General features: G+C 28.8%; 52 protein-coding genes, 1 rRNA gene and 1 riboswitch (1 of these 54 running past the window's edge). Of the genes, 13 read left to right on the forward strand and 40 right to left on the reverse strand.

What is annotated here, in order from left to right; translation table 11 throughout:
• Positions 1-208, reverse strand: a 16S ribosomal RNA gene (locus tag K0039_RS13630); the annotation flags it as partial.
• A 402-nt stretch (positions 209-610) separates the two neighbouring features.
• Positions 611-1,987 (reverse strand): hypothetical protein, encoded by a 1,377-nt coding sequence (locus tag K0039_RS13635; protein WP_228105627.1) that lies wholly within the window; start codon positions 1,985-1,987, stop codon positions 611-613.
• A gap of 301 nt (positions 1,988-2,288) precedes the next feature.
• Here K0039_RS13635 and K0039_RS13640 point away from each other — a divergent pair, with 301 nt between their 5' ends.
• A complete protein-coding gene (locus tag K0039_RS13640; protein WP_228105628.1) occupies positions 2,289-3,071 on the forward strand; it encodes a threonine/serine exporter family protein in 783 nt (260 codons plus the stop codon).
• Between the two features lie 4 nt (positions 3,072-3,075).
• Positions 3,076-3,558, forward strand: a complete 483-nt coding sequence (locus K0039_RS13645; protein WP_228105629.1) for a threonine/serine exporter family protein — start codon at positions 3,076-3,078, stop codon at positions 3,556-3,558.
• Between the two features lie 98 nt (positions 3,559-3,656).
• On the opposite strand, the gene K0039_RS13650 is transcribed toward K0039_RS13645, so the two are convergent.
• The 9 genes from K0039_RS13650 to K0039_RS13690 form a co-directional block, all read right to left on the reverse strand.
• Positions 3,657-4,094 carry a SoxR reducing system RseC family protein gene (locus tag K0039_RS13650; protein WP_228105630.1) on the reverse strand — a complete coding sequence of 146 codons (438 nt, stop codon included), beginning with the start codon at positions 4,092-4,094 and terminating at the stop codon, positions 3,657-3,659.
• Positions 4,095-4,236: 142 nt separating this feature from the next.
• Positions 4,237-4,425: riboswitch (cobalamin riboswitch) on the reverse strand.
• A gap of 57 nt (positions 4,426-4,482) precedes the next feature.
• Positions 4,483-5,388: a cation diffusion facilitator family transporter gene (locus K0039_RS13655; RefSeq protein WP_228105631.1), complete on the reverse strand. Its 906-nt coding sequence runs from the start codon at positions 5,386-5,388 to the stop codon at positions 4,483-4,485.
• A 101-nt stretch (positions 5,389-5,489) separates the two neighbouring features.
• Positions 5,490-6,587 carry a DNA polymerase IV gene (gene dinB / locus K0039_RS13660; RefSeq protein ID WP_228105632.1) on the reverse strand — a complete coding sequence of 366 codons (1,098 nt, stop codon included), beginning with the start codon at positions 6,585-6,587 and terminating at the stop codon, positions 5,490-5,492.
• A 93-nt stretch (positions 6,588-6,680) separates the two neighbouring features.
• The gene (locus K0039_RS13665) at positions 6,681-8,186 is read right to left on the reverse strand and encodes a DUF1846 domain-containing protein (RefSeq protein ID WP_228105633.1); all 1,506 of its coding nucleotides are present in this window, start codon (positions 8,184-8,186) and stop codon (positions 6,681-6,683) included.
• Between the two features lie 350 nt (positions 8,187-8,536).
• Positions 8,537-8,740, reverse strand: coding sequence for a hypothetical protein (locus K0039_RS13670; protein ID WP_018592241.1), 204 nt, complete (start codon positions 8,738-8,740; stop codon positions 8,537-8,539).
• Between the two features lie 101 nt (positions 8,741-8,841).
• Complete coding sequence (locus tag K0039_RS13675) at positions 8,842-9,345, reverse strand: ABC transporter permease (protein WP_228105634.1); 504 nt, start codon at positions 9,343-9,345, stop codon at positions 8,842-8,844.
• A 165-nt stretch (positions 9,346-9,510) separates the two neighbouring features.
• Positions 9,511-10,206, reverse strand: coding sequence for a hypothetical protein (locus K0039_RS13680; RefSeq protein WP_228105635.1), 696 nt, complete (start codon positions 10,204-10,206; stop codon positions 9,511-9,513).
• A gap of 1 nt (position 10,207) precedes the next feature.
• Positions 10,208-10,867, reverse strand: coding sequence for an ABC transporter ATP-binding protein (locus tag K0039_RS13685; RefSeq protein WP_228105869.1), 660 nt, complete (start codon positions 10,865-10,867; stop codon positions 10,208-10,210).
• A 122-nt stretch (positions 10,868-10,989) separates the two neighbouring features.
• Positions 10,990-12,654, reverse strand: coding sequence for a ribonuclease J (locus tag K0039_RS13690; protein ID WP_228105636.1), 1,665 nt, complete (start codon positions 12,652-12,654; stop codon positions 10,990-10,992).
• 139 nt (positions 12,655-12,793) lie between these two features.
• Between K0039_RS13690 and K0039_RS22250 the strand changes: the two genes are divergently transcribed.
• Positions 12,794-13,309 (forward strand): spore coat protein, encoded by a 516-nt coding sequence (locus K0039_RS22250; protein ID WP_228105637.1) that lies wholly within the window; start codon positions 12,794-12,796, stop codon positions 13,307-13,309.
• 67 nt (positions 13,310-13,376) lie between these two features.
• Here the strand turns inward: K0039_RS22250 and K0039_RS13700 are convergent, their stop codons facing one another.
• Positions 13,377-14,561, reverse strand: a complete 1,185-nt coding sequence (locus K0039_RS13700; RefSeq protein WP_228105638.1) for a M20 metallopeptidase family protein — start codon at positions 14,559-14,561, stop codon at positions 13,377-13,379.
• Between the two features lie 113 nt (positions 14,562-14,674).
• On the opposite strand from K0039_RS13700, the gene K0039_RS13705 reads away from it, so the two are divergent.
• Positions 14,675-15,316 (forward strand): cyclase family protein, encoded by a 642-nt coding sequence (locus K0039_RS13705; protein WP_228105639.1) that lies wholly within the window; start codon positions 14,675-14,677, stop codon positions 15,314-15,316.
• Positions 15,317-15,448: 132 nt separating this feature from the next.
• Here the strand turns inward: K0039_RS13705 and K0039_RS13710 are convergent, their stop codons facing one another.
• From K0039_RS13710 to K0039_RS13720, 3 genes are all read right to left on the reverse strand, one after another.
• Positions 15,449-16,810, reverse strand: coding sequence for an MATE family efflux transporter (locus K0039_RS13710; protein ID WP_228105640.1), 1,362 nt, complete (start codon positions 16,808-16,810; stop codon positions 15,449-15,451).
• Positions 16,811-16,890: 80 nt separating this feature from the next.
• Entirely contained in the window at positions 16,891-17,544 is a 654-nt protein-coding gene (locus K0039_RS13715) for a DMP19 family protein (RefSeq protein ID WP_228105641.1), read from the reverse strand.
• A 22-nt stretch (positions 17,545-17,566) separates the two neighbouring features.
• The gene (locus tag K0039_RS13720) at positions 17,567-17,785 is read right to left on the reverse strand and encodes a hypothetical protein (RefSeq protein WP_228105642.1); all 219 of its coding nucleotides are present in this window, start codon (positions 17,783-17,785) and stop codon (positions 17,567-17,569) included.
• 175 nt (positions 17,786-17,960) lie between these two features.
• Between K0039_RS13720 and dpaL the strand changes: the two genes are divergently transcribed.
• Together dpaL and K0039_RS13730 are read left to right on the forward strand one after the other, a co-directional pair.
• Complete coding sequence (gene dpaL, locus K0039_RS13725; RefSeq protein WP_228105643.1) at positions 17,961-19,199, forward strand: diaminopropionate ammonia-lyase; 1,239 nt, start codon at positions 17,961-17,963, stop codon at positions 19,197-19,199.
• A gap of 5 nt (positions 19,200-19,204) precedes the next feature.
• Positions 19,205-20,140 (forward strand): D-aminoacyl-tRNA deacylase, encoded by a 936-nt coding sequence (locus K0039_RS13730; RefSeq protein WP_228105644.1) that lies wholly within the window; start codon positions 19,205-19,207, stop codon positions 20,138-20,140.
• A 76-nt stretch (positions 20,141-20,216) separates the two neighbouring features.
• On the opposite strand, the gene K0039_RS13735 is transcribed toward K0039_RS13730, so the two are convergent.
• The 3 genes from K0039_RS13735 to K0039_RS13745 all read right to left on the reverse strand — a co-directional run bounded on the left by K0039_RS13735 (position 20,217) and on the right by K0039_RS13745 (position 23,294).
• Positions 20,217-21,089 carry a YitT family protein gene (locus tag K0039_RS13735; RefSeq protein ID WP_228105645.1) on the reverse strand — a complete coding sequence of 291 codons (873 nt, stop codon included), beginning with the start codon at positions 21,087-21,089 and terminating at the stop codon, positions 20,217-20,219.
• Between the two features lie 70 nt (positions 21,090-21,159).
• A complete protein-coding gene (gene pepT, locus K0039_RS13740) occupies positions 21,160-22,401 on the reverse strand; it encodes a peptidase T (RefSeq protein WP_228105646.1) in 1,242 nt (413 codons plus the stop codon).
• 107 nt (positions 22,402-22,508) lie between these two features.
• A complete protein-coding gene (locus K0039_RS13745; protein WP_228105647.1) occupies positions 22,509-23,294 on the reverse strand; it encodes a PIG-L deacetylase family protein in 786 nt (261 codons plus the stop codon).
• Positions 23,295-23,498: 204 nt separating this feature from the next.
• On the opposite strand from K0039_RS13745, the gene K0039_RS13750 reads away from it, so the two are divergent.
• Positions 23,499-24,221, forward strand: a complete 723-nt coding sequence (locus tag K0039_RS13750; RefSeq protein ID WP_228105648.1) for a response regulator transcription factor — start codon at positions 23,499-23,501, stop codon at positions 24,219-24,221.
• Positions 24,193-25,803, forward strand: a complete 1,611-nt coding sequence (locus K0039_RS13755) for a HAMP domain-containing sensor histidine kinase (protein ID WP_228105649.1) — start codon at positions 24,193-24,195, stop codon at positions 25,801-25,803. The genes K0039_RS13750 and K0039_RS13755 overlap by 29 nt, the downstream gene beginning before the upstream one ends.
• Positions 25,804-25,876: 73 nt before the next feature.
• On the opposite strand, the gene K0039_RS13760 is transcribed toward K0039_RS13755, so the two are convergent.
• Positions 25,877-26,659 carry a PIG-L deacetylase family protein gene (locus K0039_RS13760; RefSeq protein ID WP_228105650.1) on the reverse strand — a complete coding sequence of 261 codons (783 nt, stop codon included), beginning with the start codon at positions 26,657-26,659 and terminating at the stop codon, positions 25,877-25,879.
• 204 nt (positions 26,660-26,863) lie between these two features.
• On the opposite strand from K0039_RS13760, the gene K0039_RS13765 reads away from it, so the two are divergent.
• Positions 26,864-27,586 carry a response regulator transcription factor gene (locus K0039_RS13765; RefSeq protein WP_228105651.1) on the forward strand — a complete coding sequence of 241 codons (723 nt, stop codon included), beginning with the start codon at positions 26,864-26,866 and terminating at the stop codon, positions 27,584-27,586.
• Positions 27,558-29,177, forward strand: a complete 1,620-nt coding sequence (locus tag K0039_RS13770; RefSeq protein WP_228105652.1) for a HAMP domain-containing sensor histidine kinase — start codon at positions 27,558-27,560, stop codon at positions 29,175-29,177. Before K0039_RS13765 ends, K0039_RS13770 begins: the two co-directional genes overlap by 29 nt.
• A gap of 39 nt (positions 29,178-29,216) precedes the next feature.
• Here the strand turns inward: K0039_RS13770 and murI are convergent, their stop codons facing one another.
• Positions 29,217-29,993, reverse strand: coding sequence for a glutamate racemase (murI, locus tag K0039_RS13775; protein ID WP_228105653.1), 777 nt, complete (start codon positions 29,991-29,993; stop codon positions 29,217-29,219).
• A 293-nt stretch (positions 29,994-30,286) separates the two neighbouring features.
• On the opposite strand from murI, the gene K0039_RS13780 reads away from it, so the two are divergent.
• Positions 30,287-30,856, forward strand: coding sequence for an amino acid permease (locus tag K0039_RS13780; protein WP_331476760.1), 570 nt, complete (start codon positions 30,287-30,289; stop codon positions 30,854-30,856).
• A 254-nt stretch (positions 30,857-31,110) separates the two neighbouring features.
• On the opposite strand, the gene K0039_RS13785 is transcribed toward K0039_RS13780, so the two are convergent.
• The 9 genes from K0039_RS13785 to K0039_RS13825 all read right to left on the reverse strand — a co-directional run bounded on the left by K0039_RS13785 (position 31,111) and on the right by K0039_RS13825 (position 40,336).
• Positions 31,111-32,325, reverse strand: coding sequence for an MFS transporter (locus K0039_RS13785; RefSeq protein ID WP_228105654.1), 1,215 nt, complete (start codon positions 32,323-32,325; stop codon positions 31,111-31,113).
• Between the two features lie 75 nt (positions 32,326-32,400).
• Positions 32,401-33,312 carry a bifunctional enoyl-CoA hydratase/phosphate acetyltransferase gene (locus K0039_RS13790; protein WP_228105655.1) on the reverse strand — a complete coding sequence of 304 codons (912 nt, stop codon included), beginning with the start codon at positions 33,310-33,312 and terminating at the stop codon, positions 32,401-32,403.
• A 16-nt stretch (positions 33,313-33,328) separates the two neighbouring features.
• Positions 33,329-34,150 (reverse strand): MerR family transcriptional regulator, encoded by an 822-nt coding sequence (locus K0039_RS13795; protein WP_228105656.1) that lies wholly within the window; start codon positions 34,148-34,150, stop codon positions 33,329-33,331.
• Between the two features lie 95 nt (positions 34,151-34,245).
• Positions 34,246-35,331 (reverse strand): butyrate kinase, encoded by a 1,086-nt coding sequence (gene buk / locus K0039_RS13800; RefSeq protein ID WP_228105657.1) that lies wholly within the window; start codon positions 35,329-35,331, stop codon positions 34,246-34,248.
• A 114-nt stretch (positions 35,332-35,445) separates the two neighbouring features.
• Entirely contained in the window at positions 35,446-36,042 is a 597-nt protein-coding gene (locus K0039_RS13805; protein ID WP_228105658.1) for an indolepyruvate oxidoreductase subunit beta, read from the reverse strand.
• A 1-nt stretch (position 36,043) separates the two neighbouring features.
• A complete protein-coding gene (iorA, locus tag K0039_RS13810; RefSeq protein ID WP_228105659.1) occupies positions 36,044-37,828 on the reverse strand; it encodes an indolepyruvate ferredoxin oxidoreductase subunit alpha in 1,785 nt (594 codons plus the stop codon).
• Positions 37,829-37,858: 30 nt separating this feature from the next.
• Positions 37,859-39,124 (reverse strand): aminotransferase class I/II-fold pyridoxal phosphate-dependent enzyme, encoded by a 1,266-nt coding sequence (locus tag K0039_RS13815; protein ID WP_228105660.1) that lies wholly within the window; start codon positions 39,122-39,124, stop codon positions 37,859-37,861.
• Between the two features lie 144 nt (positions 39,125-39,268).
• On the reverse strand, positions 39,269-39,457 hold the full coding sequence (locus tag K0039_RS13820) for a hypothetical protein (protein WP_228105661.1): 189 nt from the start codon (positions 39,455-39,457) through the stop codon (positions 39,269-39,271).
• A 21-nt stretch (positions 39,458-39,478) separates the two neighbouring features.
• Entirely contained in the window at positions 39,479-40,336 is an 858-nt protein-coding gene (locus K0039_RS13825; protein WP_228105662.1) for an Mrp/NBP35 family ATP-binding protein, read from the reverse strand.
• Between the two features lie 174 nt (positions 40,337-40,510).
• Here K0039_RS13825 and K0039_RS13830 point away from each other — a divergent pair, with 174 nt between their 5' ends.
• The gene (locus tag K0039_RS13830; protein WP_228105663.1) at positions 40,511-40,888 is read left to right on the forward strand and encodes a GtrA family protein; all 378 of its coding nucleotides are present in this window, start codon (positions 40,511-40,513) and stop codon (positions 40,886-40,888) included.
• Positions 40,889-40,926: 38 nt separating this feature from the next.
• On the opposite strand, the gene K0039_RS13835 is transcribed toward K0039_RS13830, so the two are convergent.
• Positions 40,927-42,810 carry a sensor histidine kinase gene (locus tag K0039_RS13835; protein WP_228105664.1) on the reverse strand — a complete coding sequence of 628 codons (1,884 nt, stop codon included), beginning with the start codon at positions 42,808-42,810 and terminating at the stop codon, positions 40,927-40,929.
• 200 nt (positions 42,811-43,010) lie between these two features.
• On the opposite strand from K0039_RS13835, the gene K0039_RS13840 reads away from it, so the two are divergent.
• A complete protein-coding gene (locus tag K0039_RS13840) occupies positions 43,011-43,424 on the forward strand; it encodes a single-stranded DNA-binding protein (protein WP_228105665.1) in 414 nt (137 codons plus the stop codon).
• Positions 43,425-43,484: 60 nt separating this feature from the next.
• Here the strand turns inward: K0039_RS13840 and K0039_RS13845 are convergent, their stop codons facing one another.
• The 10 genes from K0039_RS13845 to K0039_RS13890 all read right to left on the reverse strand — a co-directional run.
• Positions 43,485-45,365 (reverse strand): glycoside hydrolase family 13 protein, encoded by a 1,881-nt coding sequence (locus K0039_RS13845; protein ID WP_228105666.1) that lies wholly within the window; start codon positions 45,363-45,365, stop codon positions 43,485-43,487.
• The gene (locus K0039_RS13850) at positions 45,343-47,799 is read right to left on the reverse strand and encodes a glycogen/starch/alpha-glucan phosphorylase (protein WP_228105667.1); all 2,457 of its coding nucleotides are present in this window, start codon (positions 47,797-47,799) and stop codon (positions 45,343-45,345) included. The genes K0039_RS13845 and K0039_RS13850 overlap by 23 nt, the downstream gene beginning before the upstream one ends.
• Positions 47,800-47,811: 12 nt before the next feature.
• Complete coding sequence (glgA, locus tag K0039_RS13855; RefSeq protein ID WP_228105668.1) at positions 47,812-49,251, reverse strand: glycogen synthase GlgA; 1,440 nt, start codon at positions 49,249-49,251, stop codon at positions 47,812-47,814.
• A gap of 21 nt (positions 49,252-49,272) precedes the next feature.
• On the reverse strand, positions 49,273-50,403 hold the full coding sequence (gene glgD / locus K0039_RS13860; protein WP_228105669.1) for a glucose-1-phosphate adenylyltransferase subunit GlgD: 1,131 nt from the start codon (positions 50,401-50,403) through the stop codon (positions 49,273-49,275).
• A 15-nt stretch (positions 50,404-50,418) separates the two neighbouring features.
• Positions 50,419-51,567, reverse strand: coding sequence for a glucose-1-phosphate adenylyltransferase (locus K0039_RS13865; RefSeq protein ID WP_228105670.1), 1,149 nt, complete (start codon positions 51,565-51,567; stop codon positions 50,419-50,421).
• A 41-nt stretch (positions 51,568-51,608) separates the two neighbouring features.
• On the reverse strand, positions 51,609-53,507 hold the full coding sequence (glgB, locus tag K0039_RS13870) for a 1,4-alpha-glucan branching protein GlgB (protein WP_309165173.1): 1,899 nt from the start codon (positions 53,505-53,507) through the stop codon (positions 51,609-51,611).
• Positions 53,508-53,770: 263 nt separating this feature from the next.
• The gene (locus K0039_RS13875) at positions 53,771-54,724 is read right to left on the reverse strand and encodes an SPFH domain-containing protein (protein WP_228105671.1); all 954 of its coding nucleotides are present in this window, start codon (positions 54,722-54,724) and stop codon (positions 53,771-53,773) included.
• Between the two features lie 42 nt (positions 54,725-54,766).
• Positions 54,767-55,207, reverse strand: coding sequence for an NfeD family protein (locus K0039_RS13880; RefSeq protein ID WP_228105672.1), 441 nt, complete (start codon positions 55,205-55,207; stop codon positions 54,767-54,769).
• A 67-nt stretch (positions 55,208-55,274) separates the two neighbouring features.
• Positions 55,275-56,798 (reverse strand): NAD(P)H-hydrate dehydratase, encoded by a 1,524-nt coding sequence (locus tag K0039_RS13885; RefSeq protein WP_228105673.1) that lies wholly within the window; start codon positions 56,796-56,798, stop codon positions 55,275-55,277.
• 120 nt (positions 56,799-56,918) lie between these two features.
• On the reverse strand, positions 56,919-57,671 hold the 3' end of the coding sequence (locus K0039_RS13890; RefSeq protein WP_228105674.1) for a YhgE/Pip domain-containing protein. Its footprint extends 1,395 nt past the window's final position; 753 of the gene's 2,148 nt are visible here — the last part of the coding sequence; its start codon lies off the right edge, out of view — the gene reads right to left on this strand; the stop codon is at positions 56,919-56,921.

Raw genomic sequence — 57,671 nt, forward strand, 5'->3', positions numbered from 1 at the left:
CCGCCGGAGCTTTGATAAGAAATCCATGTGAATCTCTTATATCATCCTGTATTAGCATACCTTTCGGTATGTTATCCATGTGTATGAGGCAGGTTACCCACGCGTTACTCACCCGTCCGCCGCTCTTCTCCGAAGAGAATCGCTCGACTTGCATGTGTTAGGCACGCCGCCAGCGTTCATCCTGAGCCAGGATCAAACTCTCATAAAAAAGTTGTCCATCGCTCAGACTAATCATTATCTGAATATCTGGCTTGGTTTGTTTGTTGTTTCAGTTTAATTCTTAAAGAATTAATTTATTGTTAACCTACTGTTTAATTTTCAAAGTTCTTTGCTTGTTTCAGCTTCTTTATTCTACCAAAGCTGTTTTTCTTTGTCAACACTTTATTTAATTTGTTAATTAGCAAATAATTAAGTGTTTTGTCTTTTTTCGAAGACAAGTATAAGTCTATCATTATTAAAATATATTGTCAACGATTTTTTTATATTTTTATTATTTATTTTTTTCATATAATTATTCTTTGTAAATACTTACATTTATATAACTTATATATACACAAAAGACTGCAAGATAAAATCAAGCAGTCTTTCATATTTTATAATATAACATTAGTTATAACAAGAATATGGCAACTATAGTTGTTACTACAAATCCTATCATAATAGGTATAAAGTTTCTTTTACCTAATTCTATTGGACTAACTCCACAAATAGCTGCTGCTGCAACAAGCGACCAAGGAACTAAACATCCGCCCCCTACCCAAATGGCTGCTATTTGACCTAAAGCTGTAAGAACAGCTACATTTGCATGAATTGCATTACCAAATACTAAGGCCAATGAGCCTGCCAATGACATTCCTGAAAATCCAGAACCATCAAGCCCTGTAATACCACCAACAACTGTTTCAATTCCCGCTGCTGCAACTTTATTAAATGGTACTGCATTTGATAAAGCCATACCAATATCGGATAATAAACCTTGAGATCCTTTTGCTAAGACATCCCCAAATACTGTTGTTACTGATGCGTCTCCCAAATAAAAGAATGCTGCTATTGGTATTATTATTGCAAAAATACTTATGGCAAAACCAAATCCATGAATTATATGTTGACCTACTTTATCTAAACATTCCTTAGGACTACTTAATGCATTTACAAAAACTAATAGTGCTACTGATGTTCCTCCAAGTAAAGCTGTTGCATCTCCGCCTTTTAAGTTAAACATATACATTCCTACTATATCCAATATAAAGGCTACTGCCACAACAAGTACAGAAAGTTTTGCTTTCGGTTCAACTTCTTTAATTTCCACTTCCGACTCTCTAGCTACTGCCAATTCCTGATCAAACATGCCTCTTTTTATATCTCTTCTTAACATATAAAATGCTACTGATATGGTTACTATTGCCATAGTCCAATATAGCGGCATACCTTCTATTATAACCGATTGTACTGGTATACCTGCTGCACCTGCAGTTATACTTGGCGCCCCCTGAATTACAAAGTCAGTAGATAAGGCTAATCCATGACCAAATAAGTTAATGGCTACAGCTAATCCCATAGCTGGTAATCCTGATCGAATTGCTATTGGTAAGAATATTGCACCTATTAATGCACATGCTGGAGATGGCCAGAAAAACCATGACATTAACAACATTGCAATACCTGAAACAAAAAATGCTGTTGTAGGGTTTTTTATTACTTTTGCAAATGGCTTTACCATAAAATCTATGGCATGATTTTCTTCTAATGCTTTAGATAGGGCTACCATAATACCTATGATTAGTATTATTCCTCCCAGTTCATTAAGTGCTACAACAAATGAATTAAAAATCCCATTGAGTGCTCCTACAAAGTTTTTCGTAAAGAATAGTCCTAGGAAAAATATGCCCAGTACACAAGGTACTACGCTTTCTTTTTTCAAAATCATAGTAATCAAGATTATTACCATGAAAATAATGTAGATGTAATGTGCGCCTGTCAAAACCATAATAAATTTCCCCTTTTCCACGATAAGATAATAACATTATATGTTTTATCAAAATAAAGTGTTCTTAACATATTTATTCACTTATTTCTATAAATCTTCAATTTTTGTCACATTGTATAAATAAATTTGTTGTTTATTATTTAAAAATATACAATTTAACACTGAAAAGAAGGAATATTTCATCTATCTCAGAATATAATTTATGGTTGGCGTAAAATTTTTAAATAAAAATGCAAATGATATAACTATTTTAAATTATTTTTGTTATAATCTTTTTATCATTATTTAATAGGGGGACTTTATGAAAAGGGAATTTCAAGTTAGCTATAAAAAAGAAATCCTTCGATTTGCCTTACTATTGGGAGAGCAAATGCTTATTAACGGTGCAGAAACTGCTAGAGTTGAAGATAGTGTCCTAAGAGTTTGTAAATCAAGAGGATTTAAACATGTCAATGTTTTTACTACACCAACTTGTGTAATAATATCAGACGAAAAATTTGATGGTCTTACATTTATGAAGACTATCTCTAAAAGAACTATTAACCTTACCAAAATAGATAGATTGAATGATATATCTAGAGATTTTGTTCAAAATGAAGATATTGATCCGCTGGAAGCTATCGGTAGGTTAAGAGAAGTTGATGCAGTAAGAGATTATAACCAATTTGTTTATTTCATTGGTACTGCAATGGCTTCTGCATCATTTGCATACTTAATAGGTGGTACTGGTGTTTTAGATTTTGTACTTACATTAATTATAGCTACCATAGGAGTTATAATTTATAACAAAACACTAAAACTAAACCAAATACCTTTTTTTGCAACACTAATAAGTTCCTTTTCCATAGCTGTTCTTGGTAATTTATTAGTTCAATATGGTATAATTGAAAATTCTACCTCACTAGTAGTTGGTTCTATCATGCCACTTTTACCCGGTGTTTCTTTTATTAAAGGGCTAAGGGATTTAATTTCTGGTAATTTAATTGCTGGTATATCAAGAATAGTTGAGTCATGTTTAATTGCTGCAGCCATAGCTGTTGGTGTTGGTGTTGTCCTTGACTTAGCTGTTAGGTTTGGAGGTTAGTTAGATGAGTTTGTTTAATTTATTAGAGAATTTCTTTTTCTCATTTTTAGCTACTGTAGGATTTTCAATATTCTTCAATTCTCCTATAAAATCTTTAATTCCAGCAGGAGCTATTGGTGGTGTAGGATGGACAGTTTATATGATATTATTTAATTTTTCTGGAAATGCTATTTTGGCAAACTTTTTTGCAGCTGCATTAATTTCTCTTCTTAGTGAGATATTAGCTAGAAAAATGAAGTATCCTGCTATTATATTCGTTATACCAGGTATCTTACCTTTAATACCAGGATTAGGACTTTATAATACCATGTTATCTTTAGTTGAAGGAAGATATACAGATGCCATATCAATTGGTACTAATGCTCTATTTGTAAGTGCTTCAATTGCAATGGGTGTACTATTAATTACATCTTTGGTTAAAACTTATTATATAATTCTTTTTAAAATCAACAATAAAAAACTACAGTTAAAGAAGCTTATAAAATAGTTTTTAATATATAAAATTAGAGTACAAGAAACTTTATAATAAAGATAATAAAAAAGAAGCATTTATTATTAAATGCTTCTTTTTCATTATAAATATCTTTATTTTTCTTCTATTATCTTAGTTATTTCAGGTATATACTGTCTACTTTGCTTAAATTTAGCATCATTTTTTCTCAGTAATAAATAAGATATACCAGTACAAATTAAACCAACTACTCCGCTTATAACTTCAATCGGCCCTGAAAATTTAATTAAATCTAATATATAATATGTTAATATTGTTCCCACAAGTAAAAATATTAAAGGAACTAAGTAAGCAAGCATTGTAGCTTTAAGCACCTTTACACTTTCCATGCTAACTTCTACACGATCTCCTTTTTTGGCTCCTATAGAGTTATCTACTTCTACTACTAAGTCTTGACATTCTGACGATAATTTACTGCACTTGCCACAAGATGCACAAGCCGAATGACGTTGCATTATCATTTTTGCAGTTCTATTATCTACAATGTCTATAATAAATCCCTGTTGATTCATGATTTCATCCCCTTCATATAGAACCTGAACTAGAGAATAAGTTATTACTCTTTCATAAAAAAACTTAATTTTTTATCTATAATATGTTCCGTTAATACCTATTTATTAATAACCCATATTACAGTATTTCTCTCACACCCGAAAGATCATGTATTTTTAGGCAGGTCTCCTGACTTAAAATCATCCTACTAACTTCTCCTTCCCATTTTACCAGTGGAGTTAAAACTCTCCAAAGCCTAAGTTTTCGTCATTATCACAGTAGCGGGGGCTGCTGTGGATTTTCACCACATTCCCTTTTAAGCCATTTGGCACCTTGAATAATATACTCATTCTCTAGTTAAATGCATATTTTACTATGCACTTTAATTATAAAATATAATGTTTTTTTCTACAATAGGTTTTCCTTTTTATAATAAGGTTCAATATGAATTATAACCTGGCAATTTGGATTAATTTTATTTTTAATCTGTCTTTCTATATTGTGAGAAAGACTATGGGCCGCTTCAGTAGTTGTATTTGCATCAATCATAATATGCATATCCACATAGATATCATTTGCGCTACCTCTACTTCTTATTTTATGAATATTTTTTATCTCATCAAAAGAATTTAATATTTCAGTAATTTTTTCTTCTCCTACAACTGCTTTATCCAATAGTATACCAATAGATTCTTTAAAAATTTCATAGGATGCTTTTAGTATAAATAAAGATATCACTATAGATATAATAGGATCTATAATTTGAGGTAAACCTAATTTAATTCCTATTAATGATACTAAAACACCTACAGATATAAAAATATCACTTTTAGTATGAATAGAATCCGATATCAGTATAAAACTTTTATATTCTTCGCCTTTTTTTCTTTCATATATAGTAACAAAAATATTTATGCAAATAGTTAATATTAATGAAATTAAACTTATTAATGTTATATTTAGCTCACTTGGATTTATAAATCGGCTAAATCCAGTAAATAAAGTTTTCAAACCTAAAAATAAAAGCATACCTCCAATAAACAAACTCGCAATTATTTCAGATTTTTTGTGTCCATAAGGATGTTCCTTGTCAACTGGTATACTAGCTATAGTAATTCCAATCAAACCCACCACATTAGATAATCCATCAGATAAAGAATGAACCCCATCTGTACTTAAACTGGCACTATTTATTAAATAACCAACCACTATTTTTGTTATAGCTACTCCTAAGTTAGCAAATAAAATTATCCATAAAACACACTTAACCTTTTTGTAATTTTCATTATTACCATAATCAATTTCACTTTCCATAAATATCCCTCCAACTTTGAATTACATTAATAGTTAATAATATTTATCATTGTCCTATATACTCAAAAATCCATGGACTATGCCCATGGATTAATAAAATATTATTCAGTTTTTCTATTATCAATATATTCAAATAAAGTAATATTTGTTCTTTCTTCTAGGTTAATTAAATTTAATAATGTTACTCCTATAAGTCTTATATCTTTATGATTATGTTCTATATTTTTAAATAAGTTAAAAATGTTAGTTCTGATATCCTCATGAGAACATATGGGGTTGGTTAAACTAGCACTTCTAGTTATTTGCTTAAAGTCACCATACTTTATTTTTAAAGTTACAGTCCTTCCCATCTTTTTTATATCCTTCGCTCTTTGAGATACTTCCTCACAAAGTTCATCTAAAATATTAATTAGCTTCTCATCTTCTATATCTAAATTTTCACTTAAGGTAGTTTCTGCACCTATGGACTTTCTTTCTCTGTGTGGCTCAACAGGTCTATTATCTATACCTCTTGATAGTTGATAAAATAAATATCCTCTATTTTTAAAAATTGATTCCAATTCATTTATGTCCAACTGTCTTAAGTCATATCCTGTATTAATTCCTAAATTATGAAGCATTCTTTGAGTTACCTTACCCACTCCAAAAAATTTACTTATGGGAAGATTATCAAGAAAACTTTGGGTATTATCTTCTCTTATAATAGTAAGTCCATTTGGTTTATCATAATCTGAAGCTAGTTTAGCTAAAAACTTATTGTAAGATACACCTGCAGATGCAGTTAATCCAGTTTTTTCATAGATTTCTTTTTTAATTAATTTAGCAATTTCTGTAGCATATTTTATATTAAATTTATTTTCTGTAACATCTAAATAAGCTTCATCAAAAGATAAGGGTTCCACTAAATCTGTATATTTATGAAAAATCCTTCTTATTTCATAAGATACTTGTTTGTATACTTCAAATCTTGGTCTTACAAATATGGCATAGGGGCATCTTTTGTATGCAGTTTTACATGGCATAGCAGAATGAATTCCATATTTTCTTGCCTCGTAGGAACAAGTTGCAACTACACCTCTACCTTGAGGATTTCCTCCTACAACTACAGGTTTTCCTTTTAAATGCGGATTATCCCTTTGTTCAATTGAAGCATAAAATGCATCCATATCTATATGAATTATTTTTCTTTGATTTTTCATACTTATCACCCTTTACTTCTTTAAATTAATCTTATTACATTTTACATTGTAAAATAGGCCACATTGATTATCAATATGGCCTTAAGTATCTTATTAATTATAGTATAAATTTTGAGATGCATAATTTGGATCGCAAGTTACATGCATTCCTAACTTTCTAAATGTTTGTTCATCATCTTTGCTTATTATTGTAGTTGAATGAGCTTGTATATTTTTTAACTCATCTAATTTTTCCATAGCAAGTTCTGCTGTTGGATTAGTTACTGCACATATAGCAAGTGCTGATAAAACTTCTTCTAAGCCAAGTGACACATTTTTTCCACCTAGTGTTTCCGTTTTTAATTTTATAATTGGATTTAATATTACTGGTGATATTAAATACATATCATCTGGAATATTAGCCATGTATTTTATTGCATTTAATACTGCTGCTGCTGATGCACACATTAAATCAGAGCTTTTCCCTGTTATTATTGCACCATCTTCAACTTGCATAGCAACCACAGGGCAAATATCTTGATTATTACTTTGTGATCTTAATTTTTCTGAGTATTCTCTAGCTGGTATAACCACAGCTCTGTCTTCTGGCTTAACATTAACTTTTTCAAGTATTAAAGATATTGTATCATAAGCATCTTTGTTTACTTCACCTTTTTTATATTGGCAAGCAGTGTTAAAGTATCTTCTTATTATTTCATCTATAGAAGCTTCACGAACTACTTCGTCATCAACTATACCAAACCCAACTCTGTTAACACCCATATCTGTTGGTGATTTAAACATAGATTCTTTTCCAGTTATTTTTTCTATTATTTTCTTTAATACTGGGAATAATTCTAAATCTCTGTTATAGTTAACTGATTTTTCTCCATAAGCATCTAAGTGGAATGAATCTATCATGTTAACATCTTTTAAATCTACAGTAGCAGCTTCATAAGCTATGTTTACTGGATGATTTAATGGTAAGTTCCAAACTGGGAATGTTTCAAATTTTGAATACCCAACTGAATTTCCTCTTTTATTTTCATGATATAGCTGACTTAGGCAAGTTCCAAGCTTACCACTGTTTGGCCCCGGAGCAGTTACTACTACTATTGGTTTAGTTGTTTCTATATATGGATTAGCCCCATATCCCTCATCACTTACTATAGCGTTTACATCTGATGGGTATCCTTTAGTTGGAGCGTGTTTATAAACTTTTATTCCACGTCTTTCTAGTTTATTTATAAATACTGTTGTTGCAGGTTGTCCTTCAAATCTAGTTATAACTACACTGTTTACATCTAGGTTATAACCTCTTAAGTCATCTATAAGTCTTAGAACTTCCATATCGTAAGTTATGCCATAATCTCCTCTTACTTTGTTACGCTCTATATCACCTGCATAAACACATATTACAACTTCTACTTGATCTTTTATATTTTGTAAAACTTTGATTTTAGCGTTCTCATCAAACCCTGGAAGTATTCTTTTTGCATGTAAATCTCCCATTAGTTTTCCACCAAACTCTAAGTATAATTTATCAAATTTTTCTACTCTTTCTAGGATATATTTAGACTGTTCTTTTAGATATTTTTCATGATCAAATCCGATTTTCATTATGCACCTCTCAAAAATTATTTTTTCACTTATTATTTTTCACTAAGGCATTATTATATACCATAATAGTAATTTTTTTCAAGAAGTTTTTAATATCTTTTCGGATTTTTTTAAATAGAAATAAAAGATAGTGATATTTTTCTATCTTTAAGGCCTGAGTTTATTGATTTTTATTTGATTTGTTTTTATTAGTTTTTTAGTGAAAAATAGGTGCATAACTTCACCACTTTTTTAATGGTGGAGTTCTATTATATGATAATATTTTTTCTTAGTCAATACTTTTCATAAAAAAAATAACCTATTTGGAAAAATCCAAATAGGTTATTATAAATCAAACTATAATATTGTTATTAGCAGCAGCCGTCTTCTTCTCCTTCAAATCCACATGCACAAACTATTAATAATAGTATTAAGAATGGTATCCAAGCGCAAATATCTATTTCTGTCCAACAATCTTGGAATGCTAAGAATAAGAAGAATAATATTATTATCCACCATCCAGCTCCGAAAAATCCGCCTTCACATCCACATCCACCAAAGAATCTATCTAACATTACGTTACCCCCTTGTTGATATTAAATAAATTTGTTATCTAAAATATACTATGAAGGTAGGTGTGTTTTTGACATTACTTTTTCATAAAAAAAATATTTTTTTAATCTATGGATTTTAAAGACTCTAATATTTTCACTTTTTTAAGCTTGTAGAACATAACTATATTTACAAATAAACTTAAAATTATAGTTACTACAGCTGCTATAAAATAACTACTTCTATCTATAACCCTACCAAACATCATAGACTGAATTTCTACTGTAACCATAATAAATTGATGTAATATAGTTCCAAGACCTAGTCTTACCATAGTTCCTATAATTGTTAATATTAAATTTTCTCTATAAATATATGCTGATACTTCATTATCATAAAAACCTAAAACCTTTATGGTTGCAATTTCTCTAATTCTTTCAGAAATATTCACATTTGTTAAATTATATAAAACAACAAAAGCTAAGGCTCCAGCAGATATTATCATGATTAATACTACATAATTAAGATTTTTTATAGTATTGCGGAAGGTTTCTTTTGCCGCTGTATTAAACACCACACCATTAATATTTTTTATTTCAAATAATTTTTTTGATAACTTTTCTTCCATCTTTACGTTTGGATTATTTAAAACACCTAAAACTCTATTAAATTTAAGGTCTTTTTTAAATAAATTATTATAACTATCAGGTGAGATATAGGCGTAATGTGATATATAATTTTCTGTTATATTACTAACTTTGACTTTTACCTTTTTGTCATGGCTATTAATTAACTAGATTTCATCTCCTGCTTTTATACCTAAATCTTTAGCGATTTTTTCTGTGATTACTATTCCGTCATTTTTAAGAACTATATTTTTTTGAGTTTTTCTACCTTGTAAATGAATAAACTCATCTATTTTATTTAAACTTTTGGGAACAACTATGGTTATTTCCTTAGTAGCATTATTAATTTTTATATCTCCATTTTCATAGCTAAATAACTCATATTTATTTATCTCATTCATTTTTGATAGCTCATCTTTAAGTTGTTGAGTATCCTTACTAGTCATATTAGGCTGTGTAACTATGGACATATCATATTTAAATAAAGTTCCATATTGTCCTGTTACAATAACTTCTATATCTAAGTTGTTCAGATCTAAGCCATGAACTTTTAATACTCTTTCACTGGACTTATATGTTGAAATTACATCCATGGAGTAGGTAGGATAAATACCTTCTACTCCATTAACTTTTTTTATTTCATCAACATCTTTATCTGTTAATCCTAATGTTGAAATTACCTTCACATCCATTAGATTATAATTATCATAATATTTATCAGAAGAAGTTTTCATTACTATAGGAGCCGATTTTACTCCTGAAAAAAATGCTACTCCTAAAGCAACTATTGCAACTATAGAAAAGAACCTTCCTTTAGATTTTAATATATCTCTTATAAAATCTTTATTTAGAGCACTTTTCATACTACCACTCTATCCTTTCAACTGGTGTTGGATTTTCATTGATAGTAATTGAATTAATTTTTCCATTTTTAACTTTTATAACTTTATCACCCATAGGAGTTAATGCCAGGTTATGAGTAATTATTATCACCGTCATTTTCATCTTTCTACAAGTATCTTGTAAAAGTTTTAATATAGCTTTTCCTGTATTATAATCTAATGCTCCTGTTGGTTCATCACATAATAATAACTTTGGATTTTTTGCTAAAGCTCTTGCAATAGCTACCCTTTGTTGCTCTCCTCCAGACAGTTGAGCCGGAAAGTTATTTTTTCTGTGACTAAGACCCACTGCTTCCATTACTTGATCTAAATCTAATGGATTTTTACAAATTTGTGTGGCAAGCTCCACATTTTCACGGGCTGTTAAATTTTGTACCAAGTTATAAAATTGAAATACAAAGCCTATATCATATCTTCTATAAGTAATTAATTCTTTATTGGTATATTTATTAATTTCATTATTATCTACAATAATTTGGCCACTAGTTGGACTATCCATTCCTCCAAGAATATTTAATATAGTGCTTTTACCAGCGCCACTAGCACCAGCAACTACAACAAATTCACCCTTATTTACTGTAAAATCTACTCCACTTAAAGCTTCTATATTAACTTCACCCATTTTGTATATTTTTTTAACATCCTTAAATTCAATATAATCCCTCACTTATTCCCCCCAATTCTATAAATATTTATTAATTAATTGTAGCGTATAGCAAATATGATTTCACAAACGTATTCCCTCTATATTTCCATAATTATTGGAAATACACTAGGTTTTCTCTTTGTTTTGTCATAAAGTAATTGCTCCACAGATTTCTTTACACTTGATTTTAGTAATTGCCATTCAATAATTTCATTTGATAAGCATTCTTCAATTTTTTCTCTAGATAAATTTTTAATTTCTCTTATTAAATCTTCTGACTCTCTCACATATATAAATCCTCTAGTAATTATATCTGGTCCAGATGCTATTTCATAATTTGTTTTATCAATGGCAACTACCACAATAACCATTCCATCTCTAGCAAGATTTCTTCTATCTCTTAAAACAATGTTACCCACATCTCCAACACCAAGACCATCCACATATAATATTCCTGTGTGAACTCTTTCTGTCGCAGAAGCTCCTTTAGATGTAATTTCTAATACTTGACCTGTTTCTAGGGTAAAAATATTTTCAGAGTCCATACCAAGTTTTTTTGCTAAATCAGCGTGATGCTTTAAATGTCTATATTCACCATGTACAGGCATAAAATATTTTGCTTTTACTAGAGTGTGAATTAATTTTAATTCTTCTTGATAAGCATGACCAGATACATGAATATCCTCTAAATCTTCATAAATAACTTCTACACCTTTTCTAAATAGTTGGTTTATTACCCTTGAAATTATCTTATCATTACCTGGAATTGGTGAAGCTGAAATTATAAATAAATCATCTGGATGAATTTCTATTTTTCTATGACTACCAAAAGCAATTCTTGAAAGACCTGCTCCTGATTCGCCTTGACTACCAGTTGTTATTATAGTTATATTTTCATCTGGATATCTATTCATATCATCTATATCAATCAATGATTCTGCTGGTATATTTAAATAACCCAGTTCAATTGCTACTCTAGATACGTTTTCCATACTTCTTCCACTAAAAATAATTTTTCTATTTTCTTTTATAGAGGCATTAGCAATTTGTTGCATTCTGTGAATATTTGATGCAAATGTAGCCACAATAACTCTTCCTTTTGCTCCTGAAAATATTCTATTTAAAGTTTCTCCTATGGTTTTTTCTGATAATGAATGACCTGCTCTTTCTATGTTTGTACTGTCAGCTAAAAGTAATAAAACTCCTTTTTTTCCAAGAGTCGAAAATCTATTTAAATCCATAAGCCTTCCATCAATTGGTGTATAATCAATTTTAAAATCTCCAGTATGAACAATTACGCCTAAAGGAGTTGTTATAGCCAAAGAGCAGGCATCTGCTATGGAGTGAGTAGCCTGAATAAATTCTACTTTAATTTTATCCAGATCCACTGTATCTCCACTTTCCACAGAATGAACTGTTACCATATCTTCCATCTTGTGTTCTTCCAATTTATTTTTAACTAGTCCTAAAGTAAGTCTAGTTCCATAAATAGGCATATTAATTTGTTTTAGTATATAAGGAATAGCTCCAATATGATCCTCATGCCCATGAGTTAAAAATAAACCTTTAACTTTTTCTTTGTTGTCTATTAAATATGTTACATCTGGAATTACTAAATCTACTCCATACATGTCTTCATCTGGGAATGATATACCACAATCTATAACGATTATTTCATCTTCATATTCTATGGCTGTTATGTTTTTGCCTATTTCCCCTAATCCTCCAATTGGAATTACTTTAACACATCTTCTTTTTCTCATGTCTATTCTCCTTTTCATAGTCTAAATCAATTTATTTTAATTAAAAAATTATCCTTATCATATTGTATGTTCTTCTTATTATTTGCAATATATGAATAATTTATATTTTTAAAGTAAAAATATAAATGGAGGTGATTCAGTGGTAAATTTAACTAGCAAAGAAAGATTTTTACTAGAAGGTGAAAAATATCAACAACAATTAGTAATCGATAAATATAATGACTATGCTTTACAAGCTCAAGATAACTCTCTAAAAGGCTTATTTTCTAATTTAGTTAAAATCGAAGAGAAACATTTAAATATGATTGATGAAATGTTACAAGGAAAAGTTCCCCAAATGAACAAGGAAAATCTTCATCCATATTATGAAAATAATTCTATTAATTCTAATGATTATATAAATATAGGTAATATTACCTTAACATCTTTAGATAATAATAGTAGTTATGACGATGGTGACAAAATTATATGTTTCGATGCTTTAACAACAGAAGAACTTCTTCATTCAACATGTAGTGCATCTAGCTTTGAGTTTGAAAAAACTGAATTTGAAAATATTTTAAAATACATAATTGAGGAAAAATCAGAAAATCTTAAATATCTCAACAATTATATGATTAAAAAAGGAATGTATAATAATATTATTTATTTTTAATATCTATATTAAAATTAAAATGCCATATTAAACAAGTTTATTATGTTTAATATGGCTATATTTATAACTATTTATTAAAGTAAAGTACATTTAATACATGCATAGCACTGCCTATAACCAGGCAACCTTCATCAATATCAAATGTGTCTGTATGAATTAAACTATTTATGCCTTCTTCTTTATTTCCACAACCTAAATGAAAAAATACTCCTTTACAATTTCCCGTATAAAATGAAAAATCTTCAGCTCCCATAGCAGGATACATTTTTTCCTTATAGGCTTCTTTTCCCAATAATTCTTCTGTATTAAATTTAATAATATCCACTAATTCTTTATCATTTATAACTGGTGGATAACCCTTATTTTCTATATATAGATTACCTTCGCATCCATAAGCCTTTGCTGTATTTTCTACTATGTTTTTTGCTCTATCTACTATGAATTTTTTACTTTCCTCGTTTAAAGCTCTGATAGTTCCACTAATTTCCACATCTTCACATATAACATTTTGAGCTTCTCCTCCACATATTTTACCTAAGGTTAATACTGCCATAGTAGAAGGAGAAATATTTCTACTTATTATACTTTGCAAAGATGTTATAACCTGAGCTGCACAAACTAATGCATCTGTTCCATTTTCAGGATATGCCCCATGAGCTCTTTTACCTTTTATCCTTATTTTTAAGCTACTTGAGCTGGCATTTAAAGTTCCTTCTTTACATTCAATAAATCCCCTTTGCACATTTGTCTGTACATGTAATCCAAACATATAATCTACCTTAGGATTTTCTAAACAACCATCTTCTATTAAATACTTTGCTCCGCCAAATCGTTCTTCTGCTCCTTGGAAAAAAAATTTAACATTTACTTTTAACTCTTCTCTCATTTCATATAAAACTTTACAAGCTCCTATAAGCATAGCTGTATGAGAATCATGTCCACAAGCATGCATTACTCCCTCATGTTTTGATTTATATAACTTATTATTTTTTTCATTTATTGGTAGTGCATCTATATCAGCTCTCATAGCAATAGTTTCATAAGCTGGACTTTTTATTATATAAGCTATTATTCCCCTATGACTTTCAAATTCTTTATATTCAATTCCTATTTCATCTAAGTACTTTTTTATTTTTTCTTTAGTTATATATTCTTCCATGGCAAGTTCGGGTGTTTCATGTATGTCTCTTCTAATTTTAACTATCCAATCATTCAAATTATTTACTTTATTAATTACATCTTGAAAATTCATATTATCACCCCCGTCATCTATGAAAATTTCATATATAATATAATTATAGTATAGGACATTGATTATAATTGTTACATTTTGTATATTAGTTTTATATTTTTAAGGAGGTAAAAATGAAAATAATTGATTTAACTCATTCTATTGCAAATTATATGACTGTATATCCTGGTGGACCACACCCCCAGAACAAAATAATAAGTACTGTAACTGAAAATGGATACAAAGAAACTGAAATCCATATTCGTTCACACAATGGTACTCATATGGATTCTCCTAATCATGTTTTTGAAGATGGAGTTTCTCTTGATAAAATTGATGTGATAAATTTTATTGGTACTGCCGCTCTTGTTGATTGTTCATCTTTAGGAGAAGGTGATATTATTACTTATGATTTTATTGAAAAGAATAAAGAAGCTATTGATAATAGTGAATTTATTGTGTTTAGAACTGACTGGAGTAAATATTGGAATACTGATAAATATTTAGGTAAATATCCTGTTATAAGTGATGAAGTTGTGGATTTTATTATGACTTCTAATAAGAAAGGAATTGCCTTTGATACAATTTCTGTAGATCCAATAGATGCTTCTATTTTAGCTAAACATCATAAGATTCTTGAAAATAATATTTTAGTATTTGAAAATTTAACTAACTTAGATTTAATAAATAGTGATACTTTTGTATTTTGTGCTTTACCACTTAAATTTGAAAGCTCTGATGGTGCTCCAATAAGAGCAATTGCTATGTTAGACTAAACTTATTTTTCTAATCAATAAAAAAATCAAATTTATATTATATAATTGCAAATATAATATAAATTTGATTTTAACTAATTATTTATCTCATCTAATAATCTTAATTTTTTATGGTGATAATTCTTGATAAAACTAATCTTTAATCATATACAACTTATGAGTTTTTCTAAGATATACTAGAATACTAACCAATAAAATTCCTTTTACCACACTACTTAAAGTAATACTCCACCAAACTCCATTTAGTCCAAGAATATCAGGTCTGCAAAGCAAAATAGCTAATGGTATTCTACATCCAGTTAGTACAGCTATTATTATGGATGGTATATAAGTTCTACCCAAACCTTTAAAAATCCCAGCAACTGTTATCTCTAAGCACATAAATAATTGTGAATATCCTAGAATTTTCAAATAGTCTATTCCTTGTAAAATGGCTTCTGGCTCATTTATAAAAGCCCTAAATATGAATTCCCCTAAAAATACTAAGATAGCTGTTGTTAAGGTTCCCCATATAATCACTCCTATTAAAGCATATTTTGTACTTTTATTTATTCTATCAATTTTCTTTGCTCCATAATTTTGACCTACAAAGCTAGATAGTGCAGATGCAAATCCATCACAACTATTCCAAGATATTGATTCAATCTGTGAACCTACTTTTTGCACTGCTATGGCAACTGGCCCAAAAGACGCTACTATCACTCCCATTATCATGGAAAAAATAGTGAATAACCCATTTTGAAGTGCCACTGGTGTTCCCAGCACAAATAAAGTTTTATAATAAGTAAAATCAACTTCTCTAAATAGTTTGATTTTAAAGTGCTCTTCTTTATCCTTAGAAATTAAATAGATAAAACATAAAGACACAATTATATGAGATGTAATTGTAGCTATGGCAGCACCTGCTACACCCATTTCAGGAAATGGCCCTATACCAAATATTAATACTGGATCTAAAATAATATTAGTTATTAAACCTATGGTATTAATCTTAAATGGAGATTTACTATTTCCTAAACCTACAAATATTGATGTAAATACAGGGTTTATAAAATAAAACATCATGCCAAGTCCCACAATAACTAAATATTGTTCAGACATATTAATAACTTCCATGTCTCCCAGTTTAAAAAATCCAACAAGAGGTCCTTTAAATAAAATTAAAACTAAACTATATAAAAAAGATAAAATCATATTAATTTCAATTGCTGATTTAATATAGTATTTAGTATCTTTCTCATTTTTTTCTCCCACACTTTGGGCAACCTTAATTTCTCCGCCTACCTTTGAGATCATAATAAATGCCATGGCAAGCCAAGGATAAAATCCTGCTGTTCCAACTGCTGCCACAGATTTACTTCCTATTTTACCAACCCAAATCATATCTATAAGACTGTAGGCTATTTGTATAAAAGCAGTTCCCATTATTGGTAATGATAACTTCACCAATTTCTCCACAATATTCCCATTAGTTAAATCAATTTGTTTGCTCATAACTTCTCCTTGATTATATATTCATTTATTTGCTTTATACCCTTAAAATGCCACCCAAATTAGGTGGCATTTGTATGTAATTAATTATTCTCCATTAGTTTTTGTTCTTCTTCCATTTCTTTTAAAATTTTTAACTCTTCTTCACTTAAATCAGAAAAATCAATTATATTATCTCTAATATAATTTGCTATTAATAATCTTAAATCTGTTTTCTCATATAAATCATTAAATTTAGAAAAATCAAATTTACTAATAAATAATGAGTATTCTTCTACGCTTCTCTTGTCTATATGACTTATTCCTTCTTCAATGTCATTTTTATCAATAAACATTTTATAACTGTCTAATAATTCTAAAGCTTTTACATCTTCAAAAGCTTTTTCTAAATAATTCATAGTTATATTACTAATACTAAAAAAATATTCCCCTAATCCCCCATTTTTCATTTCTGTATCAAACCAAAGTAAAGTATAAACATTTTTATGAGTCATCTTCATATTTTGAAATACTTCTAAATCATTACATCCATAGCCATACCTTAACTCTAAATCATTTTCTACCATACAAATTAAATCTTCATCATCATAGCTTAATACTCTAATGTCACCTTTTTTACGTGTTTCTTTTTCTTCAACTTTTCTAGATTTTGACCTGCTCTTTATTATTAAAAGTATGATTATATTAACTGCCCCTAAAATTACAAAAATTAAAAGTATTTTATTTATAAATGACATAATATATCCCCCCTTATATGTTTTAGCTAAAATTATTAATGTATAACAATAATAAACTAATCATTAATATACCAATTATTATTCCTACTACAGCTACTATCTTTGCCTCTTTATATAATTTTTTCTTATTTTTTATTTCATAAGAAAAACAATAAATTAAAAAAATTAATCCACATAATATAAGCATGCCACCTATAGTACCTATAAAGAATGTTGTCATAATAGAATTTTTATTTTGCATTTTTTCACATCCTCATATTTTTTTCTATTAAAGTAATTATATTATACTTTTTCTTTATTTTGAAATATAAACTTGTAATCCTACAAATATTTTATTATCCATAACAACAAATATATATTTTGCTATAATTATTTTATACTAGTTTTTATAAATTATATCTTTGGAGGAATATAAAATGATAAGCTTTGAAGAACAATTAGGAATTAATGTAATCTCAACACCTACGAACAATCATAATTTACCTCTATTTTTAAATGAAGAAGTATCTGACAAAGTAAGAAATTTTCACTCATCAATTAGCAACTATGAAGTAACACCTCTTGTATCTTTAAATAATTTAGCAAAGAAACTAGATATTAAAGGAATTTATGTTAAAGATGAATCTTATAGATTTAATTTAAATGCTTTTAAAGGGTTAGGAGGCTTATATGCTATTTTTAAAATAGTATGTAAAAAACTAAATCTAGATGATAGCAAAACAACTTTTGAAGATTTACAAAACCCTGAAATAAAAAAATATTTAAAAAATATGGTTTTTATAACTGCTACAGACGGAAACCACGGCAAAGGTGTGGCATTTGCTGCGTCAAAATTAGGATGCAAATCTATAGTTCTTATGCCAAAAGGAACTGTAGAAGTTAGAGCTGAAGCAATTCGCCAAGTTGGCGCTTATGAAGTAACTATTACAGATCTTAATTATGATGATGCTGTGAGAAAAGCTGCTAAGTTAGCTAAAGAAAATAATTGGCATCTGGTTCAAGATACAGCTTGGGATGGATATGAAGATGTACCTAATTTTATTGCCCAAGGATATACAACAATGGCAAATGAAGCTTATGATCAATTACAAGAATATAGTGTTGAAAAACCAACGCACTTATTTTTACAAGCTGGTGTAGGGTCCATGGCTGGAGGAGTTTTAGGATACTTTGCAAATAAGTATAAAGGTAATTCTCCTATTACCACAATTGTAGAACCTAAAACTGTAGCTTGTATTTATAAATCTGCTCTATTTAATGATGGAAATCCTCATGCAGTTACTGGAGATTTACAAACTATAATGGCAGGCTTAAATTGTGGTGAACCAAATACTGCTACTTGGCCTATTCTTAGAGATTTTGCATCTTTTTATGCTGCTTGCCCTGATTATGTAACTGCTAGAGGTATGAGAATTCTAGCCTCTCCTATTAAAGATGATAAAAAAATTATTTCTGGAGAATCTGGAGCAGTTGGTATTGGACTATTATCTTTATTAATGGAAAAAGATGAGTTAAAAGAAATAAAACAAGCTATGAATTTAAATTCTAATTCAGTAGTTTTAATATTTAATACAGAAGGCAATACTGACCCTATAGGATATGATGAAATAATTTATGATGGTAGAAATCCAAGTTCATTTGTGGAAAGAAGGTAATTACAATGAGTTATAATAAAAAAGCTGTATATTTTTTCTGTACAGATTACGAAAGAGATGAAGTTGCTCCAAGGGTTCTTGACTATTTAAAAAATACTTATTCTCTAAAATTAAGTGATACAAAATTTGATAACAGAAATATTTATAAATATATTGATGAAAACAATAATTTATTTACTTATGTTGAAACTGACAAAGTGTTAAGTTATGACTACAATAAATACATACCTATATTAAATAAGTTATTTTCAGATTATGATGTTGCTGGTGTTGTAAACTGGCATGGTGGAGAAAAAGCTCCAGATAAAATCCTTACAGTTCATTCAACTGGTGATGTTGTAGGAGGTATTTATGCACCTTCTCATCCTTTTTACTTAAGGAATTTATTAGTTTCCATGGAAAAACATAGAGTGGAAAATAATCTTGATGATTTCAAGGTAATGACTGAAGGAACTCATTGGACAGGTACAATAAGAGGTGGAGATATTAATTTAATAGATAAGTATAAGGTTCCTCTATTTGACATAGAAATAGGAAGTACTTTAGACAGTTGGAGTAACGAAATAGCTGTAAAAATCTTGGCTACTTCTTTAAAAGATGTGTTCTCAGATGATGATCCTGTGAAAGTTCTTCTTTGTACTGGTGGTATGCACTTCGAGGATACATTTTCAAATATAATCATAGATAAAGATTGTAAAATATCTGTAGGTCATGTTCTTCCTAATCAATGGTTGGTCCAAGGTGAGTATGATAAAGATGAAAAATATAATTTATTAAAAAAATGTGCTAACTCTATTACTGGCAATATTGATGGTATAGTTGTTCACGACAACTTAAAATCTGGTTATAAAAATCAAATAAAAAAACTTGCTGAAGAATTAAATGTTCCTACTTTTAAACATAAAAAATTAAGAAATCCAAAAGATTTACCTATTTGGTAGTATATTAAAAAGCATATAATAAGTAAAATATTAGTTAATAATAAATTCACTTATTATATGCTTTTCTATTTTAAATTTATTCAATAGTTAAACTTTCTTTATTTTTAATATGTTGACCTACTATTTCTGCTACATCAGTAATAGTCATAAAAGCAGATATATCATCAGCTTCTATAATTTTCTTAAGTTCTCTAACTTCTAATCTTGTAACAACTACATAAAGAACTACTTTCTTACCACTTATCAACCCTTCTCCTTCAATAAAAGTTACTGTTCTTCCCAGCTTTTTATATATACTTTTAGATATTTCCTCACCATGATTTGTAATAATCAAAGCTGCCTTTGCTTGGTCCAGACCTTCTGATACTATATCTATTATTTTGTAAGTTATAAAGTATGTCATTATGGAATAAAGAGCTCTATCCCATCCAAATAGCATTCCTGCTACCATGTAAATTACTAAATTGATCAATAATATTACTTGCCCTACGGAAAAAGATGTTTTTTTGTTAATTAATATGGCTATTGTCTCTACTCCATCTAAACAAGGACCATATCTAATAACAAAACCTACTCCTATTCCAAGGATAATCCCACCAAATACAGTAGCAAGCAGTATATCATTGGTAACTATTTCTACATTTTTAAATGCCTCTAATAATAAGGAAAATACAACCATAGCAAATGAAGCTTGAATAAGAAAATTTTTACCTAAATGTTTAAAACCCAATAATAGGAATGGAATATTTATTACTATAATAAAAATACTTAATTTTATTTTTGTTAAGAAGCTTAGTATTATGGAGATTCCCGTAATTCCACCATCAATAATACGATTTGGAATCAGGAATACTTCTAAGGCTAATGCTGCTAACAAAATACCTATAGTAATAAAAAGATAGGAAAGAACAGTGATTACCCAAGAATTATATTCTTTATTTTTAAACATGTACTCACCACTCTTAAAATATAATTATTAATCTAGTAAATTATATTCCAATACCTATATTTTTTAGAAGTTATTTAATCTCTTCATGACTTATAGCATCATTTTTAATAATATTAATTATGGTTTCTTTTGCTTTTACCATATCTTCAACTGAAACATATTCGTAAATCCCGTGAAAATTTACTCCTCCAGTGAATATATTAGGTGTTGGAAGTCCCATATATGATAGCTTTGCACCATCGGTTCCACCTCTTATAGGAATTATATTCGGTGTCACCCCTGCTTCTATCATAGATTTCTTGGCCAACTCTACAACATGCATAACTGGCTCTATTACTTTTTTCATATTGTAATATTCATCTTTTACTTCTACTTTTACTACTTCTTTTTTATATTTTTCATTAATTCTATCACCAATATTTTTTAATAAATCTTTCCTTCTTTGTAAATTACTTAAATCAAAATCTCTAATTATATATTTTAATGTGGCCCCTTCTATGCCACCCTTAAAATCTGTAATCATATAAAAACCATCATATCCATCTGTTTTTTCAGGAACTTCATCCTCAGGTATTAATGAGTGAAATTCCATGGCTACAGTAGTTGCATTTATTAGAATATCCTTAGCTGAACCAGGATGTACACTTTTACCTGTAATATTAACTATGGCACCTGCAGCATTGAAATTTTCATATTCTAGCTCTCCTAAATGACCTCCGTCTATTGTATATGCAAAATGAGCATTAAATTTTTTCACATCAAACAAGTCCGCCCCTCTGCCAACTTCTTCATCAGGAGTAAATCCTATAGCAATTGGGCCGTGTTCAATTTCCTTATGCTCAACTATGTGTTTTATTGCCTCTATAATTTCTGCTATTCCTGCTTTATCGTCAGCACCAAGTAAGGTAGTCCCATCTGAAGTAATTAAAGTTTTTCCTATTTGATTTTTTAAATATGGAAACTCTTTCATTGATAAAACGATATTTTTTTCCTTATTTAATATAATATCTTCTCCATTGTAATTTTCATGAATTTGTGGTTTTACATTTTCGCCACAAGCCGCTGGTGCAGTATCCATATGAGAAATAAATCCTATAGTATTACACATTTTTTCTGTGTTTGCTGATATAAATCCATAAACATAACCATTATCATTCATATAGGCATTCTCCACGCCTATTTCCTTTAGATCTTCTACTAAAATTTCACCAAGATTTTTTTGTCTTTCTGTACTTGGTGTAGTAGTTGAATCTTCATCACTTGTTGTATATATTTTTGCATATTTTACAAAACGATTAATTAAATTCTCCATTATAATCCTCCTATTAATTATTAACTCTTCCATATTTATTATTTGTAATAATTTCATTTTTTAATACAAAAGAGAAGTTGCTATAAATTTATAGCAACTTCTCTTTTCTACACGCTAGGTGTGTGTAATATAGACTCATAACTTCTCATAAGATTTTCAAAAGATCTATGATCTGACTTATATCCTATACCTTCTCTTTTTTGATCTTCATCTACTAACTTGTATTGTTCACAAGCTTTTTTTATTTTTTCTTTATCTTCTTTTTTAATTGCTTTATAAAATATTCTTTCACTTTTTGGAATATCTTTTTTATACTCTGGCTTTACAAAATATTTTACATCTTTTATATTCCCTGAATTGTATAAAGATTGAATAACTGCTCCATTTTTAAGATGTTGTAAATGCCAGTCAAACTTATAAGTATGAGCTACATGTGTTACACTTTTCAACTCTTTTTCAAATTTTAAAGCGATTTGTTCCATTTGCTCAAAGCTTGTAGACCCAGTTTTATTTGTTCTTGGTAATAAAATTACATTTTCTTTTTTAACTCCTAATGCATTAACCGCCGCAAGAAATTCTCTTTCTCTATATTCGTACTTTTCCATTTGGCTCATTTTGTCAAATATCTTTTCTTTACCAAATATTTTTATTCCTGTTCCATAAGATACTTGTACCACGTAAACATGATCCGCTCCTACTTCATTTATAGCCTCTATAATTGCTGCTGATGCCCAAAGTGTTTCATCATCTTGATGTTGAGCATAAAAAACTACATTATCTTTAAATTTTGTATCTCCATAACTTTCTTCATTTTCAAATCCTGTTATAAATAATGGCAACATTAGCAATACTATTATTCCTATTGCTAGCTTCATCTTATTTTTAATCATCATATTTATCTCCTTCTCCCTTAAGTACTAAATTTATTATACATGTAACAAATTACTAAATGATTACATGACAATAACAATTTTATTACAATTGTGTAATATTATGTAGAAATCGTTATAAAATTGTAACATTTAATACCTGTTTTTAATACTTTCTTTTGATATAATTGATTTGGCGAAACGAATTTTTATAAGGGAGTGTAATTTATGAATGAAAATATTTTAGTAGTTGACGATGAAAAAGAAATAGTCGACGCTATTGAATTTTACTTAAAACCTGAGGAGTATAATGTTATAAAAGCATATGATGGCTTGCAAGCGCTTGAAATGATTATAGAAAATGACATTAAACTTATCATTATGGATGTGATGATGCCAAATATGGATGGTCTTAAAACTACTATGAAAATCAGAGAAGATAAAAATATACCAATTATTTTATTATCTGCAAAATCCGAAGATATGGATAAAATTTTAGGACTAAATATGGGAGCTGATGATTATATAACTAAGCCCTTTAATCCATTAGAACTAACTGCAAGGGTTCGTTCTCATCTCAGAAGATATATAAATTTGGGGAATATGTCTGATGCAAATTTATCTTCTACCGTAGAAGATAAGATGATAATTTTAAGAAGTGGTGGATTAGAATTAAATCAAGAGACAAAAGCTGTAACTCTAGATGGAGATGGTGTAAAGATTACACCTATTGAGTATAAAATTTTAGAACTGCTTCTTTCTAATCAAGGAAGAGTCTTCTCATCTCATGAGCTATATGAAAGAGTTTGGGAAGAAGATGCTTACAATTGCGAAAAAACTGTAGCAGTTCACATTAGAAGAATCCGTCAAAAAATTGAAATAGATTCAAAAAATCCAAAATACTTAAAGGTGGTGTGGGGAATTGGCTATAAAATTGAAAAATTATGCTAAAAATTTAGGTGCTAATAATACCTCTGTAAAAGTATTTTCTTTATTCTTTATGTTTTTATCTGTATCCATTTTTGTAGAAACAGTAGCATTTATTTGTAGAGATACAAGTTTTCCCGATTATTTTACAGGTGTAATTTACCATGACAGTTGGTTACCTTATACTCTTGTAAGGCAATTTCTTTTATTTGGACCCGGTGTCTACTATGATACCATATATATGTTTTGGGCATATACATCTGTGTGCATCATTTCTTTTATTTTAACTTTTATGTCATTTTGTTTTTACAAAAAAAATATTAAAACTGTAACATTTTTTGATAATTTTATAAAATATCTAAATAATAAACTTCCCCTAGAACTAGTTTTACTATTAGTTTTTATATCTATTCAAATTTCTAGATATGGAATGCACAGAGAATTATATATGTATGATAAATTCATATTCTACGATATTGCAGCACTATACTTAATATACTTCATGATAAACTATGTTATTTATAATAAAGAAAATCTATTTGATAAATTATATACATCACCTTTTATAAAAACCCTAATAAATAAACATAATAAAAGATCATTAAACAAAAAACTTTCCTATGCTTTATGCTTTGAATTAGTACTTCAATGCATATTATTATTTGTTTTATTTGCAACCTTTGACTATAATTCTATGCTTATTTTTATACTTTATATCTTTATAACTTTGATATCTTATATTTTTATATTTAAATTAATATATAAAAAATTTGATTATATTGAATACATTTCAAAGGAAGTTGAGTCTATTAAAAACGGCGATATTGATTGTAAATTACAAATTAAGGGAAATGATCAAATTGCTCTTCTTGCAGAAAATATTAACAATATGAATGAAGGTCTTACTAAGGCTGTGGATAATGCAATAAAAAGTGAAAAAATGAAGACAGAATTAATCACTAATGTATCTCATGATTTAAAAACACCTTTAACATCTATCATAAATTATGTGGACATGCTAAAGAGTGATACTCTAGACGATGATACAAAAAAATCTTATTTATCTATTTTAGATAAAAAATCTAAGCGACTTAAAATTTTAGTTGAAGAAATTTTTGAAGCTTCAAAACTTAGTAGTGGTGAAATGGAATTCAACATAGAAAAAACTGATATTAAAGAACTTTTAATACAAAGTATTGTTGAGCTGGAAGATAAAATTAAAAAAAGTAGATTAGATTTTATTGTAGATACACCAGATGAACCTATATTTACTATGGTAGATGGTAAGAGAACTTTTAGAGCTTTTGATAATCTAATTACAAATATAACAAAATACTCGACTCCTAACACTAGAGTTTATATAGATTTATTTGTTGAAAATAATACTATATCTATAATCTTCAAAAATATTTCCAATTATAGGTTAAATTTAAGTCCAGATGAATTTTTAGAAAGATTTAGACGTGGAGATTCTTCTAGAAATACGGAAGGATCAGGACTTGGTCTATCCATTACTCAAAGTATTCTAAACACACAAAATGGCACTATGGATTTAAATATAGACGGAGATTTATTTAAGGTAATTTTACAATTTGAAACATGCTAATAAAATTAAGGGATGAACTTATATAAAATTCATCCCTTTTTATACTTTAAATACATGAAAAATCTAAATGTTCTTAAACACTAGGTGTGTGTAATATAGAATCATAATTATCCATAAGTCTTTCAAATGATTTATTATCTGATTTATATCCTATACCTTCCCTTTTTTTACCCTTATCTACTATCTTATATTGTTCACAAGCTTTTCTTATTTTTTCTTTATCTTCTTTCTTTATAGCCTTATAAAATATCCTTTCACTTTTAGGAATTTCATCCTTATATTCTGGCTTAACAAAATATTTTACATCTTGTATTTTATTTGCATTATATAAAGATTGAATAACTGCACCATTTTTTAAATGTTGTAAATGCCAGTCTAATTTATAAGTATGAGCAACATGAGTTACACTTTTTAATTCATTTTCAAATTTCAAAGCAGTTTGCTCCATTAGCTCAAAACTTGTAGATCCTGTATTATTTAATCTAGGTAATAAAACTACATTTTCTCTTTTTACTCCCAATTCCTTGACAGCTGCAAGAAACTCTCTTTCTCTATATTTATATTTTTCCATTTCATTCATATTATCAAACATATCTTCTTTATCAAATATGTTTATTCCTGTTCCATAAGATACTTGTACCACATATACATGGTCTGCACCTACTTCATTTATTGCTTCTATAATTGCAGCTGATGCCCAAAGTGTTTCATCATCCTGATGTTGAGAATAAAACACCACATTATCCTTAAATTTTGTATTTCCATAACTTTCTCCATTTTCAAATCCAGTTATAAATAATGTTATCATTAATAATGCTACTATACTTATTGCAAATTTAATTGTATTCTTAGTCATAATATTTACTCCTTCTCCCTCATCTGTTAATCTCATTGTACATGTCATAAATTACCAAACAATTACGTAGAAATAACAATTCTATTACAATTACATAATGATATTCATAAATCTTTATAAATTTGTAATAATTAAGAACTGTTTTTGATATCTTCTTTTGATATAATTGATTTTGCTAGAAAAACTATATAAAGGAGGGTATTTATGAATGAAAATATTTTAGTGGTTGATGATGAAAAAGAAATAGTTGATGCTATTGAGTTTTACTTAAAACCTGAGGGATATAATATTTTAAAAGCATATGATGGATTACAAGCTCTTGAAATGATTATAGAAAATGATGTTAAACTTATTATTATGGATGTAATGATGCCAAATATGGACGGTCTTAAAACTACTATTAAAATACGAGAAAATAAAAATATACCAATTATTTTATTATCTGCGAAATCCGAAGATATGGATAAAGTTCTAGGACTAAATATGGGAGCTGATGATTATATAACCAAACCTTTTAATCCACTAGAACTAACTGCAAGAGTTCGTTCTCATCTTAGAAGGTATATAAATCTAGGCAATATACCTAATATAAATTTATCTCCTACTATAGAAAATAAGATGATGATTTTAAGCAGTGGTGGGTTAGAATTAAACCAAGAAACAAAATCTGTAACTCTGGATGGTGATGAAGTAAAGATTACACCTATTGAGTATAAAATTTTAGAACTGCTTCTTTCTAATCAAGGAAGAGTATTTTCTTCTCATGAACTATATGAAAGAGTTTGGGAAGAAGATGCTTATAATTGTGAAAAAACTGTAGCAGTTCACATTAGAAGAATCCGTCAAAAAATCGAAATAGATTCAAAAAATCCAAAATACTTAAAGGTGGTGTGGGGAATTGGCTATAAGATTGAAAAAATTAAATAAAGATTTTAGCTCTGTAAATCCTTATATAAAGATTTCTTCTATTTTGTTAATGGTTTTATCTGCTTCTCTATTTTTTAACACTATATTGTTTATATTTAGAGATAACTTTTATCTTTTTAAAAGTATTATTAATAATTATGGTTGGTACGATTCCACAGGTGTTAGAAGATTTATTTTATTTGGACCAGATATTTATTATATGGACAACAGGGTAGTGGCTTTGGCAGTATCAGCTATTTGTATAGTTTCATTAATTGCAACTTTTATAAGCTTTAAATTGTATAAAAAAAATATTAAAACTAAAACTTATTTTAGTAAATATGTAGCATACTTATACGAAAAACTTACTATAGAAGTACCTTTGTTATTTGTCATTATATCCACCTTCTTCAGTGTAAATAATACGCATAGACAAATATATGTATATGATAGCTTTGTAATTTATGATGCTATTTGCTTGTTGTTCTTATTATTTTTAATCAATTATATTATTTATAACAAAAACAATTTGCTTAACAAAGCGTACTTATCTCCATTTATAAAAGCTTTATTTAACCAAAATTATAAAAAAACAATAAATAGAAAGTTAGCTTATTCTTTATGCTTTGGCATACTAGTACAAACTATTATTTTGATGTTTATTTTTAATTATATCTACGGTGAACTAATATACTCATTTAAATTTATTCTATTTATAGACCTTCTTACGTTTACAGTATGCCTCTTTTTATTTAGAATAACTTGTACCAAATTTGATTATATAGATTACATTTCAAAAGAAGTAGAATCTATTAAAGAAGGCTCTCTAGATTATAAACTAAATATTAAAGGCAATGATCAAATTGCTACTCTTGCTAATAATATAAACAATATGAGTGAAGGTTTAGGAAAAGCAGTAGATAATGCCATAAGAAGTGAGAAAATGAAAACAGAATTAATTGCAAATGTATCTCATGATTTAAAAACACCTTTAACATCCATAATTAATTATGTGGATATGTTAAAAAGTGAAGATATAGATGATGATACTAAAAAAGCTTATTTATCTATTTTAGATAAAAAATCTAAGAGGCTCAAAACTTTAGTTGAAGAAATTTTTGAAGCTGCAAAACTTAGTAGCGGTGAAATGGAATTTAATATTGAAAAAACTGATATTAAAGAACTTTTGATACAAAGTGTAGTAGAACTGGATGATAAAATTCAAGAAAGTAGATTAGATTTTATTGTTGAAACTCCAGAAGAGCCTATATTTGCTATGATTGATGGTAAACGAACTTTCAGAGCTTTTGAAAACCTAATTGCAAATATAACAAAATACTCTGCTCCTAATAGTAGAGTTTATATAGATTTATTTGTAGAAAATAATACTATATCAATAATATTTAAAAATATGTCAAATTATAGATTAAATTTAAGCCCAGATGAGTTTTTAGAAAGATTCAGACGTGGTGATTCTTCTAGAAATACTGAAGGTTCAGGCCTTGGTCTGTCTATTACTCAAAGTATTGTTAATACGCAAAATGGAACCATGGATTTAAATATAGATGGTGATTTATTTAAGGTAATTTTACAGTTTGAGACATGTGAATAAAAAATATATAAAAAAACAAAGTATTAAATACTTTGTTTTTTATATATTTAATAGCTTTTCTGATAATTTTATAAATCTTTCATCATTTGAAGAGTTATAAATTGTAACGCTTCCCTCTTCATTATCATCTCTTAATTCATCTTTTTCTCTTAAAACTTCTTTTAAATGATTTGTAGTTCCTAAATTTCCATCAACTATATTTATATTATTATTTAATATTTTTTCCATGTAATCTTTATAGAATACAAAGTGTGTACATCCTAAAACAACACTATTAATGTTACTCATATTTAAGTCTTTATAATAAGTTTTTAGTTGATTTTCAACAACCTCTTCATTATCTAACAAGTCATTCTCCACTATATTTACAAGTTCTGGGCATGGCATTTTTATTACAATATTATCATTACTATATTTTGCCATTAAGTCATTAAATTTAGTTTCTTTTAATGTAAGCGGTGTTGCCATTACTACTATAGTATTGTTGACTTTCCCATCAGCAGCAACCTTTAGTGCTGGTTCCATTCCTATGATTGGTAAATCAGAATATTTTTCTCTAAGTATATTTGCTGCTGCAGAAGTTGCTGTATTGCATGCTATAACAATAGCCTTTACACCTTTACTTAAGAAAAACTCTATAATATCCACACATCTTTCAGTTATTTCTTCTTTTGTTTTTATTCCATATGGAGCATTTGCTGAATCACCATAATATAAAAATTTCTCATTTGGCATAGTTTTAACTAATTCTTTTAGCACGCTCACCCCACCTAAGCCTGAATCAAAAACACCTATTGCTTTATCTTTATTATTCATTATTTTAACCTCCAATACTAACTCTTTATATATAAATATTTCAACTTATTTCTTATTCTAAAATTATATAAAACCTTTATAATCATATTGTTCGCTCTTTTTATTATAAAATATCTTATTTATTAATACAAAGAAAAATTTCTGACACTATAATTCAGGTTGCATCTATGCATGATATTTTTTAAACAAAATATAAAAAACCAATTTACATTTATTTCCAAAAACGTTATTATATTATTATAACAATCAAAAAATTAAAAAAGTAAGTATTAAAAATTTTAGGGGATTTTTATATGAGTAAAAACGATAAGTTTGATAAAGTCCTGAATAAATCCGACGCCTTTGTACTTGTATTTGAAGCGATGATTGTTTGGGGATGGGTTGTTTTATCAGGGGAATGGATACAAACATCCGGAACTCTTGGTGCTATCTTAGCATTTATTGTAGGTGGCATAATGGTATTATTTGTGGGGCAAGCATACGCAGAACTAACCTCCGCTATGCCTAAGTGCGGTGGAGAGCAAGTCTTTAGTTATCGAGCATTGGGCAGAAATACGTCTTTTATCTGCACTTGGGCTATCATCTTAGGATACATATCTGTAATAGCTTTTGAAACAGTGGTACTTCCAACAGTTTTACAATATTTATTTCCAAATTACGTAAAAGGTTATATGTACACTATTACTGGATTTGATGTTTATGGTACATGGGTTATGGTTGGTATAATAAATTCAATTATAATCACTATCATAAATTACTTCGGAGTAAAAACAGCAGCATTTTTACAAGGTTTATGTACTGTGTTAATTACACTAATTGGTTTAGCTCTAATCGGTGGATCTTTTGTAAATGGTTCAACTTGAAACATACAACCTCTTTTTAAAGATGGAGTCGGAGGCCTTATGAAGGTGGTATAATTCTCGGTCGGGCTGTTTTAGGATTAATATTCTATATCTGGGCTGCTTTTAGTGGCATCGAAGCTCGAGAACCTAGGTATAATTAACATAATAATTAAGTAAATTAAAATAAAAAATTACTGGAATAAATTGTTCCAGTAATTTTTTTATGTTTATATCATAAATAATTAATAATTGTTTAGTGTAATTTTTACATATTCTTATGGTCTTTTTATCCCTAAAAAACATATAAAGCCTATTGCTATAGCACTTATCATTAATATAAAAGTAGTTAAATAAGAACCACTTGAATCATATAAATATCCTGCTATAGTTCCTCCAAAAGAAGCAACAATCAAACTTAAATTAACTATTGGAAAATTTATTGGATAATATGTTGGCCCATAAAATGCATTTACAAAAGCTGAACTTGTTGTTGGTATACCTCCATAAGAAAAACCACAACACATAAACCCAAGTACTATTAATAAGAAGCTTTTATTCATAAGCGCAAGTATTAAAATTCCCACAGATATAAAGAATACTATATTAATTATAAACATAGTTTTCTTTCTTCCTATTTTATCAAACATCCCTCCATAAACTACACGACCAATACCATTAAATATAGAAATTAATCCAACAACAGTTGCTATAGTTGATGGGTCTACTTGTGGTCCTACTTCCATAGCCACACCTTTAGCTTGAGAAATTAATGCTAGCCCTACTCCACTTAATAATACTGCCCAAGTAAAAAATAACCAAAAAGCAGGTCTTTTTATCATTACAAAAGCATGAACATCTATACCATCCTCAAAATTTTTCTTTTTATCAGTATTAGACTTATTTTCTGGAGGTATAAAATCATCACCTGGCTTAACAAAGAAAAACCCACCTATACCAATTACTATAAATAATAATATACCAAATATCATAAATGAATTTCTCCAACCTCCTATTTCTGTTGGAGTATATGCTTGATATACCTTTCCTATAATAAAACTTCCTATACCAAATCCCATTAATAAAATTCCTGATATTAGTCCTTGTTTGTCTGGAAACCATTTTGACATAGTGCTCATTACTGCATTATAAGCAAGGCCAGATGCAAATCCTGCTAAAATACCAAATCCAATATATAATCCTATTAAGGTAGTTATTTTTGAAGATATATAAAATCCAATTAAGAACATTATCGCTGATGCCCAAACATTATACTTTACGTTGACTCTATTTGATAATAAGCCTCCAACTAATCCACCTAAACAAAACATGGTCATACCTATGGTAAAAGTTAATGATAATTGCGCTGTCGACCAATTTGTAAATTCTTGACCTATAGGTGAAGCTAATACACTCCATGCATATATAAGTCCTGCAAATAATAAAACAACGGTACCCACAACAGCATATATCCAACGATTAAGTTTTTTCATACTATTCTCCCCTATTAATTATATTAAAAACCAAAAAATTCTTTTTTAGCATAAACTAAAAAAGAATTTTTTACCTTATTTATTATGGCCTGCAATTAAGGCACCATAAGCTATTGAGTATAATTTCGACTCATGACTATCAGCTCTAGAAACTAAAACAATAGGAGCTTTTGCACCCATTATTATTCCAGCAGATTTTCCGCCTGCAAAATATGTTAAAGTTTTTCCTATACCGTTACCTACTTCTATAGTTGGCATTAACATTATATCTGTTTCTCCTGCTACTCTACTTTCAAAACTTTTTATCTTTGCTGCTTCTTTAGATACAGCCAAATCAAATGCTAAAGGTCCTTCTACTATTACACCTTCGCCAAACTCTCCTCTTTCACCAGCTTCTTGTAAAGCTTTTGCATCAACTGTAGCTGGCATTTTAGGATTTATTTTTTCTTTTGCAGCTAAACATGCAACTTTTATTTCTTCTAAACCTAAAGGCTTAGTTGCTTCTATAGCATTTTTTAATATTTTAACTTTTTGATCGTAGTCAGGTGCTATATTCATGCCTCCATCTGTAGTTACTAATAATTTATCATATGTGGGTATTTCATAAACCATAACATGACTAAGTAAGCTGTCTGTTCTAAGACCCCACTCTTTATTTAAAACTGCTTTTAATATAACTGAAGTATCTAGCAATCCCTTCATCACAAAATCTGCTTCTTTTGAAGAAACTAATTTTACAGCAGTTTCTGCACATTGCTCTATAGTGTCTTTTTGTATTATTTTTATTCCATTTAAATCAAAATTTATTTCTTTACTTATTTCTCTTATTTTATTTTCATCACCAATTAAAATAGGAGTTATTATATCCTTTTCTACGGCACTTTGAATAGCTAGTAAAACCTCTTCATCATGAGCTGCTGCCACTGACAATACAACTTTTTTGTCTCCTCTTAATTGATGTAATATGCCCTCTAATTTATTTATCATGCTTATTCCCCTTTATTTAAGATTTCTTAACTAAAATTTGTAGTTCCATAACTACTTCTTCATGTGTTAAAGATAAACTTGGATCTGTTAGCTCCATCTCCAATGAGTCATCTAAGATCTCATAACCTTTCTTATTGATATAAGACTTCAATTTTTCATAATATGGAGGTGCATCTTTGTGAACACCATTAAACCTAATACAAACATAAGTCCCTTTTGGAAATATTTTTATTAAGCTTTTATCATATTTTTCTTCTTCTATCATTACAAAAATAGATTTATATTCTCCATATTCCTGCTGAATTAAATCTTCTCTAGCTATGGATACTCCAACTGCTCCATATGTTAGAAAAATTTTATTTTCAGACATCTTCGTCAACTTTCTAAGAGAAAGCTCAATATCATAATCAGTTTTAATACTGTGTCTTAATCTAACAGCTTGTCTTTCGTCAAAATCTATTTCCCTAATAATTCCTAGTAAGTCTTCTCTTGTTGAATCTTTAATTTGCATTATTTTATTATTAATCTTATGTTTAATAAGTTCCAATTCACTTATTTTCTGATTAATAAAGTTATTTTGTTCCTCTAAGGAGCGTATTACATCTTCTGTACTCACATTGTTTAGATTATATTTTATTTTATCCAATGAAAGTCCAAGTTCTTTTAAATACTTTATGGTCTCTAAGTATTGAAATTGGTCTAATGTATAATACCTGTACTTATTCTCCTTATTAACAAAACTGGGTTTAAATAAATCTATCTCATCGTAATATCTTAATGTTTTTTTATTTATGTCAAATAGCTTAGATATTTCTCCTATGGTAAAAAAATCCTTCATATAACAACTCCCCTAATTTTAATTATATTTATATTATATAAAATTAGAGGAGCATATCCAATTATGTTAATTAAATCACGTATAAAATTTTCTTACTAAGCTTTTATAAAATCAGTTTCACTGTATATTGTAGCTTCTTCTTCACCTTCTAATACTCTAAGTGCACCAAAAGCTAAAGCCTCTAATTCATTTTCTCCAGCTAATATTTCTACTGGTGCTATAAACTTAATTCTCTTACTTATTGATTCGCTCATATATTTCGAATAAGCTATTCCACCAGTTATAATTATTGCGTCCACATCACCATTAACAACTGTAGCAAGTTCACCTATAGATTTTGCTACTTGTAAAGCTAGGGCATCATATATTAATTTTGCATATTCATCACCATTAGCTATTCTTTCTTCAACTTCTCTAGCATCAACAGTATTTAAATATGAAACTATTCCACCTTTACCTCTCACATTTTTAACCATTTCTTTGTGAATATATTTTCCTGAGTAACATAAATCAACTAACATTTTTGCTGGTAGTCTTCCTGCTCTTTCTGGTGAGAATGGTCCTTCTTCATCAGAAACAAAGTCTACTATTTTCCCTTTTTCATGAACATTTAAGCTTATACCCCCACCTAAATGAGCTACTATTAAATTTAAATCTTTATAATTTTTATTATTCATTTTTGCATATTTTATTGCCATAGCTCTAGTATTTAAGGCATGAGTTAGACAAACTCTATCCAACCCCTTAAGTCCAGATACTTTTGCTATATCTCCACTTTCATCTACACAAACTGGATCATATATATATGAATTTACCCCAATTTCATTGGCAATAGAGTATGAAATTGTAGCTCCTAAATTTGATGCATGATCTAATGTAGGTCTATTATTTAATCTATCTATCATTTCCTCATTTATTAAATATGCACCTGATTTAACTGGTGGTAATCCTCCACATCTTCCTACTACTGCATTTATACTTTTTAGCTCTATGTTATTTTCTTTTAAAGCTTCTTCTATTTCATTTTTTCTCATTTCAAACTGATCCATTATAGACTTGAACTTTGATAACTCTTCTACTGAATGATTTAATGTTTTTGCAAAAACTTGATTTTCTCCATCATATACTGCAAATTTTGTTGATGTTGATCCAGGATTTACGGCTAAAACTCTATAAGTCATATTTTTGTCCCCTTTTATAATTTTTTTATATTATAATCTTTCACCATGATAGATGTCAAAAGCTATTATAAGAAAAACTTATAATAGCTTTTGAGTTTATATGGCTAAATAAATTTAAACAGTTGCTTTACTTATTTCTTCTACTAAGTCCATACCAACGCGGAAAGCTTTTATATTTAAATCAATAAACTTTTCTTTTACATTTTTTCTTATAATATCTTCCCAGTCGATTTTTTCTAGTTTCATTGATTTTACTAGAGAACCTAATAATATAACATTCATTACTTTTGCATTTCCTAGTTCTTCAGCTTTTTTTGCTGCATCTATAATTTTTGCATTTAATCTTTTTAATTCTGAATCTATTTCTTCTTCTTTGTATTCAAATTTTCCTACTAATGTAGATACTGAGTTTAATCTATAATTATTTACAACTACTTTTCCTTCTGGTTTTAAATATTTTAAATATCTTAAAGCTTCCATTTTTTCAAAAGAAACTATCATATCTGCTCCACCAATTTCAATAACAGGAGAATAAACATTGTCTTCACTATATCTTACTTGAGAAGAAACTGACCCGCCTCTTTGGCTCATACCATGTATTTCACTCATCTTTACATCGTATCCAGCTTCCATTAATCCTATAGTTAATAACTTACTTGCAAGTATAGTACCTTGACCACCTACACCTACTAACATAATACTTTTAGTCATATTATTTTACCTCCTTTACTATTGCTTCTTTAGGACATACTTGTGCACACACTTCACATCCTAAACATTGGTTTCTATCTATTTTAGATTTTTTAGCTTCTTTATTGTATGAAATTGCAGGACATCCTGTCTTAGTACATTTTTTACATCCTATACATAAATCTTCTAAAACTTCACATTTTTCTGTAAACGGCTTATTAAACTCTTCTATATCTTCTTTAGAGAATTTTTTAAGAGCACATGGCCATCTTGTAATTATTACAGATGCCTCTTCATTTGCAAATGCCCAATCAAGTGTATCATTTACTTCTTTTAAATCATTAGGATTTATTACTCTTAAATTTTTTACACCACAAGCTCTAACTACTGCTTCTATACTTATTTCATTAGTTGGCTCACCTTGTAATTTAAATCCTGAACCTGGATTTTCTTGATGTCCTGTCATACCTGTAATTCTATTATCTAATATTATTGATATTGCATTACCATTGTTATAAATAATATCTAAAAGCCCATTTATTCCTGTATGGAAGAATGTTGAATCTCCAAGTACACCTACAACTCTTTTCTTATTTCCTTCTACCATGTTGAAAACTTGTTGTGCCCCATGTCCTGAACCTAAAGACGCACCCATGCAAACTACACAGTCCATTGCATTGTATGGTGGTGCAAATCCTAGAGTATAACATCCTATATCTCCAGTTATAACTACATCTTTTCTTTTTCCTAGTTCATAGAATAAACCTCTATGTGGACATCCAGCACAGAATGTTGGTGGTCTTGGAACTAATAATTCTTCATTTGTTTCTAAGTGATCAAATGTTTTTCCATATATAGCTTTTCTTATAACATCTGGTGTCATTTCTCCATATGCTGGAAATACATCTTTACCATGACAACTTATTCCTAAAGCTTTAACATGCTCTTCTATAAACTCATCATTTTCTTCTATAACATAAATTTTTTCTACTTTAGATGCAAACTCTTTTATTTTTTCATCTGGCATTGGGAAAGTAAATCCTAGTTTTAAATAAGATGCATCATTTCCGAAGACTTCTTTTGCAAAATTTATACACATTCCAGATGCAATAATTCCTACTTTAGTATCATTTAATTCAATAGAGTTAAGATCAGTATCATTAGAGAATTTTTCTAAATTATGAAGTCTTTCTTCTACTTTTCCTCTTAATACTCTTGAGTTTGCAGGAACTGTAACATATTTAGGTGCGTCTTTTACATATTCTTTTATTCCAACTTCTTTTCTATCTTTGCATTCAACTATACCCTTTGAATGACATAGTCTAGTTGTTAATCTATATAAAACTGGCGTATCAAATTTTTCACTTATTTCAAATGCTTCCTTGAACATATCTTTAGCTTCTTGGCTAGTTGATGGTTCAAACATAGGAATTTTAGCTGCTCTAGCATAATTCCTATTATCTTGCTCATTTTGTGATGAATGTTGTCCTGGCTCATCTGCTGTAATTATTACAAATCCTCCAGTTACACCTGTATATGCTACAGTAAACAATGGATCAGCTGCCACATTCAAACCAACATGTTTCATAGATGCAACAGTTCTTGCTCCTGCTATTGAAGCTCCTGCTGCTGCCTCGACTGCTACTTTCTCATTTGGTGCCCATTCTGCAAGAATATCACCCTTATATAAAGCTATATTTTCTAATATCTCCGTACTTGGAGTTCCAGGATAAGCTGAAGCATATTTTACACCAGCTTCATATGCTCCACGAGCTATGGCCTCATTACCTGTCATTAATTTTTTCATGTTAATAGTCCCCCTTATTTTTACGTTTTTTTATACTGAAGTTGTATCTAATGACTTAACTTTTTCAAAAACTTCTTTTATAATCTTTGGAGCTTTTTTACACTTTTCCTCTGATACTGCACATACTGCAAATCTTAATCCCATTTTTAAAGGAACTAAATAAAGATTTTCTTTAGTAAGTGCTTCGCAAATTTCTTTTGGATTATTGCATGGTATACTTACAAAAAATCCATCTCTATATGGAAGTGTCTCAAGATTTACTTCTTTAGCGCCTTGAACAAAAGCTTCTGCTCTCTTAACAAGCATATCTTTATATTGATTTTTCTCAATTTTATATTCTGCATACTTTTTCTCATCTGCAATTAAATGAGAAAGAATAGACATGGCTCCTCTATTACAATTAGACCAATTAGCTCTACAAGAATGCATTAGTGAGTAATAGAATTCTTCTGCCATATCTTCATTTGAAGATATTCCTATGGCTGCTCCCATTCTCATTCCATAAGCAGTAAATCCTTTTGACATACTAAAGCCTACTATTGATAATATATTCTCTGGCAAGTTTCCAAATTTCTTAAAGAATTTTCTACTTGCTATATCATCTTTAACAAAATCTATATATGCAACATCTATAAATAAAACTATTTTTTTACTTTCATCATTTGCAACTTCTTTTACAAAATCTAATATTTCATCCCACTCATCATCAGACACAGTATATCCTGTTGGATTATGACCAGGAGTATTAATTATCGTAAATATATTTCCTTGTTTATCTATAATTTCTTTAAATTTAGATTTAAAAGATTCAATATTGAATTTTCCTTCATCATTAAATAATTTATAATTTGCAACTCCTCTTCCAGCTTCCTCTCCTATAATTCCATAAGGACTCCAGTACCAATCAGAAGTCAAAATTACATCTTTGGGATTAGTATAGTTCCACATTGCTAATTTAATAGCACCACTTCCACCTGGCGAAGCTACAACTCTTACATAACCATCTGGATCATTACCTTGAAAACAAACTTTTTTTACAGCCTCTTTATAGTCATCTTGTCCTGCAATAGAAGCGTAAGCAGATATTTCATTGTTAGGCAATGATTTTAATTGTTCAAAAACACTATTCATTGTTATTAGCTTTCCATCATCATCCATCAATGCACCTATAGTAGCATTGATAACGTTTTCTTTGCCTATATTTTGTTCTGCCTTTTGAGCTCTTTCAGATAAGTTAAATATAATGTCATTTTCTCTGGGCCATCTTGCGTGGTCTGCAACCATACTTAATTTCATTTTATTCCCCCCATTTTATTTCACTATTTTTATATTCATAATATTCTCTAATATCATAATAAACCTTCCATTAACTGGAATGTCAATAGGTTTTATATAATCTAAAAAAAAATACACAGTTCAATATATTGAACTGTGTATTTTTTAATCATCTCTTTTTTGGGCAGATAGCTTCATCATTTTTAGATGTTGCCTCATAAAGAATATTTCAGCTGTCATAGCAAAGCATGCTACTATCCTAATTGTCATACTTGTAGTATTTAGCGCGATTTCAGTAAAATATGTAAATAAAACTAAATCAATACTAAACACAAAAATATCTCCTAATTTCATTTGTTCACTCCCTATTTTTAACTAAAATGCCCCTGAGACCTCTTTTTCTTTTTCTTCTAATGACTTAATCATATTTATTACTATAGGATTGGATAATCCTTCTACTTCTTCATCGCCATCATTATAAATTCCTATAGATACGTTTCCTATTCCAGAATTCATTGGTAATTGTCCTAAAAGATCCAAATTCATATCATCAAGGAATTTTCTATTATTTTCTCCATTAAATATTTGAATCTTTTTACCACAGTCTGGACATGTTATATAGCTCATATTTTCAACTACACCTATAACATCTATATCTAACTTTTGTACCATATGAACAGCCTTTGTAACTATCATTGATACCATATCCTGAGGTATTGTAACCATTACTATACCGTTTATAGGAATGGATTGCATAACTGTTAAAGCTACATCTCCTGTTCCTGGAGGCATATCTATTATAAGGTAGTCTAATTCTTCCCATAAAACATCTGTATAAAATTGTTTTACTGCATTAGAAACCATTGCACCTCTCCAAATAACAGGTTCTTCTTCATTTTCTATTAATAAGTTTAGAGACATTACTTTTATTCCATCTGCTGTTACTGCTGGATATATAAACTCCTCTGTTGCTCTTGCTCTTTGCTTATCTACACCTAAAAGTCTTGGTATACTAGGGCCTGTTATATCTGCATCTAATACACCTACTTTATATCCTTGTTTAGCTAAATTTTTTGCTATAAGTGCTGATACTGTAGATTTTCCTACTCCACCTTTACCACTCATAACACCTATAATTTTATTAATTTTATTTAGTGGATTATTAACCACTGAACAACTTGATTGCTCTTTATTACAAGATCCATTTGATGGACATGAGTTACAACTTGACATTTCTATTTTCCCCCCTAATAATGGATGTATCTACAAAATAAATATAGTTCTTTATATTTATTTTGTCAATGAACATAATAATGATATAGAATATAAATAATTACTTTTTAAAAGGATGTGTTAGTCATAAAAAATACAATTGTAGAAACGTTTAAACTATATAAAGATAAAATTATGGAATATATAAAATTCAATATTATAGGTACTGCAAATTTTGTAGTTGCTCAGATATTTTACTTAACACTATATCTAGTTTTCAAAATCGATTATTTAATTGCATACACCATTACAAGTGTTATAAGTATTAGTGCATCTTATTATTTAAACTCTAGATTCACATTTAAAGAGCAAGAATATTCTTTAAAGAAATACTTACTAAGTTTCTTAGTGTATATATTTGAATATGCTCTAAATCTAGGGGTTATATTATCATTTGTTAATATATTCGGATTAAGTAAAGCTATAGCGCCTATAATTGCTCCTATTTTCTCAACTATTCCAGTATTTTTTTTAATGAGATTAGTTATAAAGCACACTGATGAAAAAAAATAAACACATTATCAATTTTTAATTAATAATGTGTTTACCCTTTATATATCTGAAAACTCTATATTGGCTCTACTATATCTAACTTCTTCATTTTTTTGTAAAATAAATTCCTCACCACTATTTAATAATTGTTTAGGTATAACTACCATAAATTCACTACCTTGATTAACCTTACTATTTACTTTAATACTTCCTCCATGTAAGTTTACCAAAGATTTCACCAAATATAGTCCTATGCCACTTCCTTGTTTTTCTACTCTGTTCTTGCTTTCAACCTGTTCAAACCTTTCAAATATACAATTAGCCTTTTCCTTTGGTATTCCTATTCCTTCATCTTTTACACTAATCTTAACTTTATCATCTTTAATATATAAGTTAACGTATATATTCCCATTTTTTTTATTAAATTTAACTGCATTTGATAATAAATTAAGCATGGTTCTTTCTATGATGTCTGGATCAAATAGTACTACTTCTTCTTCTACATTTGTATCAAAAATTAAGTGCATACTATTAAATTCTGTAAATTCCACAATAGATTCGCATATATCTTCTATAAATCCTACTATATCTGCATTAATTGGATTAAAACTTATAAATCCGGCCTCAACTCGTGTCGAGTCTAATAAATTATTTATAAGCCTCACAAGTCTTAGGCTATTCATTTCCATAATATCCATATATTTATAAAACTTATTAGCGTCTTGTGGTGATAATTTTGTTAAATTTAATTTGATAAGTTGAATTGTGCTTGATATAAGATTGATTGGCGTTCTTAACTCATGAGATAAATTTGCAAAAAAGTCTAATTTAAGTTGATTTTTTTCTTCTTCTATTTTCTTTTTTTCTGTTACATCAGTTAAGATTCCTACTCTTTTTGATATATTACCTTTAGAATCCTTTATTGGCAGAAATTTATACCAAATCCATTTTTCTTTTCCATTATCTAATTTTACTTTTCTAGTTCCTTCATTACATTGGTCAAAATCAAATTCATAATCTATATTATAATCATTCCATTCTACTCTCTTAAAATACTTATCTAACTTATTAAAGTCCTTATATAAATCTTCTGGACTATCTTCAAATACATTTCTAAAAGCAGGACTGACATACGTTGCTCTTTCCTTATCTCTAATAATAAATACAGAGTCAGAATACTTAGTTATCTCTCTAAAATTCTCTTCATTTTGTTCTAAACTTTTTTCGAAAACTAGCTTATCATTAATTTCTATACTAAAGCCCCTTGTTCCTATTATACTATCATTATTATCTATTATAGGCCATATAGTTGATTCTAAATAGATTTTATTGCCATCTTCTTTTCTTAATGTTTGGTAAAAAGTTTTTACATTTCTATTTGATATTACATTATTTTCTTGCTGTCTAAATTTTCTAATCTCAGATGCTTCCCATAAATCTAAATCTCTTTTACCCATAATCGTGTTTTCATTGTTTGATTTCGTATTATTACAGCTTCCACCTATATCAATATATACTCCGTTTAAATCTTTTGACCAATTATATATTATAAGATCTTCTTCATCATAACTCATATTATAATTGATTGAATATACTACTATAAAATAATCTTCTAAGTAATATATGTCCATAATTACATTTTTATTATTTAATTCAACAGTATACTCTATTTTTCTATGATCATTTTTAATTATGTCTCTTACAAGTTGATCAAATTCATTCGTCTTAAACATATTTTTTATCCAATTATTTACTATTAATTCTGTAACTTCCTTCTCAAATACATTATTTTCTGTTAATAGCTTAAAAATTTTTTCAAATTCTTTATTTTGTTCTAATACTTCTATGCCAATATATTTATTATGATCATTCATTTTACAATTTATTATTAAGTAAGCTATTTTACTATTTCTTATTATACTTCTATAAATATCTTTTTTCATAATAAAACCCCTCATTTTTAATTCTCTATTAAATTAACATAGACTTTAAGACTCATCATTATTTTAATTATATCACTTTTTTACATTTTTTTCCTTATCCAAAAAAAATAATTTTTTCTCCTAGATATGTATATTCGAACTTATGTTTGTCTATAATTTTATTAAAATTTACAATCACATAAAAACATGGAGGTTTTTAAATGAATAAGGTCATATTAGTAGGAAGATTATGTCAAGATCCAGATTTGAAATATGTAGGTGAAAAAAATATACCTGTAACTAAATTTTCATTGGCAGTTGATAGAAGTTATAAAAATGCTCAAGGAGAACACGATACTGACTTTATTAATTGTGAAATATGGAATAGACAAGCAGAAGTTTTTAGCGAATATATAACTAAAGGTAGGTTAGTTTATATTGAGGGAAAAGTTAAAGTAGATAAATACTTATCTCCAAGCGGAGAAAATAGAAAATCTATTACAGTCAACTGCGACTTGTTTAGATTTGTAGATTCTAAACAAATCAATAAAACTGAAAATACCTTAAATAATGAAGAAATCTTTACAGATGAAGTTTTTGATGGTGAAATGTCTGAAAGTGAAATTCCATTTTAATTATAAAAAATGTGTAGATTATCAATAGTCTACACATTTTTTATATGCTTGTTCAAATACTTACTCTTGAATACTTTTCATTTTAAACATCATAAAAGATTTTGGTCCAATATCTACCACAAATTTTCCATTTTCTTTTTCTAAAGTAACTCCATAGTCACCAGGAGTATATTTTATTCCTATTTCATCTAATAAATCATACTCAAAATCAAAATCTATATGCTTATAATTATCACTTCTATTTATAACTATTAAGCAATTATCTTCCTCATTTTCACGAAGAAATCTTTCGTAAGCAAAAACATCATTGTCACTAGTATAAATAAAATTAGTCTCGCCATTTAATAAAGGCTTAACTCTATGTCTAGTTTGAATAGAGTTTCTATAAAAATCTATCATCTCACTATCTTCATTTTTCCAAGGATAAGTTCTTCTGTTGTCTGGATCTTTATCTCCTTCAAGACCTGCTTCATCGCCATAGTAAATGTATGGTACTCCTTCAAAAGTCATCTGCGCTAATACTGCAAGTTTAACCATCTCTTTATCATTATTAAGCTCTGTTTTAACCCTTCTTACATCATGAGTCCCTAATAAATTCAGGTTTGATTTGAATGCCTCTGGTGGATAGTTTTCTTTCATTTCCATATACAAATCATTAAGTTCATATGAAGCTATTTCTCCTTTTAAAAAAGATAGCATTCCCTTTCTAAACGGATATCCCATGGCTGAATCCAACTGTTTCCCCAAAAGATACTTTCTACGTTGTCCATAACTTATTTTATTAGAGGCATCTTCCCATACTTCTCCAATTAAAACAGAATCGGTTTCGGAATTTTTTAACTCCTTTTTAAATTCCGTTACAAACTCATCAGGTAGTTCATCCACTACATCTAGTCTCCATCCTTTGACTCCCATTTTCGTCCATTTATTCAAGACACTTTCTTCATCTTTAATTATGTAGCCCATATATGAATGTTCTAACTCATCTACATTCGGCAAGTCTTTAATTCCCCACCAACATTTGTAACCAACCTTTGAATCGTCAAAAGCATACCAACTTCTATATGGAGAATCCACATTATCATAGGCACCTTTACTATGATAGTTGTTAAACTTATTAAAATAAATACTATCCGCTCCTGTATGACTAAATACACCATCAAGTATTATAGATATTTCCTTTGCATTGGCTTTTTCTATTAATTCTTCAAATATATCCTCATCACCAAACATAGGGTCAATCTTTTTATAATCTCCTGTATTGTATTTATGATTACTAGATGATTCAAAAACTGGACTTAGATATATAATACTTATTCCAAGTTTCTTAAGGTATCTCAATTTGTTAATAATTCCCTTAAGGTTACCACCATAAAAATCCCATCTTATTATGTCTCCATTCTCGTCTTTTATATACATAGGATCATCTTCCCAGTTAGCATATATAAAGCTATTTTTCTTTGGATTACTTGGCTTACCAGTTTTATTACCATTATTAAATCTATCTACGAATATATGATATAAAACACCTTCTTTAAACCAAGCTGGAACTTCACTTTCTTCATAAACGGTTAATTGATATTTAATTAGATTATCAAAATCATATTCACAAGATTCACCATTTTGTTTAACTTTTCCATAAAATATCTTTTGATTATATCCATTTCGCATGACTTCTACTTCAAAATAATAATAATATACTGCTGGAACTAATAATGGCTCTATTTTACATTCATATATATTTTCTTCTTTTCTTACTAATGGAATTCGTCTTATTTCTTTACTATTTAAATTTTCATCTTCTTTTGTTATTACTAAACAAATACTGTATACTTCTTCATTAGTATTAACCCTAATATCAGCTCCTTGGTTAACATCTAAGGCTCCAAAAGGAGCCTTAAAATATTCATTCCAGGAGTTAAATGATATTGTTCTGCACATCCTCATCACACCCTTTAAACCAAATATCCTCTATATATTCATTTATAGTTCTATCACTAGAGAAAATTCCAGAGTTTGCAATATTTATAAGAGACATCTTATTCCACTTAATTTTATCCTTATAAAGATTACTTATTCTTTGTTGTGCATCAGCATATTCATCAATATCTCTAAGAACAAAATATTCATCATTATAAGTTATTAATGCATCATAGATTTCCCTACCTTCTTTTCCAAGACCAGGTATAAACCCATTAACTAAATCATCAACAACTCGTTTTAGCAACTTATTAGAATGATATAAGTCTTTAGATGAATATCCACCATATTTGTTATAATCTAATACCTGCTTAGCACTAAGTCCAAATAAAAACATATTTTCTTTTCCTACTTGTTGATATATTTCTACATTAGCCCCATCTAGTGTTGCCAGTGTTAATGCCCCATTCATCATAAACTTCATATTACTAGTTCCCGATGCTTCCTTTGTAGTCGTTGAAATTTGTTCACTTACATTTGCTGCTGGTATAATTTTTTCTGCTAGTGATACCCCATAGTTTTCTATAAATACAACTTTGATTTTGCCTTTTACTCTAGGATCATTGTTTACTAAATTAGCAACGCAATTTATTAGTTTTATTATACATTTTGCTAAATAATATCCTGGTGCTGCCTTGGCTCCAAATATAAAAGTTCGTGGTTGAATATCTAATTCAAGATCCACATTATCCAATATTTCATGATACAAGCAAAGTACATGTAAAATATTCATAAGTTGTCTTTTATAAGCATGAAGTCTTTTTACTTGTACATCAAATATGGAGTTAGGGTCTATCGTTATGTTATTATTTTCTTTTATATAATTAGCAAGTTTTACCTTATTATTAAATTTTATCTCTTCTAATCTATTCAATACATTTTCATCATCCACAAATTTTTCTAATTCCTTCAAATGAGATGTATCTTTTATCCACTTATTTCCAATTAATTTTGTTATTAAATTCGCTAGTTCAGGATTGGAACTTATAAGCCATCTTCTGTGAGCGATGCCGTTTGTCTTATTATTAAATTTATATGATTCTTCTTCATAAAAATCATTTAGGACTTCTTCTTTTAGCAATTTAGTATGAAGTTGTGCTACTCCATTTATACTATAGCTTGATACTATGCATAAATTAGCCATTCTAATTTCACCATCATACATAATAGCCATTCTTTTAACTTTCTCTTCACTATAGCCTTTTTTTCTTAAATCATTAACATATCTTTTATTGATTTCTTCAATTATCATATACATTCTCGGTAGAAGTTTTTTCATAATATCTTCTGACCATCTTTCCATTGCCTCACATAATATTGTGTGGTTTGTATAAGACATTACTTTAATAGTTATGTTCCATGATTCATCCCAGGATAATCCTTCTTCATCTAATAATATTCTCATCATTTCTGGTATACACAACGCTGGATGAGTATCATTTATATGAATAGCAATTTTATTAGGTAAATCTTGTGTTGTAATTTTATATCTTCTACATTTTCTAAATATATCTTGAATTCCTGCGCTGACAAAGAAATATTCTTGTTTTAGTCTTAATAGTTGCCCTGCATAGTTTGAATCATTTGGATATAAAGTTTGAGAAATTTCTTCTGCATAATATTTATATTTTAGTGCATCTTCATAACTAGCAGCTTGATTTTTAGCATATGAAGATGATTTTCCAAAATCTCTTGTTGGTATCTCACTTTTCCATATTCTAAGCGTGTTTATACATTCATTTCCATAACCAATTATAGGTATGTCATAAGGCATTGCCATTACTGGAATATAATCTTTATGAGTAACTTTAAGATTATCTTCATCATCTTTCTCCATATTAATTTTTCCTTCATATTTTACTAATAATGCCCTATTAGGTCTAACTGTTTCCCAAGAATAAGAACTATTTATAAGCCAGTTATCTGGGACTTCTACTTGAGAATTGTTTACAAACTTCTGCTCAAACAATCCGTATTTATATCTTATTCCATATCCGTGTCCACTTATTCCCACAGAAGCCATGGAATCAAGAAAACAAGCTGCTAATCTTCCCAACCCTCCATTTCCTAATGCTGGATCTGGTTCTGATTCAACTATCTCATCTAAGTCTATTCCCAATTCATTTAAACCTTGCCTTATAGTATCTTCAAACCCAAGATTTAATAAATTTGATTTTAATTGTCTTCCTAATAAAAATTCTATGGAAAAATAAAATACTGCCTTTTCTTGATATATCCTACTGCCTTCCCAGTCTTTTGAAATCATATCTTTTATAACATAACACAGCACATTAAAAAGTTCTTCGTTACTTGCTTCTTCAAGGGTTTGAGCGTATAAGTTGTTCATTTTTCTTCTGAAATGTTCTTTAAATCGCTTTTTATTTATTGTAATCATCAAATCGCCCCTTTAGCTTATTAATTCATTAAATATTCTCATATAGTCTTGAGCTGATTTCTTCCAACTATTATCTGTATTCATTGCATTTATAATTAGATTATTCCAAATACTTTTATCTTGATACAATGTAATTGCTTTTTGAAGAGTAAAAAACATTTCGTGAGCATTGTAGTTATTAAAACTAAATCCGTTTCCTTCTCCTGTGTATTGATTATAAGGAGTTACAGTATCTTTAAGTCCGCCAGTTTCTCTTACTATTGGAATTGCTCCATATCTCATGGCAAGCATTTGACCTATTCCACAAGGCTCATATAAAGATGGCATTAAGAAAATATCACATGCTGCATAAATTTGTTGTGCAAAAGCACTATCAAAAGTAATTCTTGCTGATAATTTATTACTGAAATTTGAATTGTAATAATTAAACATAGACTGATATTGATGTTCACCTGTTCCAAGCACAACCATTTGTAAATTTTCTCTCATAATTTCAGGCATCATATAATTAATTAAATCCAAACCTTTCTGTGAAGTTAATCTAGACACTATACCTACTAAAGGAATATTAGCATCAGCTTCTAATCCTAGAATTTCTTGCAACTTTATCTTATTTTGTAGTTTTTTATGTATACAACTAACATCAAATTTTTCAAATATGGCCTTATCTGTAGCTGGGTCATTTAAGTCGTAATCTATGCCATTTAAAATACCTTCTAATTTATAAGAGTTTGATTTTAAAAGGCCCTCTAGTCCTTCTCCATAAAAAGGTGTCTGTATTTCTTCTACATAAGTTTTACTTACAGTTGTGACTTTATCGGCAAATACGATTCCAGCCTTCATAAAATTAACTTTTCCGTAAAACTCTATATCCCCATTATTAAAATAATCATAAGATATATCAAAAACATTTCCCAGCATATCTTTATTAAATATTCCTTGATACTGTAAATTGTGTATAGTATAAACAGTTTTTATATTTTTATATTTCTTTAGATGCCCGTAATCTTCTTTAAGTAATAAAGGAATCATTCCTGTATGCCAATCATTTAAATTCATAACATCTGGATAAAAGTTCAATTTTTCCATGGATGATAATACTGCATTACTAAAGAATGCAAATCTTTCTGGATCATCACCATGTCCATATATACTTGGTTCATCAGATCTCTTAAAATAAAATTCATTGTCTATAAAGTAAAATGTCACTCCATCCAACTCCATAGTTTCTATGCCACAATATTGATTTCTCCACCCTACTTTTACACTAAATTCTGCAACTGGTTTAAATTTATCTTTTAAATATGTTGGTATTGTAGAATACTTTGGCATTATAACTCTTACGTCAGCACCTTCCTTTTTTATAGCCTTAGGAAGTGCATAGGACACATCCCCTAATCCTCCTGTTTTTACAAATGGCCAGCATTCTGACGTCACATAAAGTATCTTCATTCATTTTCCCCCTTTTTACTGCTAAAGCTTCTGATTCTTTTCTATGACCATAGGGTAGTCCTTATCTCCTTTTAATTCTTTTCCCTTTGAGATGATAATATTTTTATCAAATATAACATTTTCTAAAACTACTCCTGGCTCTATTTTGCAATTTTGCATTATTACACAGTTTCTTAGTATTGCTCCTCTTCCTACTTCAACTTTTCTAAATAATGTACAGTTTTCAACAGTTCCATCAATTTTACAGCCTGTAGCCACAAAGGAATTTTTTACTTCAGCATTTTTCATATATATGGTTGGTGCTTGACTTTTATCCTTAGTAAATATTTTTCTTTCTAAGTTGAATAATTCTGATGATACATCCTTTTTTAATATTTCTTTGCTTGCCTCAGCATAACTTTGAATCGAATTTATACACTTCAAATAATTTTCAAATTCGAATCCCCCAACTTGTATATTCGAAATTTCTCTTTTAATATAGTCTTCAAAATATGAGTGCGTTCCTAAACTTGCTATTTTATATATACATTTAATAAAATCTGTTCTTTTCATAATATAAGTTTCCATAGATATATTGGCGCTAGGAAAAGCTCCTATATTTCCACCTATGTTTAAAACTCTATCATTACTATCCATATTTAATGTCCTACAGCCTAAAAAATCCTCATCTGCATTTGTTACATGTTTATATATAACAGTAATATCATTTTTTGATTGTTTATGATATTTAAGCGCTTCTTTATAATCCATACTACATAACATATATCCTGGTGCAATAAGTATATACTCTTCTTTACTTCTTTCTATATAATCTATATTTGCTAATATAGAGTACACATCTCCGGTTCTAAAACCATAATTATTGTTATGCTTTGTATTTTCTGGGCTAAAAATATAAAGCCCGCCTTTCTTTCTGCTTAAATCCCAGTCCTTACCACTCCCCAAGTGGTCTGTTAAGGATCTGTATTTTTCTTTAGCATAAATTCCAACATTAGTAATATCTGAATTTACCATGTTAGACAAAACAAAATCTATAATTCTATATCTACCTGCAATTGGAGTAGATGCTAATGGCCTTGCATAATTTAATATATTTATATTTGGATTGCCTTTTTTATCAAGATTAATTAATCCCATACATTGATTTTTCATAATATTCTCCCCCTTTTAAGCTTCAACCTTTTCATTAGCACTAACTACTTCATACTCTGATACAATACTTATTTCATTTGCATCACTTTTTATCACTGCGTTGTCATTAATTACTGCACCTTCTGCTATCATTGCTTTTTCAATTATTACATTTTTTCCTATAGTAACATTTGGCATTATTACAGAATTTTTAATTATGCTTCCTTCCCCAATTTCAACCTTATGTGATAAAACTGTATTCTCGATTGTTCCTAATACGGAGCAACCATCTGCTATTAAAGCTTCTTTTACACTGGCATTTTCACCAATGTATTGTGGTGGAAGACCCATAGTATTGGTATATATTGTCCAGTTTGAATTGCTTAAATCTATAGCTTCTGGAGTATTAATTAAGTCCATATTTGCTTCCCATAAACTTTGTATAGTACCTACATCTCTCCAATATCCTTCAAAAGGATATGCATACATTTCTTGATTATCTTTTAGCATAGTTGGAATTACATCTTTTCCAAAATCATCAAAACATTCTTTAGTTTTTCTAGCTCGTAAAAAATATTCTTTTAGTTTTTTCCAATTGAATATATATACGCCCATAGATGCTAAATTACTTTTTGGATTTTTAGGTTTTTCTTCAAATTCATATATTTTTTTATCATCGTCTGCATTCATTATTCCAAATCTACTTGCCTCATCCCACGGAACTTCTATAACGGCTATTGTAGCTTCTGCTTTCTTTTCCTTATGGAACTCCAACATTTTGCTGTAATCCATTTTGTAAATATGATCACCCGATAAAATTAATACATATTCTGGATCATAATCATCTATAAAGTTCATATTTTTATATATTGCATTAGCTGTACCATTAAACCAATGCCCTTCTTTTTCACTCATATACGGTTGAAGTATATAAACTCCACCATTTATTCTATCTAAATCCCAATGACTTCCCATGCCAATATGTGAGTTTAATATTCTCGGTCTGTATTGTGTAAGCACTCCAACTGTATCTATCCCCGAATTAGAACAATTACTTAAAACAAAATCTATAATTCTATACTTTCCCCCAAATGATACTGCTGGCTTAGCTATCCTCTTTGTAAAAACACCCAATCTTGATCCTTGCCCCCCAGCTAAAATCATTGCTAGCATCTCTTGTTTCATTAAGATTCCCCCTTTTCAAGTTCAATTAATCTATTAATTTATTAATTTATTTTAAGTTTTACAAAAGTAGCCCCTAATGGTGGTACTTTTATTTTTACATAATAAGGTTTATTATGCCATTTCTCATCAACTGCAAATAACTCAGCATTTTTCATAGTTTGATTCGATCCCCAGTATTTCTCATCATCGCTATTAAATACTTCTTCATATTTACCTAAATAAGGAACCCCCACCTTGTAATCATAATAAACAACAGGTGTAAAGTTTAAAATAGCTATGATAAATTCTTTTTCATCTTTACCTTTTCTCATTAATGTAACTATACTTTTTTCTTCATTATGTGGATCAATAAAGTCAAACCCTTCATAAGAATTGTCAACCTCATATAAAGACTTTTCAGATATATAAAAATAATTTAAGTCCTTTACAAAAGCCTTTGTTTTAGCATGTTGCTCTCTGTCTAATAACTGCCACTCCAAGCCATAAGAATATCTCCATTCAAGCCCTTGACCAAATTCTCCACCCATAAACAATAGTTTTTTGCCTGGATGTATCATGTAATAAGAGTATAATAATCTTAAACTAGCAAATTTTTGCCATTCATCCCCCGACATTTTATCCAACAATGATTTTTTACCATGAACAACTTCATCATGAGAAAGTGGTAAAATAAAGTTTTCTGAAAATGCATACATAAATGAAAAAGTTATTAAATTATGATGATGCTTTCTGTATATAGGATCCATCTCCATATATTTTAAAGTATCATTCATCCATCCCATATTCCATTTATGGCTAAATCCTAATCCACCTAAATAAGTAGGTGAAGTTACCATTGGCCATGACGTTGATTCTTCAGCTATAATTAATGGATTTTTTATATTTTCATATATAACTTCATTTAATCGTCTTAAAAAGTCTATTCCTTCTATATTTTCTCTTCCTCCATATTGGTTCGGTCTCCAATCACCTATATCATAATCCAAATATAAAATAGAACTAACGGCATCTACTCTAATGCCATCCACATGAAATTCTTTAAACCAATACATTACATTTGATATCAAAAAACTATTAACCTCAGGTTTTCCTAAATCAAAATGAACTGTTCCCCAGCCTAGATTTTCTGCCTTTAGAGGGTCTGCATATTCAAATTGTGGTGATCCATCAAATCTATATAAACCATGAATATCCTTGCAGAAGTGACTGTATGCAAAATCTAATATAATTCCTAAATTACTTTCATGACATTTATCTACAAAAGCTTTAAATTCATTAGGCTTACCATGTCTACTTGTAGTTGCATAATATCCTACTGTCTGATATCCCCAACTCATATCTAAGGGGTGCTCTGTTATGGGCATTAATTCTATATGTGTATAGCCCATATCTTTTACATAATCAATCATTTCATATGATTCTTCAAAAGAGAAAAACTCTCCATCCCATTTTCTCTTCCAAGAACCAAGGTGAACCTCATATATATTCATAGGCTCATTATTAAGTGTCTTTTTATTCTTCTCTTCGAAATATTTTTCATCTTTCCAATCATAATCTTTTCCTTCATACACTATTGATGCTGTTTCAGGTCTCAATTCAGAAAAAGTACCATATGGATCTGATTTTAATCTACTTACATTATCACATCCAATTACATTGTATTTATAAATATCTCCCTCCTCTAAATCAGTAGTAAATATTGACCAAATACCACTGTTATACACATTTTCTAAAGGATGAGATGCTTCATTCCAATCATTGAAATCCCCTACTAAATATACAGATTTTGCATTAGGCGCCCATACAGCAAAGGAATTTCCAACTTTCCCTTTATACTCCACTTTATGATTTCCAAGAAATTTATAGCTATCTAAAGAATTTCCAGAAGTAAAATTGTCTATTTTTTCTTTTGTAATTATGTCTAAATATTTAATTTTAATCCCCCCTAAATGCTAATATTTTGTGTATCTTATTATACTTATACTTCTATTAAAATATGAATCTCCCTTTTTTTATTACTGATTTAACAGATTATTTACTTTAATTAATATAGATTATAATTCGTACTAGGCATAACAATTAAATTTTTTAAGATTAATTGTATATGGGTTTAGTAAAAATTTCCATATATATTTTTTTAATTGTATAGTTTTTCAAATAAAAAATACTCTAAAGATGCGTATCTTTAGAGTATTTTAGTTAATTATTTATTATTTTTATCGCTACTTAAGACTTCTTTAATTCCTTTAAAAGAACCTAAGAAATTAACTGTTTCTGATGGAAGGACAAGTTTAGTAGAATCACTTTCTGCAAGTTTTTCTAAAGCTTCCATAGACTTAAGTGCTAACATATTATCATCAATATCAGATTCCTTCATTGCTTGGAATACATTTTTAATTATAACAGCTTCACCTTCTGCATTAGCTTGTGCAATTTGTCTTATAGATTCAGCTTCACCTTGTGCCCTAAGTATACGGGATTCTTTTTCCCCTTCTGCCTCTCTAACCATAGCTTCTTTTTTAGCTTCTGCTCTAAGTATTGCTGCTTGCTTTTCTCCTTCTGCTTGAAGTATAGATGATGCCTTATTTCCTTCTGCTTGAAGTATTGACTCTCTTCTTTCTCTTTCTGCCCTCATTTGTTTTTCCATAGCAACTTGTATATCATGTGGTGGCATTATGTTTTTAAGTTCTACTCTGTTGACTTTTATACCCCATTTATCAGTTGCTTCATCTAGTATAGATCTCATCTTTGTATTAATTAAATCTCTAGATGTTAGAGTCTCATCTAAATCCAACTCACCAATTATATTTCTAAGAGTTGTGGCAGTTAAGTTTTCTATAGCAGATATTGGATTTGCTATTTCAAATACATATCTAACAGGGTCGGTTACTTGGAAATAAACTACAGTATCTATTTGCATAGTAACATTATCTTTTGTTATAACTGCTTGTGGTGGAAAATCTACAACATTTTCTCTTAAATCAATTACATATGCCATTCGATCTAAAAATGGTATTAAGAAATGAACACCTGTATCAGCTTTTTTGTGGAACTTTCCAAGTCTCATTACTATACCAACTTTTGATTGCTTAATAACTTTTACACAACTTAAACTTAATACTACTACTATTAGTATTATGACTACTAATTTTATCATACCCTCTTCTCCTTTTTATTAATTTATGGTTAATTTTATTATTTACTGTTCCTCTTGATTATCAGTAGGTTTTACAACTAGTTTAACACCCTCGATTCTTATTACCTTAACCAGCTGTCCCACTTCAATTTTTTCATTATTCTCTGATATTGCAGTCCAATCTTCTCCTGTCAATGTTACAATACCTGTCGTATAAGGAAGTATTTCTACTTTAACTACACCTGTTCTTTGCTCTATTCCTTGTAAATTTGTATTATATTTAAATGTCTTATCTTTATCTACAAAATACTTTGTAAATATGACTAATAAAGTAATTGAAATAGCCGCAAATAATGCAATTTGAATTATTACGCTTTCTATAAAAGTGCTTAGAACCATTAAAATTAAAGCACCTATACTAAACCATACTAGAGTTAAACTTGTTGTCATTAATTCAGCTATTCCAAATGCTACTGCAACAATTAACCAAACTGTATTCATCATATCCCTCTTCTCCATTTAGAAATTCACTTACTTTATACTAGTATAACAATATAAGTATTGGTAATAGTTACAAATTAATTTCAATATTAAATTTTTTCATAATAGAAGGAATTTTTTCTATAATATGAGTTGCATTCACTGTATACATTTTTTTAGACAAAATATCACCTATATAGCCATGTATATAGACTGCACATATTACTGCCTCAAATACTTCTATTCCTTGACTAACAAAGGAAGTTATCATTCCAAGTAAGCAATCACCCATACCTCCATTAGCCATGGCACTATTACCTGTTGGATTTATATATGTAACTTTACCGTCTGTAATAATGGTTTCATAACCTTTAAGTAGAACTATTATATTATTTTCCTTTGCAAATTCTTTTGCCACATCTAGTCTATTTCCTTTTATATATGAAATTGATTTGCCCGTTAGTCTAGACATTTCACCTAGATGAGGTGTTATTATAATTCTATTTTTATATTTTTTTAATATGCTTATATTATTTTTTAGCACATTTAGACCATCTGCATCAATTACTACTGGGCAATCACTATTATTTAAAACATATTGCAATCTTTCTAGCGTTGTCTCATTGTCTCCCATGCCACAACCAAATCCTATGGCATTAGAAGTTTTAATTAATTTATTTATTCGATCTTCTTCTTTATAATTTGCAGTCATACCTTCACTTAATTTTGAACTTATTATATCTTGAATATCCTCATCACAAACTAATGTAACTAGTCCACTACCGCTTTTTATAGCAGCCTCACTGGCTATGAATGCGGCTCCAGAAAATCCTTTTGAGCCTGCAAAAATCGTAATCTTTCCAAAATCACTTTTAAAACTAAATTTATTTTTATCCTTTATATTATCTTTGACAAAATTCATAGAAGTAATATATTCATTATCATCATATTTTTTTAATATATCTTCTGGTATACCTATATGCTCTACTACTACATTTCCAACATATTTTTTTGTTTCATATTTTAGAAAACCTCTTTTATAAAACTCAAATGATATAGTTTTATCAGCTTTTATGCATGATCCTAAAATTTCGCCTGTAGTTGCATTTATTCCAGATGGCACATCTATGGAATAAACTAAGTTTTTATTTTCATTTATAACATTTATAACATCTTTAAATATCCCCTTAATTTCTCGTTCTAGTCCAGTACCAAAAATACAATCAACTAATACATGACTATTTTTAATATCAGCTTCTAATTTTTTTAAAAGATTAATATTTTCGTCCTTTGTATCTATTATGATATAAGGTATATTCATAGCTTTGAGAATTTCTAAATTAGTTTTTGAACATGGTGTGATTTTTTCTATATTTCCAACTATAAATACCTTTACTTCTTTTCCTCTAGCTTTTAATTGTCTCGCTATTCCAAGACCGTCCCCACCATTATTTCCTACGCCACTAACAACTATATAATTATTATATAAATTTATATCTAAATGTTTAATTGCTGAAAGTACGGCATTTTCCATCATAAGAATTAGAGGAATCTTGTACTCGTTGATGCATGCATCATCTAATTTTTTAGTTGATATAGAAGTTCCTATTCTCATTTCCATCACCTCTTTAACTAAATTATTTTCAACCTCTTATATTAAAAATAGTAATTCTTTTCATACAAAAAATAAAGGATAAATTGATTGTGTCAATTTATCCTTTATTTATAGAGTATTTTAATGTTCTGTAAGTCTACTTTCTTCCATTCTCTTTGTAAACCTATGTAACATTTTATTAATAGGTCCTTTTAGCAGAACATTTAGTACTATAGCTAATGCTAAGAAAACTAAAAGTACAATTATATCTCCAGTTAAATTAGGTTCGTATATTCCTGCTACTGCCTCTCTTAATGCTGATATTCCATAAGTAAATGGTAAGAAAGGATTAACATTTTGGAAAAACTTCGGTGTCACTTGTATAGGGAATGTTCCTCCTGATCCAGCAACCTGTATTACTAATAAAATAACCGCCATAGCTTTTCCTATATTTCCAAACACAGACACCAGCGAGTATACTATAAAAGTAAACACCAAGCTGATGAGCAATGATAGTGATATAAATATAGCCGGGTTATTTACTGTAACCCCTAGGAAATATATATCCCCTGCACTTACAATTAGCGCTTGTAATAAGGCTATTGATAAGAATGTAAGTCCTCTACCAAAATAAACTTGATAAGGCTTATATTTTCCATGTACTTCTGTTGTTAAAAGCGAAGTTAAAAGTAAAACTCCAACCCAAAGACTAAGAACTGTATAGAAAGGCGTCATTGCTGCACCATAGTTTGCCATTGGATATAGTGAATTAGTTACTAGCTCTACTGGCTCTTTTAAGAAATTAGACTGTTCAATTATATCATTTTTTAAGAATTTAATTAAATCATCCATTTCTTCACTATTATTTACTATAGATAAATCTGATACTAATTT

The organism is Terrisporobacter mayombei (assembly GCF_020748465.1).
GTDB lineage: Bacteria > Bacillota > Clostridia > Peptostreptococcales > Peptostreptococcaceae > Terrisporobacter > Terrisporobacter mayombei.

Coding starts and splice junctions, on each gene's coding strand:
- K0039_RS13635 (WP_228105627.1), bottom strand. CDS start 1,987: ATGGTTTTGACAGGCGCACATTACATCTACATTATTTTCATGGTAATA.
- K0039_RS13640 (WP_228105628.1), top strand. CDS start 2,289: ATGAAAAGGGAATTTCAAGTTAGCTATAAAAAAGAAATCCTTCGATTT.
- K0039_RS13645 (WP_228105629.1), top strand. CDS start 3,076: ATGAGTTTGTTTAATTTATTAGAGAATTTCTTTTTCTCATTTTTAGCT.
- K0039_RS13650 (WP_228105630.1), bottom strand. CDS start 4,094: ATGAATCAACAGGGATTTATTATAGACATTGTAGATAATAGAACTGCA.
- K0039_RS13655 (WP_228105631.1), bottom strand. CDS start 5,388: ATGGAAAGTGAAATTGATTATGGTAATAATGAAAATTACAAAAAGGTT.
- dinB (WP_228105632.1), bottom strand. CDS start 6,587: ATGAAAAATCAAAGAAAAATAATTCATATAGATATGGATGCATTTTAT.
- K0039_RS13665 (WP_228105633.1), bottom strand. CDS start 8,186: ATGAAAATCGGATTTGATCATGAAAAATATCTAAAAGAACAGTCTAAA.
- K0039_RS13670 (WP_018592241.1), bottom strand. CDS start 8,740: ATGTTAGATAGATTCTTTGGTGGATGTGGATGTGAAGGCGGATTTTTC.
- K0039_RS13675 (WP_228105634.1), bottom strand. CDS start 9,345: ATGGAAGAAAAGTTATCAAAAAAATTATTTGAAATAAAAAATATTAAT.
- K0039_RS13680 (WP_228105635.1), bottom strand. CDS start 10,206: ATGAAAAGTGCTCTAAATAAAGATTTTATAAGAGATATATTAAAATCT.
- K0039_RS13685 (WP_228105869.1), bottom strand. CDS start 10,867: ATGGGTGAAGTTAATATAGAAGCTTTAAGTGGAGTAGATTTTACAGTA.
- K0039_RS13690 (WP_228105636.1), bottom strand. CDS start 12,654: ATGAGAAAAAGAAGATGTGTTAAAGTAATTCCAATTGGAGGATTAGGG.
- K0039_RS13700 (WP_228105638.1), bottom strand. CDS start 14,561: ATGAATTTTCAAGATGTAATTAATAAAGTAAATAATTTGAATGATTGG.
- K0039_RS13705 (WP_228105639.1), top strand. CDS start 14,675: ATGAAAATAATTGATTTAACTCATTCTATTGCAAATTATATGACTGTA.
- K0039_RS13710 (WP_228105640.1), bottom strand. CDS start 16,810: ATGAGCAAACAAATTGATTTAACTAATGGGAATATTGTGGAGAAATTG.
- K0039_RS13715 (WP_228105641.1), bottom strand. CDS start 17,544: ATGTCATTTATAAATAAAATACTTTTAATTTTTGTAATTTTAGGGGCA.
- K0039_RS13720 (WP_228105642.1), bottom strand. CDS start 17,785: ATGCAAAATAAAAATTCTATTATGACAACATTCTTTATAGGTACTATA.
- dpaL (WP_228105643.1), top strand. CDS start 17,961: ATGATAAGCTTTGAAGAACAATTAGGAATTAATGTAATCTCAACACCT.
- K0039_RS13730 (WP_228105644.1), top strand. CDS start 19,205: ATGAGTTATAATAAAAAAGCTGTATATTTTTTCTGTACAGATTACGAA.
- K0039_RS13735 (WP_228105645.1), bottom strand. CDS start 21,089: ATGTTTAAAAATAAAGAATATAATTCTTGGGTAATCACTGTTCTTTCC.
- pepT (WP_228105646.1), bottom strand. CDS start 22,401: ATGGAGAATTTAATTAATCGTTTTGTAAAATATGCAAAAATATATACA.
- K0039_RS13745 (WP_228105647.1), bottom strand. CDS start 23,294: ATGATGATTAAAAATAAGATGAAGCTAGCAATAGGAATAATAGTATTG.
- K0039_RS13750 (WP_228105648.1), top strand. CDS start 23,499: ATGAATGAAAATATTTTAGTAGTTGACGATGAAAAAGAAATAGTCGAC.
- K0039_RS13760 (WP_228105650.1), bottom strand. CDS start 26,659: ATGACTAAGAATACAATTAAATTTGCAATAAGTATAGTAGCATTATTA.
- K0039_RS13765 (WP_228105651.1), top strand. CDS start 26,864: ATGAATGAAAATATTTTAGTGGTTGATGATGAAAAAGAAATAGTTGAT.
- murI (WP_228105653.1), bottom strand. CDS start 29,993: ATGAATAATAAAGATAAAGCAATAGGTGTTTTTGATTCAGGCTTAGGT.
- K0039_RS13780 (WP_331476760.1), top strand. CDS start 30,287: ATGAGTAAAAACGATAAGTTTGATAAAGTCCTGAATAAATCCGACGCC.
- K0039_RS13785 (WP_228105654.1), bottom strand. CDS start 32,325: ATGAAAAAACTTAATCGTTGGATATATGCTGTTGTGGGTACCGTTGTT.
- K0039_RS13790 (WP_228105655.1), bottom strand. CDS start 33,312: ATGATAAATAAATTAGAGGGCATATTACATCAATTAAGAGGAGACAAA.
- K0039_RS13795 (WP_228105656.1), bottom strand. CDS start 34,150: ATGAAGGATTTTTTTACCATAGGAGAAATATCTAAGCTATTTGACATA.
- buk (WP_228105657.1), bottom strand. CDS start 35,331: ATGACTTATAGAGTTTTAGCCGTAAATCCTGGATCAACATCAACAAAA.
- K0039_RS13805 (WP_228105658.1), bottom strand. CDS start 36,042: ATGACTAAAAGTATTATGTTAGTAGGTGTAGGTGGTCAAGGTACTATA.
- iorA (WP_228105659.1), bottom strand. CDS start 37,828: ATGAAAAAATTAATGACAGGTAATGAGGCCATAGCTCGTGGAGCATAT.
- K0039_RS13815 (WP_228105660.1), bottom strand. CDS start 39,124: ATGAAATTAAGTATGGTTGCAGACCACGCAAGATGGCCCAGAGAAAAT.
- K0039_RS13820 (WP_228105661.1), bottom strand. CDS start 39,457: ATGAAATTAGGAGATATTTTTGTGTTTAGTATTGATTTAGTTTTATTT.
- K0039_RS13825 (WP_228105662.1), bottom strand. CDS start 40,336: ATGTCAAGTTGTAACTCATGTCCATCAAATGGATCTTGTAATAAAGAG.
- K0039_RS13830 (WP_228105663.1), top strand. CDS start 40,511: ATGGAATATATAAAATTCAATATTATAGGTACTGCAAATTTTGTAGTT.
- K0039_RS13835 (WP_228105664.1), bottom strand. CDS start 42,810: ATGAAAAAAGATATTTATAGAAGTATAATAAGAAATAGTAAAATAGCT.
- K0039_RS13840 (WP_228105665.1), top strand. CDS start 43,011: ATGAATAAGGTCATATTAGTAGGAAGATTATGTCAAGATCCAGATTTG.
- K0039_RS13845 (WP_228105666.1), bottom strand. CDS start 45,365: ATGTGCAGAACAATATCATTTAACTCCTGGAATGAATATTTTAAGGCT.
- K0039_RS13850 (WP_228105667.1), bottom strand. CDS start 47,799: ATGATTACAATAAATAAAAAGCGATTTAAAGAACATTTCAGAAGAAAA.
- glgA (WP_228105668.1), bottom strand. CDS start 49,251: ATGAAGATACTTTATGTGACGTCAGAATGCTGGCCATTTGTAAAAACA.
- glgD (WP_228105669.1), bottom strand. CDS start 50,403: ATGAAAAATCAATGTATGGGATTAATTAATCTTGATAAAAAAGGCAAT.
- K0039_RS13865 (WP_228105670.1), bottom strand. CDS start 51,567: ATGAAACAAGAGATGCTAGCAATGATTTTAGCTGGGGGGCAAGGATCA.
- K0039_RS13875 (WP_228105671.1), bottom strand. CDS start 54,724: ATGATAAAATTAGTAGTCATAATACTAATAGTAGTAGTATTAAGTTTA.
- K0039_RS13880 (WP_228105672.1), bottom strand. CDS start 55,207: ATGATGAATACAGTTTGGTTAATTGTTGCAGTAGCATTTGGAATAGCT.
- K0039_RS13885 (WP_228105673.1), bottom strand. CDS start 56,798: ATGAGAATAGGAACTTCTATATCAACTAAAAAATTAGATGATGCATGC.